The sequence below is a fragment of the Sulfurimonas limnophila genome (genome assembly GCF_059705345.1).
Genome location: NZ_AP046128.1, coordinates 57,672 through 102,543, shown reverse-complemented (window position 1 = coordinate 102,543; position 44,872 = coordinate 57,672). Strand labels below are relative to the sequence as shown.

Annotated in this window: 51 protein-coding genes and 1 pseudogene (1 of these 52 running past the window's edge); 26 read left to right on the top strand and 26 right to left on the bottom strand. The window is 29.6% G+C overall.

The genetic code is table 11. The features are described 5' to 3' along the window. Positions 1–64 precede the first annotated feature (64 nt). From AC6H33_RS11705 to AC6H33_RS11640, 14 genes are all read right to left on the bottom strand, one after another. A complete protein-coding gene (locus tag AC6H33_RS11705) occupies positions 65–424 on the bottom strand; it encodes a TraV family lipoprotein (RefSeq protein ID WP_497606058.1) in 360 nt (119 codons plus the stop codon). Further along, positions 421–597: a hypothetical protein gene (locus AC6H33_RS11700; protein ID WP_428015993.1), complete on the bottom strand. Its 177-nt coding sequence runs from the start codon at positions 595–597 to the stop codon at positions 421–423. The genes AC6H33_RS11705 and AC6H33_RS11700 overlap by 4 nt, the downstream gene beginning before the upstream one ends. Next, on the bottom strand, positions 590–1,729 hold the full coding sequence (locus AC6H33_RS11695; RefSeq protein WP_497606057.1) for a TraB/VirB10 family protein: 1,140 nt from the start codon (positions 1,727–1,729) through the stop codon (positions 590–592). The genes AC6H33_RS11700 and AC6H33_RS11695 overlap by 8 nt, the downstream gene beginning before the upstream one ends. 18 nt (positions 1,730–1,747) lie before the next feature. Then, on the bottom strand, positions 1,748–2,014 hold the full coding sequence (locus AC6H33_RS11690; protein WP_445696850.1) for a hypothetical protein: 267 nt from the start codon (positions 2,012–2,014) through the stop codon (positions 1,748–1,750). A 3-nt stretch (positions 2,015–2,017) separates the two neighbouring features. After that, positions 2,018–2,959 carry a TraK domain-containing protein gene (locus AC6H33_RS11685; RefSeq protein ID WP_497606056.1) on the bottom strand — a complete coding sequence of 314 codons (942 nt, stop codon included), beginning with the start codon at positions 2,957–2,959 and terminating at the stop codon, positions 2,018–2,020. Continuing rightward, on the bottom strand, positions 2,959–3,528 hold the full coding sequence (locus AC6H33_RS11680; RefSeq protein ID WP_497606055.1) for a TraE/TraK family type IV conjugative transfer system protein: 570 nt from the start codon (positions 3,526–3,528) through the stop codon (positions 2,959–2,961). The genes AC6H33_RS11685 and AC6H33_RS11680 overlap by 1 nt, the downstream gene beginning before the upstream one ends. Further along, complete coding sequence (gene traL / locus AC6H33_RS11675; RefSeq protein ID WP_041135053.1) at positions 3,504–3,782, bottom strand: type IV conjugative transfer system protein TraL; 279 nt, start codon at positions 3,780–3,782, stop codon at positions 3,504–3,506. The genes AC6H33_RS11680 and traL overlap by 25 nt, the downstream gene beginning before the upstream one ends. Positions 3,783–3,847: 65 nt before the next feature. Continuing rightward, positions 3,848–4,186: a hypothetical protein gene (locus tag AC6H33_RS11670; RefSeq protein ID WP_041135052.1), complete on the bottom strand. Its 339-nt coding sequence runs from the start codon at positions 4,184–4,186 to the stop codon at positions 3,848–3,850. Between the two features lie 97 nt (positions 4,187–4,283). Beyond that, a complete protein-coding gene (locus AC6H33_RS11665) occupies positions 4,284–5,837 on the bottom strand; it encodes a hypothetical protein (RefSeq protein WP_497606054.1) in 1,554 nt (517 codons plus the stop codon). 14 nt (positions 5,838–5,851) lie between these two features. Further along, complete coding sequence (locus AC6H33_RS11660) at positions 5,852–7,297, bottom strand: conjugal transfer protein TraH (RefSeq protein WP_445696859.1); 1,446 nt, start codon at positions 7,295–7,297, stop codon at positions 5,852–5,854. Further along, the gene (gene traF / locus AC6H33_RS11655; RefSeq protein ID WP_497606053.1) at positions 7,298–8,143 is read right to left on the bottom strand and encodes a conjugal transfer protein TraF; all 846 of its coding nucleotides are present in this window, start codon (positions 8,141–8,143) and stop codon (positions 7,298–7,300) included. Next, positions 8,110–8,589, bottom strand: coding sequence for a hypothetical protein (locus tag AC6H33_RS11650; protein ID WP_497606052.1), 480 nt, complete (start codon positions 8,587–8,589; stop codon positions 8,110–8,112). Before AC6H33_RS11650 ends, traF begins: the two co-directional genes overlap by 34 nt. A gap of 63 nt (positions 8,590–8,652) precedes the next feature. Beyond that, entirely contained in the window at positions 8,653–9,327 is a 675-nt protein-coding gene (locus AC6H33_RS11645) for a hypothetical protein (RefSeq protein WP_497606051.1), read from the bottom strand. After that, positions 9,320–10,681: a UvrD-helicase domain-containing protein gene (locus AC6H33_RS11640; protein WP_497606050.1), complete on the bottom strand. Its 1,362-nt coding sequence runs from the start codon at positions 10,679–10,681 to the stop codon at positions 9,320–9,322. The genes AC6H33_RS11645 and AC6H33_RS11640 overlap by 8 nt, the downstream gene beginning before the upstream one ends. A gap of 172 nt (positions 10,682–10,853) precedes the next feature. Between AC6H33_RS11640 and AC6H33_RS11635 the strand changes: the two genes are divergently transcribed. Next, on the top strand, positions 10,854–11,450 hold the full coding sequence (locus tag AC6H33_RS11635; protein WP_497606049.1) for a hypothetical protein: 597 nt from the start codon (positions 10,854–10,856) through the stop codon (positions 11,448–11,450). A 29-nt stretch (positions 11,451–11,479) separates the two neighbouring features. Here the strand turns inward: AC6H33_RS11635 and AC6H33_RS11630 are convergent, their stop codons facing one another. Continuing rightward, positions 11,480–11,722, bottom strand: a complete 243-nt coding sequence (locus AC6H33_RS11630; protein ID WP_497606048.1) for a hypothetical protein — start codon at positions 11,720–11,722, stop codon at positions 11,480–11,482. A 271-nt stretch (positions 11,723–11,993) separates the two neighbouring features. Here AC6H33_RS11630 and AC6H33_RS11625 point away from each other — a divergent pair, with 271 nt between their 5' ends. Beyond that, the gene (locus tag AC6H33_RS11625; RefSeq protein ID WP_445696869.1) at positions 11,994–12,440 is read left to right on the top strand and encodes a hypothetical protein; all 447 of its coding nucleotides are present in this window, start codon (positions 11,994–11,996) and stop codon (positions 12,438–12,440) included. A gap of 31 nt (positions 12,441–12,471) precedes the next feature. On the opposite strand, the gene AC6H33_RS11620 is transcribed toward AC6H33_RS11625, so the two are convergent. Next, the gene (locus tag AC6H33_RS11620) at positions 12,472–13,140 is read right to left on the bottom strand and encodes a LexA family transcriptional regulator (protein ID WP_497606047.1); all 669 of its coding nucleotides are present in this window, start codon (positions 13,138–13,140) and stop codon (positions 12,472–12,474) included. Between the two features lie 107 nt (positions 13,141–13,247). On the opposite strand from AC6H33_RS11620, the gene AC6H33_RS11615 reads away from it, so the two are divergent. Continuing rightward, positions 13,248–14,546: a DNA polymerase Y family protein gene (locus AC6H33_RS11615; RefSeq protein ID WP_497606046.1), complete on the top strand. Its 1,299-nt coding sequence runs from the start codon at positions 13,248–13,250 to the stop codon at positions 14,544–14,546. Here AC6H33_RS11615 and AC6H33_RS11610 read toward each other — a convergent pair. The 8 genes from AC6H33_RS11610 to AC6H33_RS11575 all read right to left on the bottom strand — a co-directional run bounded on the left by AC6H33_RS11610 (position 14,541) and on the right by AC6H33_RS11575 (position 21,943). Then, a complete protein-coding gene (locus AC6H33_RS11610) occupies positions 14,541–15,194 on the bottom strand; it encodes a hypothetical protein (protein ID WP_497606045.1) in 654 nt (217 codons plus the stop codon). The genes AC6H33_RS11615 and AC6H33_RS11610 overlap by 6 nt on opposite strands. Then, positions 15,195–16,388 (bottom strand): nucleotidyltransferase domain-containing protein, encoded by a 1,194-nt coding sequence (locus tag AC6H33_RS11605; RefSeq protein ID WP_497606044.1) that lies wholly within the window; start codon positions 16,386–16,388, stop codon positions 15,195–15,197. Further along, positions 16,385–17,530 (bottom strand): SAVED domain-containing protein, encoded by a 1,146-nt coding sequence (locus AC6H33_RS11600; RefSeq protein ID WP_497606043.1) that lies wholly within the window; start codon positions 17,528–17,530, stop codon positions 16,385–16,387. The genes AC6H33_RS11605 and AC6H33_RS11600 overlap by 4 nt, the downstream gene beginning before the upstream one ends. A 377-nt stretch (positions 17,531–17,907) precedes the next feature. Then, the gene (locus AC6H33_RS11595; RefSeq protein WP_497606042.1) at positions 17,908–18,579 is read right to left on the bottom strand and encodes an RloB family protein; all 672 of its coding nucleotides are present in this window, start codon (positions 18,577–18,579) and stop codon (positions 17,908–17,910) included. Positions 18,580–18,582: 3 nt separating this feature from the next. Beyond that, complete coding sequence (locus AC6H33_RS11590) at positions 18,583–19,860, bottom strand: AAA family ATPase (protein WP_497606041.1); 1,278 nt, start codon at positions 19,858–19,860, stop codon at positions 18,583–18,585. A 136-nt stretch (positions 19,861–19,996) separates the two neighbouring features. Continuing rightward, complete coding sequence (locus AC6H33_RS11585) at positions 19,997–20,722, bottom strand: hypothetical protein (RefSeq protein WP_497606040.1); 726 nt, start codon at positions 20,720–20,722, stop codon at positions 19,997–19,999. A 188-nt stretch (positions 20,723–20,910) separates the two neighbouring features. Beyond that, positions 20,911–21,639 (bottom strand): nucleotidyltransferase domain-containing protein, encoded by a 729-nt coding sequence (locus tag AC6H33_RS11580; protein ID WP_497606039.1) that lies wholly within the window; start codon positions 21,637–21,639, stop codon positions 20,911–20,913. Positions 21,640–21,754: 115 nt separating this feature from the next. Then, a complete protein-coding gene (locus AC6H33_RS11575; RefSeq protein WP_497606038.1) occupies positions 21,755–21,943 on the bottom strand; it encodes a sigma factor-like helix-turn-helix DNA-binding protein in 189 nt (62 codons plus the stop codon). Between the two features lie 177 nt (positions 21,944–22,120). Here AC6H33_RS11575 and AC6H33_RS11570 point away from each other — a divergent pair, with 177 nt between their 5' ends. Together AC6H33_RS11570 and AC6H33_RS11565 are read left to right on the top strand one after the other, a co-directional pair. Next, positions 22,121–22,312, top strand: a complete 192-nt coding sequence (locus AC6H33_RS11570; protein ID WP_497606037.1) for a hypothetical protein — start codon at positions 22,121–22,123, stop codon at positions 22,310–22,312. Next, entirely contained in the window at positions 22,313–24,859 is a 2,547-nt protein-coding gene (locus AC6H33_RS11565; protein ID WP_497606036.1) for a TraC family protein, read from the top strand. Between the two features lie 199 nt (positions 24,860–25,058). Here AC6H33_RS11565 and AC6H33_RS11560 read toward each other — a convergent pair whose 3' ends face one another. Then, positions 25,059–25,421, bottom strand: a complete 363-nt coding sequence (locus AC6H33_RS11560) for a helix-turn-helix domain-containing protein (RefSeq protein ID WP_497606035.1) — start codon at positions 25,419–25,421, stop codon at positions 25,059–25,061. After that, on the bottom strand, positions 25,421–26,671 hold the full coding sequence (locus tag AC6H33_RS11555; protein ID WP_497606034.1) for a type II toxin-antitoxin system HipA family toxin: 1,251 nt from the start codon (positions 26,669–26,671) through the stop codon (positions 25,421–25,423). The genes AC6H33_RS11560 and AC6H33_RS11555 overlap by 1 nt, the downstream gene beginning before the upstream one ends. Positions 26,672–26,863: 192 nt before the next feature. Between AC6H33_RS11555 and AC6H33_RS11550 the strand changes: the two genes are divergently transcribed. From AC6H33_RS11550 to AC6H33_RS11450, 21 genes and pseudogenes are all read left to right on the top strand, one after another. Further along, on the top strand, positions 26,864–27,445 hold the full coding sequence (locus AC6H33_RS11550) for a ParA family protein (protein WP_260876252.1): 582 nt from the start codon (positions 26,864–26,866) through the stop codon (positions 27,443–27,445). Between the two features lie 57 nt (positions 27,446–27,502). Beyond that, positions 27,503–27,946 carry a hypothetical protein gene (locus AC6H33_RS11545; RefSeq protein ID WP_497606033.1) on the top strand — a complete coding sequence of 148 codons (444 nt, stop codon included), beginning with the start codon at positions 27,503–27,505 and terminating at the stop codon, positions 27,944–27,946. Positions 27,947–28,070: 124 nt separating this feature from the next. Then, positions 28,071–29,312, top strand: coding sequence for an AAA family ATPase (locus AC6H33_RS11540; RefSeq protein ID WP_497606032.1), 1,242 nt, complete (start codon positions 28,071–28,073; stop codon positions 29,310–29,312). A 31-nt stretch (positions 29,313–29,343) separates the two neighbouring features. Beyond that, on the top strand, positions 29,344–30,285 hold the full coding sequence (locus AC6H33_RS11535; protein WP_497606031.1) for a hypothetical protein: 942 nt from the start codon (positions 29,344–29,346) through the stop codon (positions 30,283–30,285). 1,071 nt (positions 30,286–31,356) lie between these two features. Beyond that, a complete protein-coding gene (locus AC6H33_RS11530) occupies positions 31,357–31,611 on the top strand; it encodes a hypothetical protein (RefSeq protein ID WP_497606030.1) in 255 nt (84 codons plus the stop codon). Beyond that, on the top strand, positions 31,595–31,972 hold the full coding sequence (locus AC6H33_RS11525) for a type II toxin-antitoxin system VapC family toxin (protein WP_497606029.1): 378 nt from the start codon (positions 31,595–31,597) through the stop codon (positions 31,970–31,972). Before AC6H33_RS11530 ends, AC6H33_RS11525 begins: the two co-directional genes overlap by 17 nt. Then, the gene (gene dnaG, locus AC6H33_RS11520; RefSeq protein WP_497606028.1) at positions 31,966–33,645 is read left to right on the top strand and encodes a DNA primase; all 1,680 of its coding nucleotides are present in this window, start codon (positions 31,966–31,968) and stop codon (positions 33,643–33,645) included. Before AC6H33_RS11525 ends, dnaG begins: the two co-directional genes overlap by 7 nt. A gap of 81 nt (positions 33,646–33,726) precedes the next feature. Then, complete coding sequence (locus AC6H33_RS11515) at positions 33,727–34,026, top strand: winged helix-turn-helix transcriptional regulator (RefSeq protein WP_497606027.1); 300 nt, start codon at positions 33,727–33,729, stop codon at positions 34,024–34,026. A 271-nt stretch (positions 34,027–34,297) separates the two neighbouring features. Next, complete coding sequence (locus tag AC6H33_RS11510) at positions 34,298–35,488, top strand: UDP-N-acetylglucosamine 4,6-dehydratase (RefSeq protein WP_497606026.1); 1,191 nt, start codon at positions 34,298–34,300, stop codon at positions 35,486–35,488. Continuing rightward, a complete protein-coding gene (locus AC6H33_RS11505) occupies positions 35,488–36,624 on the top strand; it encodes a LegC family aminotransferase (RefSeq protein ID WP_497606025.1) in 1,137 nt (378 codons plus the stop codon). Before AC6H33_RS11510 ends, AC6H33_RS11505 begins: the two co-directional genes overlap by 1 nt. A 2-nt stretch (positions 36,625–36,626) precedes the next feature. Continuing rightward, a complete protein-coding gene (locus tag AC6H33_RS11500) occupies positions 36,627–37,226 on the top strand; it encodes an acetyltransferase (RefSeq protein WP_497606024.1) in 600 nt (199 codons plus the stop codon). Continuing rightward, positions 37,223–38,221 (top strand): N-acetylneuraminate synthase, encoded by a 999-nt coding sequence (gene neuB / locus AC6H33_RS11495; RefSeq protein ID WP_497606023.1) that lies wholly within the window; start codon positions 37,223–37,225, stop codon positions 38,219–38,221. The genes AC6H33_RS11500 and neuB overlap by 4 nt, the downstream gene beginning before the upstream one ends. After that, a pseudogene (locus AC6H33_RS11490) lies at positions 38,218–38,643 on the top strand (MaoC family dehydratase); the annotation flags it as partial. The gene neuB and the pseudogene AC6H33_RS11490, both read left to right, overlap by 4 nt. 18 nt (positions 38,644–38,661) lie before the next feature. Beyond that, complete coding sequence (locus AC6H33_RS11485) at positions 38,662–39,435, top strand: GNAT family N-acetyltransferase (protein WP_497606114.1); 774 nt, start codon at positions 38,662–38,664, stop codon at positions 39,433–39,435. Then, complete coding sequence (gene neuC / locus AC6H33_RS11480) at positions 39,435–40,601, top strand: UDP-N-acetylglucosamine 2-epimerase (protein WP_497606022.1); 1,167 nt, start codon at positions 39,435–39,437, stop codon at positions 40,599–40,601. The genes AC6H33_RS11485 and neuC overlap by 1 nt, the downstream gene beginning before the upstream one ends. Then, entirely contained in the window at positions 40,598–41,257 is a 660-nt protein-coding gene (locus tag AC6H33_RS11475; protein ID WP_497606021.1) for a PIG-L deacetylase family protein, read from the top strand. Before neuC ends, AC6H33_RS11475 begins: the two co-directional genes overlap by 4 nt. Beyond that, positions 41,254–42,300 (top strand): nucleotidyltransferase family protein, encoded by a 1,047-nt coding sequence (locus AC6H33_RS11470; RefSeq protein WP_497606020.1) that lies wholly within the window; start codon positions 41,254–41,256, stop codon positions 42,298–42,300. Before AC6H33_RS11475 ends, AC6H33_RS11470 begins: the two co-directional genes overlap by 4 nt. Further along, positions 42,301–43,209: a Gfo/Idh/MocA family protein gene (locus AC6H33_RS11465; RefSeq protein WP_497606019.1), complete on the top strand. Its 909-nt coding sequence runs from the start codon at positions 42,301–42,303 to the stop codon at positions 43,207–43,209. Continuing rightward, positions 43,206–43,904, top strand: a complete 699-nt coding sequence (locus AC6H33_RS11460; protein ID WP_497606018.1) for an acylneuraminate cytidylyltransferase family protein — start codon at positions 43,206–43,208, stop codon at positions 43,902–43,904. Before AC6H33_RS11465 ends, AC6H33_RS11460 begins: the two co-directional genes overlap by 4 nt. Further along, complete coding sequence (locus AC6H33_RS11455; protein WP_497606017.1) at positions 43,901–44,449, top strand: acyltransferase; 549 nt, start codon at positions 43,901–43,903, stop codon at positions 44,447–44,449. The genes AC6H33_RS11460 and AC6H33_RS11455 overlap by 4 nt, the downstream gene beginning before the upstream one ends. A 19-nt stretch (positions 44,450–44,468) precedes the next feature. Beyond that, positions 44,469–44,872: the 5' portion of an oxidoreductase gene (locus tag AC6H33_RS11450; RefSeq protein ID WP_497606016.1), read on the top strand. Its footprint extends 367 nt past the window's final position; only the first 404 of its 771 coding nucleotides appear in the window; the start codon lies at positions 44,469–44,471; the stop codon falls past the right edge of the window.

Below are 44,872 nucleotides of genomic sequence, written 5' to 3'. Positions count from 1 at the left end.
CAAATTTCCTTTTTGGATTTAATTTGATGAAATTATAATATTTATATTGTGTTTTGTGATTATATTAGTTAATTGGGGTAAGTGTTTTTGATGAAATCTCAACTTCTTGATTTAGATAATCTCCAATAATCCATTTGCCATCATCGACTTTTACGAATATAAAGTTACTTGTTTGAAGTAGATTATTTTTATCTACATACGGAAGCATTAGAACTCTAAGTACTTTATCAGGGGTCTTCAAAGGTACGATTGGTTCTTGTATTAGCTTCGCCAACTCTTCTTTCCTATTAACCTCATACAGTGAATCTGTTCTATTGGTATCTTGCTTTGTTTTAGGGTCGATATAAATTATTTTACTTTTTTCTGCACACCCTTGAAACATCATCATTGCTAAAACAGATGCAAACACAACTCTTCTAATCATGGTTTTTCCTTTCTTGTAAATTCATAAACATCTGATACACTTCCACAATACCCCTCACCTTTTCCTACATTACACTCAGGACATTCTTCATATGGTAGCAACACTTTAGAAGTGCACCCACTTATAAAAATTGATACAATTAGCATTACAAAAATCAATGACTTTTTATTCACTTTTTACCTCCTCAAAAATAATAGGTTTTGTAAAAATAATGTCACATTTTCTACCAACTGCTATCTCTACTATAGGAAACATCTCATCGTTAAGTTTTAAATAATATTCCGCAACTTTTTTTGATGCTTCAGCTGCTCCTCCGTACATTGAACTCTCAAATGCTTTATTTGGATCAGGTGTACTTACAGTTCCATTTGCTGAAGTTGCTACATAGGTATTACTCTGAGTAAAAACTTTTGCCATACCTTCTGCAAAACCTGCGACTAATGCTCTTGCTAGTATTGCTCCTTGCTTACTAACAACTCTTCCGCTTAAACCAATTTTCCCATCTTCTCCTGTTACATAGCCTATGGATGAACCTTTAGATGTTATAGAAGTTCCATCTTTTTTTACACAACTTAAATTTTCTACTCTAAGTATTGCTCTATCACTTGAAAGCTCACCATAACCACTACCTATTGCAACACAATCTTTAATATCTGCTCTAAATTTATTTGGCAAAATAGATTTATCAATAATTTGTATTGCTACAGGATGTGGTGAGCTTTTAGCAGCACCTGAACTTGGAGCATCTAAACCATTTAACAACCTTCCTTTGACAAATGAACCCGCAGGTACAATTATTTGTTTAGGCTTTTTAGTTTCTTTATCTTTTACTTCTTCCTTTTTTTTCTCTTTAATTGGGTCTGCAATAATAGTTAATGTTGATGTTACAGGTACCGTTTTTATAGGCTTAGGTTCTTCAACTTTAGGCGGTTCAAAATTGCTAAAAGCCTGATTCTGGTTAACTTGTGGAGCTGTGTCATTGGTAAATGAATTTATCGATGGGGTTTGCTTTTGTTCACTTAGCATTGACATAATCTCTGCAATATTTTTTGAAAGTTCTTGATTATTTTGCTCTAGCATATTAAGCTTATCCCCATAAGTTTGCTTAAAACTATTTTCTTCAACTTTTACAGCATTATCATATTGAATAACAACATCAGATACTGCTTTCTTTTTGGAATCATCTTGTGTAGCTACATCAGAAACCAAAGCACTAGATATCATAACAACGGTAATCAAAAGTACCGTTAAAGTAGCCATAAATATAAATGATTTCAACTTTTCTGATTTAAACTTAGCTAACACAATAATCTCCTCTTGTAATTATTCTTGAATGAACTTTTGAATATCTTGATTTGTTTCTTTTTGAATAAAACCTGCTTGAAGTGAAGTTGTAAGTTCACTCAACTTAGATTCAAGCTCAATGTTTTTATTTTTTACAAGTTCTAACTCTGATTTCATGCTCTTATATTCTGTAATTAATTTTGAAAGAGCTTTGTCAACATACCTCATTGAATCTTCAAACTCATTAGCACTCAAACTAACACTTAACATACCTACTACAAGTACACTTGATAGAATTTTTCTCATTTTTTACTCCTCACTATTAAAATTATTTAACACATTTTCTATCTGTTCTTTACTCAATTGCTCTTCAGCAAAATCTATAACTTCATTACTCAAATATTTTTTGGAATTGTCTTTGACCTCCTTTTGTTTTTGTTGTTGTATAAGTTCAATTGCATTTGAATATTTTGAACTATTTTGAACATAGTTACTCATTGGATTTGCATTAGTAACTACAAAAAGTCTCGTGGTACTATCTTTCGTCAATTTATGGTTTTCTAACGAAATTGCTAATGGATTTTGTATATATGGTAAAAACATTTTTTCATTTAGCGATACATCTTGATTAGCCTTTATTATTAATTCATCAATTATAAAAGTACTGCCAACATATTTTTTAAACTCAATAAGAGAAAGCTCATCAAACTGAACTTTTGGCTTATCAATAAATTCAAGGTCAAACCCTTCTGGTGTTATCTCTTTATATACTGATTTAATTAACTCTGAAACTATTGTTTGATAATCATTTACTACTTCAATCTCTTTATTTTTTTCAACTCTTTTTTCATCACTTACAGTTTTTAGAATAATAGTCTGAGCCGGTATCTCTTTTGGAACCAATATAAGTGAAAACATTTTGTTATCACAAGTCAAATAAGCTTCTCTTGCAAATGTATTGATAGTTGTACTAAGTATTTCATCGCCTTGTGTCTTATTAATTGGTATCAATTTAATAAAAGCATTTTTCCCATTTTTTTGTATATCAATCTCTTTCTCACTAGAGAAAATTAACTGAGTAAATTCTCCATTTTCACAATATGCTCTATTGATATCAGTCTTTGATATATCTATGTATTTGTATCCTTGTACTTCATCCACTATTGTTTGATTAGGTAAGTTATCTGCAAATACAGAAACGACTATAAGGCTCATTGAAATAATTATCTTTTGATATTGTTTTAATCCCATTACTTAACTCCAAATTTTTTTATAACTAATTGCCCATTTTTTACAATGAAATCAAAATCCATTACCTTTCGCTCTTCACTAACAAATACATTTCCTGTATTTCTTCTCAAAATTCCAGTTACACTAAATTTTCCGTGTTCAAAGTTCACCGAAGTTTGTAAAGGATAAAAAGCTTGATAAATATTATTCTCTTTTATAACCTTATTTTGCTCGATAAAATAGTCTTTAGTTGCCTTAATTACATCAGGATCTTTTGAAATAAAATTTTCTATTGCATTAAATGAATTAGCTACAGTTCCAGGTGATGTAGTAAGTATCGATTGAGATAAATAATTTCCTACTTCTTCAAAATATTTGTTATCTAATCTATTTCCAACTATTTCAAATTTACTAGTAAATGATGGTGGAATGATTATGGTCCTTACATTACTAGCTTGTATAAAAAAAAGTACTCCAAAAGTTACATTAACTATAATCATCAATAATGCAAATACTTTGACTACATCAAGCTGAACACTCATTTTGGTGTATTCACTAAAAAACTTCACTTCACTATCTCCTTGATCCAAAATTCAGGCACCCTACCCTTTAATCCAAATAAGCCTATACTATATGCATAATGTCCTACAAATCCAGCTTGTTTATGGTTTTTCATTTTTGTGATAACTTTTAAAACACCAACCCCTATTGCAGTTGCTATAAATTGCATCTCAGCAATAACTCCAAAGGCAATAATTACCAAAAGGATTAGAAATTCACTCAAATCCCACCATAAAATTTGCATTTCTGCATTCATATATTTAGGTATATATTTTCTTTCCATTTTTTGTCCTGTGAAATAAAGTCTATTTTAACTTCATTACAAAAAACAACTTTTGTTGAGTATTTCTACCCAACAAAAGAAGCCATTGTCGTTAGCAATGAGTTTGATGCCATTTCCCCTGCAATCAATGTATATTTACTATTGATAATTGTTGGTATAGAACCTATTGATAAACCAAGTAAAACCATAAAAATACCTCCTACGATTCCACCTTGTTTAAAAATGATTACTGCTGTACCAATAAAGAATGCGGCAATGATTTTTCCCCATGTTCCAGTTAGTGCATCACTGATATCTGTGTACCAAGTACTTAGTTCTGCACCTCCCGTTCCTGCAAATGCTGCTGATGAAAAAAGTGTCAACAACAAACCAATGAGCAAAAACTTGCTCTTGTGTAATTCCATTTAAACTCCTTCTTGAGAATTATCAAGATGCACTACATGATGTGGCATGTTTGATTGAATGACATTATAATATTTATATTGTGTTTTGTGATTATATTTACTGAGAACATGTAAAATCATCAATCATTTCTTCTATGGCTGATAATTCGCCTAATGTTTTATTAGACATTGTTTGAGGTACATCGCATGAACATTGATCTACTATTGATTCTCCAGCCTCTAAAGGACAAGTATATGAACCACTAATCTCTTCTATACACACTTTAACATTCATCTCATTTCTAGTAGTATTATCTTGGCTTGAGTCTGAATGAACATCAGTATCTTTAATAGATTTTTTAGTAGTACAAAATTTCTGTTTGCAACTTAAATCTGCTGTTGGTAATCCATTTATTGTTGCTTGTGTTCCATCTTTATATTTAAAATGGCCTTTTCCATCAGTATCTAGCTCATTAGTTTGAGTGAAATCTGCTGTGGCTGTTTTACTTCCACAATCATATGTGTATTTTTCATATAAATGTTTGTCTGCGTAGGTAGATAAAATATTTCCTGCACTATCTTTAATTTCTATACCTGATGAGCTATCACAAACTTCATAGGATTTATCAAGCACAATCTCTGAACAAAAAGTTTTATTAAAAGCAGAGCTAACCCCTTTAAATAGAACTTGTTGGCAATCGCTGCCTTTTGAATTACATATTTGTTTTGTTCTAATACTACATGAACTGAAATTGCCACAACTATCAATAAGTTTTAAATCTATTGTATTAGCAACTTGATTTTTCTCAAATTTATACTCTTTAGTGCACTCATTTAAAGACTTATAATTAACACTCATAGAGTTATTTGTTTGTGGTATTGTTGTTGAAGAGTGTACAAGGGCTGCATTATATATAGACTTAGAATTTTGTCCATCTACAGCGGATACTGAGTCTGTGAAATCATTAGCACTTTGTGAATGATAGTAGTTTCTTGGATCAGTATTAGTGTATTTGTTTGGAATTGTATTAGACTGACAAGGTGTTGGATAATTAAAATAAGTTGTACTTTTTTTTAGCCCACTATCCCATTCATTATCACCTGAAATATTGATATTGTTAGCTGATAATATCGCATTAATTCCACCATCAATAGTTTTATATACATTAGAGTCACATGTATAGCCACAACTATTATTGGTGCAAAAACAAGCATGCATCTGCTCTTTTGCAAGTTGAGCAACGGACAATTTACTATTACTAACCGAAAATGATTTATAAATCGGATTACTCCAATCCCCTGTAACAACACCATTTTGGCAAACACCTATTATTCCTGAAATTATCAAAGTATGGTCAAGTGCTTTATCTAAATTACTATCTTGTTTTATTGTTAAAGAGATACTTGATGATGAAACTGAATATGTAGTTGTTAATCCTATAGCTTTATCAAAACATGATATTGCACCATCAAATGTTGTACTATTATCAACTGTAGTTAATGTTCCAGAACCCTGCATAGGATTAAGAGCATTGCTTTTTAATTTTGATTTTGAGTTAAATTTTGAAGCTGCTGTATTACCTAAACTCTTTGCACTTGCTTTAGAGGATGCAATATCATCCGCATAAATAGTTTGTACTAGTATAAATGTTAATATAAATAAATATTTCATTAAAATACCCCGTATTATGGTGTAGCTGTTTTTGATAATGCTGTCATAGTTTGAAGATTATTGTAAAAGTCCGGATTTCTTTTCATCATAACTGCATTTTTAATCGAATTTGCTGCATTTATTGATTCTGCATAAGAATTCAGTTTTTTAGCAAAATTAAGGTCGGCGGCAATTTTCATCTTTACACATTTTTGAAGAGCATAAGAAACATTCTCTATCATTAGCTCTAAATTATGCCCGATTTGATGCTCTTTTATTTGTGGATCATCATATGCCAATGAAGCCTTTGCTTCTTTACTTAATGAGTCATAACTAGATTTTTCTTTTAAAAGCAAATAGTGATAATTTGATATATATTCATACATAGCTTGTGCTGCAAGTACTTCTGCAATTTGACTTGACACTTCAGTAGCAATACTTCTTGTTTCTGGTGAACGAGATAGTGCATTAAAAATTTTATAAACAGGTGTTCTAAATCCGCTTAGGAATTTCAAATCATCTGATGAGTGTGCTGTTCTTGTGTTGATATTGTCTGCAACTTTTCTAACTTTTGGTTCAAATACTGGCAATAGTTGCATATCAGAATTCACAGCAACAGTTGGATCTCCACTTCTATCAAGTAATTTAACAGATAGATTTTCTGATTCTTTTGAACCTAGCCTCCAGGTTAGTAGTTTATCAATATCATCTTTACTTGGAACGGTAGCTCCAAAAGTTCCATAGTTCTCACCTGATGGTCTGCTATATAAAACTATTTCTCCACTTATTGAACGCAAGAAATTCTCCTCTTCATTTAGTGGATTTGATGTATCTTTTCCGATGAGATAATAGAGTAAACTACTATATGTATTTTGGTCCTTTTTTAAAAATCTAACTATTCTTGGAGCATTCGCACCTAAGCCATTTAACCACGGATTAACTTTTGAATCAAAAAACTTTGTGACATTATCTGCTGTAGTCTTTATCCAGTTGGTTGCTTCACTTTTGGTTTGTTCTTGTTGACCTAATCCTGTGGCACTAACTAGTGCTGTTGCAGCTTGGCAACTATCTAAAGCCATATTATTAATCGCATTGGCCATAGACTCTAAAGACTTTAATGTTTCAGAACACTCTTCACAAGCAGCTTTAAGTGCTAAATCAAATGCAACTCCGGCTGCGTTACTCAAAGTTGCTTCTAAAAATTGCACAATTTTATCTGCATCTAAAAATTGAATCGAACCAAATGCTAAATCTATCCCTCCACATCCTGCTTTAAATGATGGTGCTTTAATATTTATCGGGTTTACTGTCATAGTAGGAAAATTCATTTTATATGAACCTCCACTATAATAACCATCCCCTCCTGTTGGACTAACATGGGTAATAGTTATATTTTCAGCATATCTTTTCATCGAATCTGCATAAAGACTACCTGCAAAAATGACTATACTTGCAAATACAGATATTTGTAACTTTCTCATTTATTTAACCTCTTCATTTTTAATCTTTCCTATTGTTTTAAGTCCATAAACAACAGCTTCTACCAAATCTAACAACCCATGAAAACCCGTAGCAATTCTTACTATCTTAGGTTTTGGGTCATTTTCATATTCTCTGAACAATAAAAACATATCAGGGGTTCTCTCAACTTTCATTGCATATGCAAAGTCTTTAAATTTATCTATTTCATAAGTGTCGTATTGAACTCCATACTGCTCTTCTAACATCTTCAATATAGGTTTTTGTTTTTCACAAAAACTACAGTTTTTAGCTGTAACAACCATTACTATCATGTTGTTTTTATACTTTTGAAATATTTCTATTCTTTTTTGAGTATTGATTTCTTTCTCAGTATTAATCGCTGTAGTACTTCTAACTGGAAGTGATGCAACCCATTGAGCCATATCAAAATCTTGTTTTGTTACATTGATAGTTTGGTTCATAAATTCTTTTGCACGATCACTAATATATTTTTGAAGTTTCTTATGCTCTAAAACATTTGTATAAGTAGGATATGTAACTGCAATATCTCTTGATTCTTTTTCAATTTGCTTTACACTTTCTCTTGTCAAACTATCTATAATCTCCCACGGAATATTCACTTCTTTTGGACTAATCTTATATTTTGGTTCGCCAGGTGTTGCTAATTCTTCAACTGTTTTATTCTCATCATCTTTTTCTAGCTTCTTCTTACAGCTTTCTCCCCAAAACCACCCTCTTTGACTATCATCAAAAAAAGCTTTGTCATTTTCATAACACTGGGCAAAAAGTGAGTTAAGATTAAAAATTAAGACTAAAAAAATAGTTGCATATCTATTCGCTGACATTGTTCTTCTTTTTCCCAACCTAAACAATCTTCACCGTGTGGAACAGTTTTTATCTCTTTGTCATACCCTAGTTGCCTAATTGTCTTTACCAAACTTTCAATTCTTTTATCTGACAAAATAAGGTTATATTGATTTGTTCCAGGAGCTGATGCATAACCGTCTATAACAATAGAAGTAACTTTTTTAAAATTAACATTATGAAGTTGCTCTAATGCGTTACTACTTTTTGGAACTTCTGAATTAAAATCAAAAAAAATACTGATTTTATATTTGTTGCTACTTGCTTCAATAATTTTATTTTGTACTATCTTTTGTAATGTACTTGTCGAATTTTCAATTTTTTGCTCAATAACTTTTTTATTAAGAGTAGAAAAATTTTCATTCGCTTTTAAAACATGTGCGTTTTCAATAGTATGAGATAATACAAGTATCTCCATTCCAAACATAGCAATCTCCTTTTTGATGATTGCTAATTATATCTCTTAAATTTTGTTTTGTGATTATATATATTACTTTGTAAGTATTTTAAAAGGAAGGCAACTTTTCAGTCCATATAGCTTTTCTCGCATATCAGAAGTGTATAAATCCTCAAGATTTTTAAATTTGATAACCATTGAATTAGCCTTAAAATCAATTTTGATTTTTTGGATCAATTTATTCTCAATATAAGAATACACTATTTTAGTGTATATAAGTGGTTCTTTTCTAGTAAAAACTCCTTCAAAATACCCTTTTATTTTAATCAGAGACTTTAGCTTTAGTTCTATCTCATCTGTAACTCTAACACTATCGGTTGCCAATAAATTATCAAAATATACTCGACCTCGTATTTGGTTTTTTACTTCTACTATTTCAAACCAATCAATATTTCGATAAATTACTTTGCACTTAAAGATTTTACATTCTCTGGGCATATAGTAGATGTCTTTCAATCTTTTATTTTTTAGGCTTCTAACCTCTTTTTCAAATAAGAATTTAATTCGCTTTGTCATAGTTTTGGTAATTCGTACATTCACAAAAATTGACCTTACAGTACTATAATATGCATATCCATTATCAGTAGTTATCACTTCTTTTTCTAAAATTTTTGATAAAGCTTCTTGAATACAAATATTTGCAGTATATGGATCTATATCATATTGTAAAGCTAATTTTTCAACTGATAAACTTGAACTCTTACTCATCGTCATCACTCAAAAAACTTACTTCATATTTGGCTCTAGTGATTGCTACATAAAGTAAATTTGCTTCTTCTACTAATTTATCTTCATCAACTGTATCCAAATCTTTAAAGTCCTTCATCAAAACTACACTATCCCATTCAAGACCTTTACTTGCATGAGCTGTTGTTAATACTATGTTTGATAAAGGTGAGATTTTTGAAGTAGCTTCTTTTTTTAGTGTAAAAAGATATGTTTTATACCTCTTTGCAATTTTTAAATTTGTTTTGAGTTCTATTAAATCGTAATCCTCTATATAATCTTTTAATTCATCCTCATCACTAAACTTTTTTAAATACTGAAACTCTTTAGATAATTTATCACTCTCTTCATTGATGAAATAAAACAAATTAATAGCTGTTTTGAAAATTTCATTAACATCTCGTGTAATATTTATACCATCTTCTTCATCTTTAAAATTATCTATTAATTCAATCAGTGTAGCATTAGTTCTTGCAATAAAAGCTACATTGTTTATCTCGAATGCTTCAGCTTTTCTTTTTGAACAAAGAAAATTTTTTGCACCCAAATAGTTTTTTAAAACTTTATTTGCTTCATCTACTACAGATGCACTGCATCTAAAAGTGTGTGTTAAAAAAAACTCATTTTTAGCTTTAATCATCTCCATTGCATTTAGACTTCCTCTAAATTGATAAATCTGTTGATATTTGTCGCCAACTAAAATTTTTTGTCCTTTTAAAGCATTGAATATTTTAATAGTTACTGGATTACTGTCTTGAGCTTCATCTAGTAAAAATCCATCATATGCATCAGACAAAAGTTCAAGTGATTTATGATTCATTGAAAAATGTTTCAAATAAAAATCATGAGTGATTTCTATTTCTCTTTTATCCATCTTTTCCCACAAAACTTTAGCATACTCAAAAACTGATGAATGAGCTTTATCAAAATATTGACGCATCTCAATTATTTGATTCGCATCTGATTGGCAAAATCTTTTTAATACTTTTACAATGTCACTACAAATACTCAAGTTAGCATCACTAAGCTCTAAAATTTGTTGTATGCTTAACATGTCATAATCATTAGTTCTGATTTTTGGTTTATCCTCAAGTGCTTTATATGCTAGTGAATGTAAAGTATATACATCAACATTAACACCAAACTTCTTTTTAGCTTCTTTCACTATTGAACTGTTAAATGCAAGATAAAGATATTTTTTATCTATATTGGCTTTTGTAATCTCTATCAGGGTTGTAGTTTTACCTGTTCCTGCAAAAGCATTTATCTTTAGTAGCTCATTTTGCTTCAATTTTTTAGAACACTCTATCACTTCATTTTGTTCATCAGTTAGCACTAGTCCCTCCTAATTAATAATTCCAAAATGATATAAAATATTTTGCATTTTGTGATTATGATTAAAAAAACTAAGTAAATTTGATTACAAAAAGCTTTATTCGTTTAAATATTAGACTATTAAAAAAGCTTTTTCCCATTGATTTATGTTATAATAGTAAATATTCGGCTATGTGATGGAGATAAATAAGATGTACAAATATGAAAAGTATTCCTATGAAGAGTTTATATTAAGACTTCGCTCTATCGAAAATAAGAAGAACGATAGACAGCTTGCTCTGGCGATGGAATTAAGACCAGATACTTTAGCACAAATGAAAATGAGAGCTAAAATTCCTTTTGAATCTGCTATAGGTTACTGTGAAAAAACTGGATATTCATTAGATAAATTATTCTTTGATAAAGAGTATAAAGCTTCTGATGAAAATACAGTCCTACCTCATGAAAACAACAATAAGTTTTACAACTATAAACTTTACAATAGTAATGACTATGTAAGACTTCCTAGAATATCTGCTGGTAACTCTTTAAAAGCAATTGAGTTAAATCATGACATCATGCTCTACGATGAAAATATAAACAAGTTTGATGGTAACGGTTCTTACTTAATCAATACAAATGATGCTGTATCTGCTGTAAATATTTTTACTAAAATTGATGGTGATTATGCATATAACTATATTGGATTTACAATTGCGAATGAATTATCTAAAGAACAACTTGGAAAATTGAATGTGATTGGTAAAGTTATCAAAACTTTTTCATTTTGATAAAGTAGTTAAACATTATACCTATGAAACTAATTCATAGGTTGCTTTGATATTGACTCTTCAACCTCTGCTTTATTAAAAAGCCCTTCATTCTCCAAAGCTTTTACAATAAGTTCTTGTTTAGACTTATTGTACTTTGAGCATATTGCATCGAATACTTTAAAATCTTCAATATTCAATTTAATTACAATAGTTTTAGTTTCATTACTTTTTTGAATGTTCTCTTTATGTTCTGCTTTTATCATATCCAACACACTTTTTTTTGAAGCCATTTAAAATCCTTTATTTTTTATTTTTATTTGTAATCATATACAAAAATATTCTATTTGTGATTTGCGAAATTTTGGCGATGGTTTATATTTCCAAATTTTAATTAGTACCTACTTTGAGCCAATTTTCTAACCTCTATTCGTTACCACAGTATATATACTATATAGGCATAGCTAAATAGTACTCATTTCATAAGTTGAAAATTTTTCAACTAGTAATCACAAATCAAAATAAATATACTAAAATTTCAAGAAATGATTCTAAGGAGTAATTATGGAAGAAAATAAGAAATCTAAAATAGAAGCTACTATCAAAACAATGCTCTATAAACAAGCAAAAGATAAAATTACAAAAGAGGAGGAAGAACTCTCATATAGAAAATTGCATAATCTTTTAGAGTATAAATTGAAGAAGGAGAACAAATCTATTCCCAATGGTTTAAGCTATGCTACAAATTACTATTATAAAAAACACAAACAAAATATCAGAGCAAAATTAAGAAGGGTAAAACAAAATAAATACATAACCAATTTACGAGCAAAATATTCAGATTTGAACATTGATGAAGCCTTTCAATACTTGGCTTTAGATGAAAAAATTTCTATGCAAAGAAAAGGAGATATTCTCTCAATTGAAACATTTATTCAGATTTTAACGAATCGACCTATTCCAAAAAAGAGAAAAAAATTTAAAGCAGAAGAGATGGTAACTGAACTATAAGTGGGCAAATTTAGTGCCCTCCTCTGTTCCTTTAAACTAGTGCTACTTTACCTATAACTTTTCCTAAAAGCCTTATTGTATCTAGTTCATCAGGAACAATAATCTCACTATTATAACTTTTGTTATCACTGATTAATTCTAATGATCCATCAACTTTCAAAGCAACTCTTTTTACAAATAATCCTACATTTGTTGAAACTATAAATATTCCTCCTTTACTTACATCCAAATTATCTTTATCAAATAAAATAACCTCTCTATCGATTAAAGTTGGTTCCATTGAGTCTCCCATAACATTTAATGCAGATATAGCATTAGGGTTAGCATTATTAGATTTATAGAGAGAATCAAGAAGCTTTTTATCAATACTAAGATATTCATAATCCTCATCATAATTAAAACTTCCACCACCAGCACTCGCATTAATTCTTGTAAAGTGTTTTATTCTTGTATATTTTTCAGTTTCTTCTTCTAATGATTTTGGCAGTTGTTCAAACAAAATCCAATTGATTGAAATTTTTCTTTTTGCACAAAATTTTGCTATTTGTTCATACGGAATACCATTTTTTTTCTTTAAATGGCTAAGTGATTCCTTTGACATACCAAGTGCAGAAGCCACATCTTTATCAAATATTTTTCTACTTGGGTGTTCTGAACTCAAAATATCTTTTAGCTTTTCTATAATCTCATTAATGTCCATGTTTCTCCTAAAAATCAAAATTAATTGAATATATTTCAACTAATTAAGCATAAACCTTTTAATTAGTTATATTTTATTCAATTAAAACTTTATTGGAGTTAAACTATATGAAAATACACTTAGATTTAGATTGCTATTTTGTATCGGCTGAGAGAACTAGATACCCTTTTTTGAAAGGAAAAAATGTTGTTGTTGCTAAAGGAAGTGATAAAAAAATCTTCTCTAAAGATAAAAAAGAAGGTGTTATTGTTGGAAGTAATGGAGCTTTTAATAGTGTCTTAGAATTTAAAAATTCATATGATATTAATAACATTTTACAAGCATGGAAAGATGAATTTATTGATGAAAATGGAGAGATACACGGTATTGTAATCGCTAAAAGTTATGAATGTAAACCTTATGGAATAAAAACAGGAACTCCTCTTAGAGATGCGATTCACATGTGTCCTAACCTCATAATCTTACCAAGCGATCATCTTTTTTATGTAGAGCTTTCTCAAAAACTAAAAGCATTTTTAGAGCTTAAAATTCCAGTCCTTGAAACCTATAGTATTGATGAGTTTTGGGGTGCACTTGATGGATGGATAAAAGATGAAGATACATTAGAATTCATAACAGAACTTCGTGATGAGATTATGCAAAAGTTTGATTTACCAATTACTATTGGAGCTAGCAAAAGTAAATGGATTGCGAAGCTTTTAACAGATTGTGTAAAACCATTTGGAGTGATCGCCCTGCCCCAAGAAAAAGTTTATGAATATACTAATAATATCGATGTAAATGATTTTCCAGGTATTGGAAGAGCCATTTCAAAAAAACTTGATTACTACAAAGTTAAAACTCTTGGAGAACTCAGAGACCGCCCTAACCTACTCTACTCATATGGTAAGTCTGGTAGAGACTTATATCATAGAATTTGTGGGACTGATAATGAAAAAGTGATCCCTTACAGTGATAGAAGAGGTATAGGAATTAGTAGAAACTTTAAAGCTATAATCGATAGAAATGAAGTGTATCGAAGAGTGATGATACTAGCAAGGTATCTAAGTTATACTATTGCAAAAATGGGACTTAATCCAACAACTTTTTACTTCAAAATTAGATATGAGTATGGGCTAAGAAACTCTCAATCTATTACCCAGAACAGACTATTTAATGAACGATTTTTGATAGATTTAGCAAAATCTATGATTAAAAAGTTAGATAATCATTTGGGGTATAAAATCCATTATATTGCTATTAGTGCTTCTAATTTTGCAGGTTCTCATAACCATAAAACCTTTTGTTTAATTGACTACGAAAAGGATTTAAAATTTGCCTCTTTAAATGAAAAATTACTCAAAGTTCGAGATAAATATGGGGTTGATATTGTTAAGTATGCAAATGAAAACACAACAATTTTATAAACTGTTGTGTTTGATTAAAAAAGATTTACGAGATGAATAATTTCTAAACTCATTTATTTTAAAATTTAACTTGAATTTACATTTACCTAATCTACTGAAACAACCACAAGGGCATAGTTGTTTATTTGCGATTCTTTTTTTCATTGAAAGCAATTTTATTACCTGCTTTATAGAATCTTTTCCTTTGATACCAAATATTTTTTCATATTCATCTATGATACCTTTTTCGCCATGTGCCAACTCACCAAAAACCAATTTTTCGCCATCTTGTATTTTTAATGAAACTCCATATAAATATGGAATCAAACAATATTCTACAAAACCTTCAAGAGTTTTATTTTTACTCAATAAATACAATAGTCTTAACGGCGAACCCAAGCATAAAGTATTATCTGGATTGATATGATATTCTTCCTTACGAGGAATTTTATTTCCTATCTCTTCAACCTCTGGAATTGTAAACGGAAAATTATTTGCAACTTTAATTCGTATTTTATAAAAATCTTCAACCTCTCTGTATCCATCAGTTTTAGCAGTAAAATATAATTTACCTTCAACTATTAAGCCATCATTTTTTGACGGCCTAATAGACATAGATCTATGCTTATCTAAAAAATCTTCCAGCTTAATTTTACTTATTAAACTCATCTAAGATTTTCTCCATGGACTAGCAGTATCTTCTTTTTTAATATGATAATTACTTGAAAAGGCTGAACTAGCAGCTAAGCCTAACATTGTTCCTATTTTCTCTACAGAACTTAATGATAAGTTCATTTTTTCAGATATTAAATCAGAATCAAATCCACCATTATCACTTCCAGTCATTGAAGCAAAATCTCTTCTTGCGGACTTTAACCAAAGGTAAAAATTCTCTTCCAATTTTAAATGAGCATATGATGCTTCATCCCATTTATCTGCAAAATCTTCTTCTGGGTGCGTTGGATTGGGGACTTTTTTACCATTTTTATTTATATGTTTATCCATATTATCAAGAATATTTTTTAAGGCATCCGCTAAATTTTTTTCCCCATTGTATGCTCGTCCTGCAAGAGTTGTGATAATTACTGAAATAGGTTTTGAGTCATCGTTATCCTTAAACATATTATCTCGATGTCTTTTTAACAGCTGTACAGCTCTTTGCAAAATTGTTTTTTGATTAAAGCTTGGCAGTTTATCAACTTGAGCCTTTTCCATTAACAATCGTGTAGCTTGATTTTTTTGCATCATTGCTTCAAACCATAACGCATATCCCTCTGGATTGCTTATCTTCCAATCACTATCAATTTTCGAATAGTTTTCTTTATCAGTATCAGTTATCGAAACAGACTTGATCGAAATTTTCCTAGACAAGTTTTCATCAGATACATAGTGTCCATAAATATCCTCATAAATCAAATTTGACATTGATTCATCAAGAGGGATACAAGGAACAACATCCATGTGGAAGCTAAGCGAGTCTTGATATTCAAGTCTCCAGCATCTTCTCTTCTCATCTTTTTTTGATTTGATTCCTCTAGCATTTCTGTAAAATTCAAGTTCTTTACCAACAAGCTCTTTTAAGTCTTTTTGAGTGTGTGTACTTTTTGAAATACCATCTCTGATATTACAAGCTAAATCCAAATCATACTCTTCATTATTGTTAAGAGGTCTTATAGCTGTTCCGAGCCTAAATGAACCTTGAGGGAATACATGTACATCGTTATCTTTAAATAGTGACTCATCTCTCCCGAACCATTCACCTAGGTCTTCATATCTTTCTTTTGCTTTTTTATAAGCAGTATCAGGCAGCTCTAATAGCTCTACAATGTTTTCTAAAATAAGTGTCTCTTGTTGTTTTGTCATTTGGCTTCTCCAATAGTTATAGCTTCAATAAATTTGTCAGCTTTGTTATTTTGATCATAAATGATCCACTGCATATCTGATTTTGGCATTCGTACTCTTCCTAATTCAATTGCACACGATATTGGCATTGCAGGAAATATTTTTAGCGGTTCTTTTGAATGTTTCTCATTTATTTGAACCATGAGTTTTCTAATCTCTTTACGAAATAATGAGAGTTGTGCTTTTGACCTCATAAAATCATTATGTAAAAAGCTCTTAGGAACTGTGATTTCCCATATATTTACATCTTGACCTGTAACTTCATAAATTCTATCTCTTGAGATTTTTCCACTTAATGAGAAAATAAGAACAGGCTTTTTTTCATACTCTTCATCATTTGTTACAATAAACTCAAAACCTTTAGGCTCTTCTTGCCATCGCCAAGTTTTTGGTTCTCTAATTGGTTGATATGTATCTACTGATATTTTATCTGTAAATAAACTACCCAGCTTTATCAATAAAGGCATTGGAGCCATAGCAAATATTGAAAAATCTCCAGGATCTTTTTCTTCAATATTGGGTTCAATATATTTCGTAAATATTGCTTCTAAATGTTTTAATTCAATATTCCAAAAATCTTTATCATTATCTTTCAATTCAGATTGCATAGATAAGATTATAGGATTTTCATTTGCAGGGTATTTATCTGGAAACATCACAGCAATTGCTTCATTTTTTTGTATTAGTGATTTTTGGTCACTTATATTAGCACCATAAAACACTACATGCGATTGTTTACTTGTTTCAATACCTGTCACAACATTAATTCTTTGTTCGTGTTGTTGCTTCCATGCTTGAAGCATTTTTACAGGATATTTAGATTCATTTCTATCAATTTTCACATGACATTCATGACACATTAGCATTAAATTATCTGTTTCATTTAACGCATCTTTATTAAAAACAAATGGACCCCATCCTCTAGGACCTTCTTCTGCAAAAGAGTATATATGAGCCTTTTGTGCGATATTTACTCTTTCTTGCGTAATTGAAGATTTGAATAAAATTTTATTACAACCTTCAAACTGGCATCTACCAGCACTTCTTGCCCAAAGTTCTCTTTCAACTTCTTTTTTTATATATCTTGTAACTTCATTAGCCAATATATTATCCTTTCTAGCTAAATAGTGTTACCAAGAGTAATGAGCTTAAAAAAGTATATTGACTATACAATCGTTTTATATTTATATAATATGCAATCAACTATAATCTGTCTGATCAAAAACATTATAGATTAATTGTTTTAAACTTATTAGCTTGATAACACTTAATTTATACGCATAGCGTAACCAAATAACCTGATTGCCGTCAGGTTATACGCTTATAACCATATATCATCTGTGTATCTATTTTAAATCTTATCTTTATTTCCTATCAACTCCTTGTATTTAATTTCAATTGAGAATATTATCCCAGTGTAAAATTAAGTAATTTTACAAACTTTTTGAAAAGTGGTTCAATAATATTACAGATTGCAATATTATTTTTCATCTTTTAAACCTTTGAGATAATCAACTAACCCATCCATCTGTGTTGTCGGATTATCAGTACCGTTTCTTTTAGCGGTTTCATTTGCTTTGTTTGCATTTGCTACTGCTCTTTCAAGCCCAGACTTTATGATAGGTAACATAATCGCCCTATCGCCTTTTTCATAATCTTCAATGAATACTTTCAAATTATTCTTGATTAGATCCATACAAGGGCTATCTCCGCTTGTTCCAAACAATTTTGTCGTATAGTCAAAATGCAACAATATCCAAAACTCAAAACATGGATTTGACACTATGGCATGAAGCTTTGTATCTTTATTTCTATATCCATTTATTTGAGCAATTGCTGCATCAAAATCAGCATGTCTATCCCTGTCTATCACACAAAATACATGATCATAAGGATCTTTAGGAGTTTCTTTTATCAACTCTTTTGTATACTTCACTACACTTGTAGGACTTGAGTCACTATTTGGATCTATTTTAATATTTGCTTGAGATAGCTTTAAATGATCTCTCAATGCTATTAAGTAGTGAGGTTCTGTTTTTTCTCCCTCACAAACTATAAGCACTTTGTCATAAGGCTCTCTACTCTCTTTAGCCCTTTGAAGCTGTGTTACTTTTTTGGCTTTACGCTTAGAAAAAAGATCATCTGTACCCATGAGTTATTTTCCCATAGCCATACTTATATCTTGAAAAAATGGTAATGCTCCATATCTTCCAGACAAGTATCCTTTTTCAAGGTCTTCAACCCCTTTTCTAGGGCTAAAATCAGTTAGTGGATACAATTTAGTAGCTCTATTTTGTTTTTCACAAAACCAAATTTGATCTCTTCTAAAAGTATCTTGATTTAACACTGATGTCTCATGTGTTGTAAAAATTAACTGTGCATCAGATTTATTCATATCTTTGTTATGGAACATCTCAATCAAAAACTTCACCATTAATGGATGAAAGTTATCATGAAGCTCATCGATAAGAAGGACATTCCCATTTTCCAAAGAATCAATCCATGGTCCGATAAAAGAAAAAAGTTTTCTAGTTCCATCCGACTCATCATCAAAATCAAGAGCAACTTTTTTCCCATAATTGTCTAAATGGTAAAATTTAGCTTCTTTAATAACTTCTTTACCCTTCATTTCTTTGATAATATCTTCTCTGATCTCTGCAGGCATATCTTCTGGAAGCTTTGATGGATCAAAGTCCTCTTTTTCCACTTCAATATCTTCAATATCCATATCTGCTGTTTTTAAAAATTTTAAAATTTCTTTTTTATAACTATCATCTGCACACATTCTCATAGTGAACAGTGGGTTCCAACCAGAAACTCCAGTAATTTTAAGTTTGTCTGCAAACCAATCAAATACAGGTTTTAGTTGCTCACTGTTTAAACTAACCGCAGTAGAAAGGAATAATGCATTACTTCTTGTTGAGTCTTTCCATACTTGCTTTTGACCTGTTAACTTATCTCCAAATTGCCATTTATACTCTTTTGTTTCTTCATCGTAAGCTCTAGCAAACCAGTTTTGGGGTCTTGTTTTAGGATATACAATAAGCCACTCTTCTGTAATTCTGACACTTGTAGTAGCAAATCCATATTGATACCTAATACCCTCATAAATAAAATTAATTTCAAACTCTGTTGGCTCATTAACTTCATTGTCAAATAAAAATGGTTTTACAGGAATTCTATCCCCTCTTTGGTACTTTGAAGCACTCTCTAGTACAATATCTTGCATCGCATCAAGTGCTTTTAAAATATTTGATTTACCAGCAGCATTTGCTCCATAGATAGCTGCTGTTTTTACCAAAGACAGATTTTTTGAAGTTGTAGGCAAAAAAGTATGTGTATCAATAAACTCTTTTTGTGAAGAAGCTACCATGCTTAAAAGCTGTTCTTCTTTGATTGAGCGGAAGTTTTTTACCTTAAAATCAACTAACATAAGTATCCTTTCTTGTTTTAATGCTTAATTTTAGCAAATTTATGCAAAAAAGTTAATTAGAATGGATTAGAATAATGATTATATATCTATATTATTTATTCTTTCAGAAAATTTTCTTTAATTTTATGTAATATATTCAAGTAATCTTAGTTTGTATACTTTGAATAATCTCCAAAGCTTCTTCCAAACTACCAACTTTACCTTTTCCTGTTGGTCTATCCCAAGCACCACCATCTAAAATATAAACATCATACCTTATTCCTGTTGTCCATGCGTCATACCAACTTTTCTTCTGCTCTGCAACTCTAACGTTAAACTCATCTTCTGTTTCAACTTTGTATGTAGTTTTTTCTTCTCCATAACGAGCTACTAGATCATCATAATAAGGTTTCATCCTTGAAAAATACTCTTGATAACTTTCTTCTTCATAACCTTGAGTTACAATAAATGGTCTTTCCCACCACTCATCAAGCTCAACTTTTTCTCTATCTTCATGAGCTGTATTCCAAAAATCATCTGGCAAAATTGGATCTATAGCAATTCCATCTACAATATTTTTTTGATTTTTTAAATAATGCTTTTTCTTGAAATTAACTGTTGGATTATTGTTTGAAAAAATTTGCTCTTTTATCATCTGTTCAAATTGTGAAGCAGTTAAAATTTGCGGCTGCATATCATTGTTTTGAACATCATCACTTTTTAAAACTGATTTTATAGCTCTGTAGTCTTTATAGCCATACTTTTTTGCCAAAGCATTTTGAGCATGTCCTAATTTTTCAAAATTTTCTGATTTTTTAAGCTCTTTAGCTTGTAATTTAAATTCTTCTAATGAGGGTAATTGTTTTGTGGGTGTAGTATTCATATAAATCTCCTATTGATATATTTGACTTTTTAAAGGACTACTTGTTCTCATTAGCAGTAAAAGTCAATATAACCAAAAGGTGACTTTACTTGAATTTATACCAGTTTTGCCAAACCATCAAAGGCGAGAACGGGTGGATTGCTGACTTCCATCAAAATTATACAAAAACTTATATAATACCCCACTTTCTAATTTGTAATTATTTTATTTTTTGCAATTGTAAAATGTGTATTAAATGATTCAAATTCGATATCAAAATACTCACCACTTTTGATTTGATCTCTATAATATTGCAACATATTTAATGTATGCAGTATTTCATGGTCAAAATCTTTTTTCAAAAGCTCAGTATAGATATAGATAAGTGTAAATTCGTTTAGCGAGTGCTGTTTATCAACCAGTGTAAGTTCAGCTTTACCATTCCAATATACAATTAAATATAAAAACTCCCATGCCAATGAACTATCATCAATATTTTTATCCACACTTACTAAATATTCAAGAGTTCGTATTTTTTCAAACATCATTGCTCGCCAATATTTTTCATACTCTATTTGTTTTTGTTCTTGAGCTGTTTCTTGCAAGATTTCAGTAGATAAATCATTACCAAATAAAAGTTTCCCATAACCTATATACTCTCTAAAAAGTACTAATTTATCTTCATTTATATTTTGGATGTATCCAAATATTGGCTCACAATAGATATTAATTTTTTCAAATTCATTTCTAATTTGTTCTTTGATATTAGTGATTTGTTTATACTCATATTGCTCTTTATCTACAATAATCAATATATCTACATCGCTATTTTCATTTTGCTTACCCTTTGCATATGAACCAAATAGATAACAAGATAAAGATTTATTTGTTGATAGAACTTGATATATGATAAATTTAATTTGTTTTATTGTTGTCACAATCTACCTAGCTAGTATTTTTTATATTTTATCAAAACAATCATTATTAACATATATTTATATAGATATACACTAATTAAATATACTTTAGTTTATTTAATAGTATTATTTATATTTATTTAGTGTATTTATTTGTATTTAGAAATATATCTGTGTAGTCTTTTAGCTTATTTGTTTTATTTACAATCTCTTTTATTTTTTTCATCGCCCTTCTTTCAATCGCAATAACTTGGTTTCTGGTCAAATTAAGTCTCTCTGCTATTTCAGTATAGGAACAAGCATAGTTATCTTTCTTGTAGTCCATTATAATCCTTACAAAATTTAATACATTATTGCTATTATAAATCATTTTAAAAAGTTTGTGATTTATTTTGTAAGTATTTTTAATTAAATACTAAATAGCATATTTGTATTTGTAAGTTTTATTAATCACAAAACATAACCTATCTGCTAAAATTTGGAAAAAACTTTTAGGATAATCGTGAAAGGGAAAACAAATAATTCAAATAAATTACAAGTGCTTATTAGCAACGATTCAATGTCAATCATCAATAAACTAAGCCATAAAAAAATGAAATCAGCATTTATCGATCATGCTATCAAGTGTGCGTTTCAAAATTCAAAGCCAAATGAAAAAGAAATTTTTTTTGGTTCATCAATAGGAGATAGATAGATGTTTTCAACTGTACAAGACTGGAGTAATATAACAGACAGAGAAAGTATCTCCAAATACTTGCCATTTAGAGATTTTGAGACAAATACAGGTATTTTTGCAACCAATGATGATGGGTTTGGAATATTAGTAGAGTGTTCGCCGCTTATGGGGGTAGATAAAAATGTTGAAAGTGCTATTTCATCTGCACTATCCATATTACCTGATAATACAGCTATTCAAATAATGCTACTTGCAAGTCCCAATGTAACTGGCATTGTAGATAATTGGCATGTACAAAAACAAAGAGCATTTAATGATCCTTTGTGTCATGATATAGCATATAGCTATAAACAATTTTTAGAGAGCAAAATAAAATCTCAAATTAGTAATAATTTTAGAGCACCGATAAGAAACTTTAGACTCTTAATAAGTATAAAAGTTGGTGGTAAAGATAATAAACCTACCCTACTCTCAAAACTTATCTCTTTTGATTTTAAAGCTCTGTTTACAAAAGATAAAGAGGGAACTGAAAAGTTTGATAAATCAGAACTTTTTAAAAAGTATAGTGAACTAATTCAAGCAAAAGACCAATTCATTGGTTCACTCCAACAAGCATATTTAAACCCACGACTTGTTGATGCTGATAAAGCAATCGCTTTTTACTATGAGATTTTAAATATGAATCATGATTTAAGAGATATTCCCAAATGGGATGGAAGCGATATAAATAACTTCATATTTGCCAATGACAATAAGATAGTACAAAAAGAAAATGAGCTTATAGTTGATGAACTTCATGTCAAAACACTAAGTGTAAGAGAGTATCCTGAAGAGTTAGGGATATTTGATGTTATTAGGTATGCCGGTGATGCTATAAATAACCAAAACCATGCATCACCATTTTTGATTACACTTAATGTCGTAAAACTAGGCGAAAAAGCTAAATCTGAAATTACTAGAAGAGCTGCACTAACTAGTTCTCAACAGATGCCTTACAACCTATTTCCTAAACTAAAATACATCCATAGGGATTTAAACTTTGCAATGGATGCAATGCAAAAAGGTGCAGCACCCTACTATATCTCATTTCAAATTGCAATTTTTGGAAATACTACAGAAGAACTTAACAACTTAGCAGGACAATTCAAATCATATTTTAAAACCCTCACATTTGCTATGGAAGAGGATAAATATGTTTTGTTCCCTGCCCTACTTACAATGCTTCCATTTGGATTTGATATGGAGATACAAAAGTTTCTATCAGAAAAAAGAGGAAGAGTTGTATTTAGTGAAAATGCTATAAGTATGATGCCTGTATCTGCTGAATGGCTTGGTACAAATCCACAAGTACCTATGATTTCACCAAAAGGACAACTTTTTGGTATTGATTTATTTGCTAATAAAGCAGGTGGATTTAATGCATTCGTAATTGGTATGACAGGTTCAGGAAAGTCTGTATGGATGCAATGGATTGCACTTAATTACTATCTATCAGGCAATAAAATATGGATCATTGACATTGGTGGCTCTTACGAAAAAGTTTGTGAGGTTTTTAATGGACAATACCTGGACTTCAATGAAAATTCAAAAGTTATTCTCAACCCTTTTACTTCAATGATAAACAAGGAAATGCTAGATGAATATATAGAGTTTATTTCAAGTTTATATCTTATGATGGGACTACCAAAAGAGAGGCAACTATCAGAACAACTTGAAAAGCTTATGAAAACCTACCTTTTAGAAGCTATCTATGCAAGTTATGATGAATATGGTCCAAATAGTGATGTCGATACGATAGTTGAAAAACTAAAAATTGTTGCTCAAGGTCACGACAATGACGACAGACTTATTGACTTTATCAAGCACTTATCGATTTATCAATCAAACAATATGTATGGAAAATTTTTCAATGGCAAAAGTAATATCAATTTTGGAAATGACTTTGTGGTTCTTGAGTGTGGTTCACTTGAGAACTCCCCTGACCTGCTGAACCCTATTTTGATGGTTCTTACTTACCAAATATCTAAAGAGATCTATTTAGAAGAAAAGAATAAATCAAATCATAATAGAAAAAATATCGTAATCATGGATGAAGCACATAAATTTCTTGGTAAATCTGCACATGTTGAAATATTCGTAGAGCAAGCATATAGAAGATTTAGAAAACATGGTGCTTCAATGCTGTTAGGTACTCAAGGTTTTGAAGATTTATATGGTGGAGATAGTGTTAGTAAAGTTGGACGAGTAATTATTGAAAACTCTTTTTGGAATTTCTTTTTAATGCAGCGAAGTACCTCAAGAGAAAAAATCAAAAAATCTGGTTTTTTTAATCTGTCACCATATGCATATGCTCTAATGGATAATACTGCACCTGCTGATGGAGAGTATGGGGAGATATTTATTATGACAGATAAAGTTCAAACCAAAGGAAGAGTTGTTCTTGATAAATTTTTACAAACCCTACTCTTTACTGATGCAGATCTAAGAAGCAAAATGAATAGTCTTGTATCTAAAGGTATGAGCCATTTAGATGCGGTAAAACATATACTTGAAGATAAGCATTAATACACTTATATATTAAATTAGTGTATATTATATTAATTATATGTTTTTATATATAATACTAATTAAGATGATTTAGATATTTTCTAGTTAATAAAACTCATAAATACACTAAATAAATGTATGTTAAAATATTAAAATATCCAATATATTTGTAATTAAGCTCATAAAAGCCAAATAATTACAAATATATAATATTTAGCTATTTAATTCTTTGCTTCTCAATCTTCTCAATCTTCTCTTTTGTAGTTGGAAGTAAAAGTTTTTCAAGCTCTTCAAGCCTTCCAAATGTTCTCATTACTTTAATAAAATTAATCATTGAAATACTCCCTTTTTGTTCATAGTTAGAGTATGTTGTTGGGGAACTAAGCTGGGCTTCTTTTGCAAAATCACTCTGCTTTTTATTTTGAGAAAGTCTTAACTCTTTTGCTCTAAGAGCTAAAACCATTGCTATTTCTTCATCTGTAAGAGTTCCAAAAGCACTATTTGGATTAAGTTTGTTTTTGAGTTTTTTCTTCGCTTTTGCTGACGAATCTTGCAGTTTTTTTAATAAATCATTACTCATTATAGTGCCCCTTGAAGTGTTCTTTTACTGACATGTTCTATGATTTGTTTTTGCTTAGTTGGCTTTACTTCATAACTTTTGAGTAGTTGTGGTAAATCTTTATCTCTAAGGTTTTTCATTTTTTCTAAAGAGGTTGCAACAAACTCTAAATCAATCGAAAATTCAGTCGCTAGTGTGGTGATGTCATCAATATCTATTTTTGAGAGAGCTTTACCATATAATGATAGTTGATGTTCAACTGTCTGTTTTTCCCCTTTTGCAAATGTTAAATCATATGCAGGTGTAGCTTTGTATTTAAAATCACTATCGCAAAAAAATGCGAAGTTTCTACTATGATCATCTTGATTGACAAACATATAGTTAAATAGCATTTGTAAGAAAAGTTGTTTCAGACTCCCTAAAGCTCCTAGTTTTACTGCGGTTCTAAGCAAATCTTCATACCCTATGTTTCTTGGAATATTGTAATCTAAGTGAAGTAATCCTGCAAGTGAGTGAACATGATATCTTTTCCCGCTTGGCTCTATATCAAAGCGTTTCGTTACGAAATGGTGTTTGTCATCAGTTTGAACCAAATAGCAATCTGCCATATCAATACCACATCCAATTGCAAGAATATGATAAATGTACTCGACTTTAGAATATGTTGACTTGTTTTCATCATCGTTTGCTGTATCATCATATTTGATAATTGCGTGGATAAATCCATCTTTTAATGGTTTTGTGCGATCACCTAAAAATACCTCTTTTGTGTCAAGATTTATGGCTCCTACTGCTTTACTTCTTGCACCTCCTACAAATGAGTGAGCACTTATTAAAAATGCATCTTGTAGTGAGTGATAATCTCCCCCTTTTTTTAATTCCTTAGCTTTTTCAAACATAGATTTTAACTCTATCGTTTCAATAAATCCATTTTCTTTTTCCATTGATGGTTCAAAGTAAATCGCTCCAAGTCCTCTATGCCCAATAAAAAGAAGTTTATCACTTACAGTCGGGTATTTATTGGAGTTTTGTAAAAAGAAGTTATTTAATATTTCATTACCAAAATTACCAGGTAATGAATCGCTAATGAATCCTGCAACTCTCTCAAGATGTGTTAGATGTGTAGTATCTATCTCCTTTTGATTAGAACTTAACATTAAAGGACTTACTTTATTACACAAGTCGTCAACTTGTTTTAGATATACTCTATCTTCTTCTTGATACATATCTGCTATATGATTTCCAAATATATATATTGAAATTTTTTGCATGTTTAATCCTAATCCATAAATATTTGTAATTATATCGTATTTTAATATATAACTACAAATATTTATGTTTATATTGTATTTGAATACATTTATTTAGTGTATATTATTATATAATACCCTTTGTATTTAATTAGAAATATAGTTTTTTAGTGTATAATTACATACAAATAATGAGACTAAAAGAGGTAGTGCATGAATATTACTATTTGCAATTTTAAGGGTGGTGTTGGGAAAAGCTTGATTGCACATCAACTTATTACAAGCTATGAGTTCAATGGTGTTGAAATAGACCCATATGGAAATCTATCAGATAGACTACCTGAAAAGGTTTCTAAAATAGATTTATCTGAAAAAAACTTAGGTCAATTTGAAAATACTATTTTTGACTTTGGTGGATTTAATGATGTGAAGATAGAACAAGCTATTAAACAAAGTAATCTTGTAATTATTCCATTTAATGCAACTGTTGAAACTCTGCAAAGTACAATTGATACTATCAATGTAGTTAAAGAATTCGATAGACCTATTTTGTTTGTAGCAAATATGATACAAAAACCTGAAGATATAGAAGAGGTTAGTGTAATCATTCAAGATGTTCTTGGTTTTGAATGTGAAATATTCATGATACCTGTAAGTGCTGCATATCAAACTGCTATCAATCAAAATGTAAGTGTGCTAGAACTTGCAAATGCAGGTGGACTAAAATCATTTGCTTATAAAAAAGCTGCTGCAAATATCATAGACTTAAAACAAAGTATTGATAATTACAAATAATTAGTTTTTATTAGTGTATATATAATTATAATTGAATATTTTTAAGGACAGAACATAATGGAAAAGAAAAAATTCGGAATGCTTAATACTAGTAAAAAAGAAGTAGTAACACATGCCGAACTTCAAAAAACTGAAGTAATAAAAAGAGGTGGCAGACCTAAAAAAAATGATAAAGATAAATTAAGTTCAGTTGTAAGTTTAAATGCCAATCAATATGAAAAAGATATTTTAGAGTCAGAGGCAACTTCAATAGGTTTAAATGTTGTATCATTAATTAGAATGTCACTTAGTAATGCACTTAAACAAGATTTTACTCCAACTTCTATAAGCTCTAATAATGGACAAAATGAAAACAATACTGGAAAAGTTGTAAAACAGTACGCAGTACCAGTAACTGATGTAATCAAAGAGCAACTTGAGAGTAGGGCAGGCGAATATATGATTAGTGTTAGTGATCTTTTAAAAATGTCATTAAAAATTAGCGGATACTATAATATTTAAATATATATTTATTTAGTGTATATTTACTTAAAAAGAGATATTAATGAGTAAGAACTTGATAAAAATATGGTTATTTCCATTTTGGAAACAACCACTGAAGATGGTACGATAAAAGGTATAAAAAATGTTTGATAAGTTAGATACAAATATTATTGATGGTATGGAAAGAGGATTACTTTCTACTGTATTTTTTGATAATGAAACAATAAAAGAGATTAAAGAAAATATATTTTCAAATCCTCAATATAAAAAAATATTTGAGATAATGAATGAACTATATATCAACAAGTTTCCTATAAATGAAGAAACAGTTATCGCAAAACTAGATAGCTCATTTGAACAAGCTCTTTTAAATATAATTAGTGCCAATCCAATTAGTCATATTGATTCTATTTACAATAGTTTACTTGAAAACAATTATAAAATTTACCTACAAAATCAACTTAAAAAAATAGCCGCTGATGAATCAAGTAGTATTGATAAAGTTAATGAGCTTGAAGCACTTATTCAAAGAAGTAGAGATTTTAAAAGACAAGAGATATTTAATTTTATCGATTTTTCAAAAGCTGAAGAAAAAAATCCAAATTTCTTTTTAGAAGATATCTTACCTATTCAAGAACATGAAATTAATATTATCAGTGCTCCTGGGGGGAGTGGTAAAAGTTATATATCACTTTATATAGCATTGCAGTTTATATACAAATATACACTTAAAAAGTGTTTTTTATGGTTAAGTGAAGATGAAATAGGAGTTTCAAAGAAGAGGGCTTCTAGTTTATGTAAAATACATAATGAGTTAAACATAAACAATAGAATAACTGTAATTGGGAAAGAAACTCAAGTATTTCATTTCGTAGATAAAAACTTAAATATCAATGCTAAATTTGAATTAATGAAACAACAACTCAAAGACTTTTCTTTAATCGTACTTGATCCATTAATAGCATTTTATGGAGCAGATGAAAATTCAAATGCAGATGCAAGATATTTTATGTCTTTACTTAACAAATGGTGTGTTGATGAAAATAAAACTATCATTTTAATACATCATCATTCAAAAGCAAGTGGGACTAATAAATCTAGTGCTAGAGGTGCAAGTGCATTTATTGATGCATGTAGAATGCATTATGTAATTGAAAAAGTTGAAAATGATACAAGAAGCAGAAAAGTAGTTATTGATAAAACCAACCACTTCTCTAATGAAAAACATGACTATATAATTAAACTATTTGATACAAAAGTTGAAGTTAAAACATTCGAACCACAAAGCAAACGGGAGAGCAGTTTCCTTGAAAAAGAAACTCCTAAAAAATATTCAATGCCTACACTTGGTAATCTGGATGATACAGAGGTAGATGAATTATGATTAGAATTACAACTCTAAAGAGGATGAAATAATGGCTGAAGAAAATAACGAAAAGAAAAAACCATCAAGCCCAAGAAAAAGAACTCCTAAAAAAAATATGAGTATGCTCCCTGATGAAGGACAAATGATACAGTATAGTCTTTTTGATACAAAACAAAAGATTAATGAATCAACTTCAACTTTAATGGACCTAAGAGTAAGTCCATTTATGCCTGTAGATAAAATTTCTCATAATAGTGCACTGGCTAGAGAATTTGTTGCAAACAAAAATATTCTAAAAAGAGAAACTGCTTTTGGTACTGTAGAGATAAGAAATAGGTTACTAACTCAATACCATAAAATGATACTCGACTGCATTATGGTTCATAATGTAAGATCAGTAGTTTACAAAGGTACTATAGCTATCTATTTTAGTATTTATGAAATAGCTCAACAATTAGGATTAGAGTGGAACGGTAAGACTCAAAAAAATATTCAAGAAGCCATAGAATATATCAAAGATGTTGTTATAGTAAGAACAGATGCCGATAATCCATCTATCACTTCAAGCTACAACATCATACAAGAAATGAAATACAGCTCAAAAGAACAAGCATATGTAATTGTATTATCATCTCAATATGCAGAGTACTTCAATAAAACAATATCAATCAACTATAATAAAAGGTTTGATGAACTAATTGGTATAAGAGGGAAGGGCAGTGCTTTTATTAGATCAATCATAGAGTTCTTTATTACTCACGATGCAAGTGCGGATAATATCCAAAGAATGAAACTGATGCAGCTCCTTGAGACAATAAATTATCCATGTCAAACTCCAAGACAAGTAACTTCTGCAAAACAGTATCTAAAAGAATATGAAAAAGAATTAGCAAAATTCAATATCAAGTACTATTCAGGTTCACAACTGTTTGAATATACAGGAACTACAGATATTAGATTTATTCCTCCATTAGAGGGTTTGCTAGACTAACATTTATTTATTAACTAGTTTAAACTCTCTTTAGATCATTCACCCAAAGTACATACTATCTACTATAAAAACCTATGGTTTTTGTATATAAATAGTACTCTTACTAATATTTTACACCCAAAGTACACTACAACCCATGCAAACCCTTATAGTTGAGAGCTAAATAAGGGTTTTATAGTTATACAAAATCCAAAAATTATCATTATTTTTAAAAAATAGACTACAATCAGAGTAATAAAAAATCAAATTTAACATATAAAGTATCTTCATACTAAGTAATTTACACCCAAAGTACATGCATTCTAAAGAGTGCAGCTGAAATATGTATGTTCTACACCCAAAGTACATCAAAAACTACCTTGTATGTTACTAATGCAAAAACATTGCTAAAACCTTTCAAACTATCGATAAATAGGCATAGTAGAAGTTATTACTAGCTAAATTTTACACCCATATCTCATCAAGATACACCCAAAGTACACTATTTACACCCAAAGTACATCAACACTCAATGGCATACACCCAAAGTACAAGTTCCTAAAAATAGGAAATACACCCAAAGTACACTATACGAATATGCTAAATTTTTATTTAAAATTGTAAGCAAAAGTACTTACGAAATTCAATATATAAGCGATTTTAAGGGCTTGAAACGAAGTTATGCTCTTAATTACAAATGATTACACTTCACCCAAAGTACATCAAATACAACCAAAGTACATTAACCAAGCACCCAAAGTACATGAAAACGATTAAAATTTACACCCAAATCACACTAGTTTACAACCAAAGTACACTATGCTCTAAAGACTATAAAAGACTTTTAAAGAAGTCTTTTTATTAGGACTCTTTTTAGGAGTCCATAAAAAGTAAAAGAAGAAAAGATAATTACGAAAATGAATCTATTAATCGCATGAAATGCTTGAAAAATTTCTATATTCATAATTCTTATTGTGTAAATTTTAACATATATTTGCATAGAGAAAAGAGTATCTAACATTATTGACAAAATAGTAGTATTTATATATAATATATTTTAGTATATGTAAATAGTTTATAAAGGAGATAGATATGCAAAGTATTGGTATTGGAGAAATTCAAAAAAATACTTCAGTTTTTACAAACATGACTGAAGCGATACAAATTATAGATAAAAGAAAAAAACAAGTACTTGCTATGGTTTATCCTGTAAAACAACATTCAGTTATAAAAAAATTATCGGGCAAGTATAAAAACAGAGTTCAAAAGAGTGATAAGTCACTTGAAGAGATCAAAGAGATTTCAATGATGGAAGCTATGAGAGAGAAATATGGTTTATCTTCTTGATACGAATATTATCATCCGATTTTTAGTAGGAGATAATGAGGAGCATTTGGCAAAAAGTACGGAGTATTTTGAACAAATTGAGTTAGGCTCAATGGAAGTTGAGATACTAAGTGATGTTTTGATGGAAGCTTTTTTTGTACTTACTAAGTTTTATAAACTTCCAAAAATAGAAGTAATATCTGATCTTAAAACTATTCTTTCATTTGAAGGTGTAGTGAATAAAGATAAAGTCATATTATTTGAGGCACTAAGTATTATTGAAAATAAAAATATTGATTTTGTGGATGCTTTGATATGTGCCAAATGTAAATTTCAAAACAATGAAAAGTTGAGTTTTGATAAAGATTTGAATAAATGCTAATCTCTAAAACTTCAATAGAAAATCTAAAAAATCAAATTGATATTGTTGATATAGTTTCTTCATTCATAGAGCTAAAAAAATCAGGTGCAAATTTTAAAGCTTGTTGCCCTTTTCATGGAGAAGATACACCATCCTTTACAGTGAGTCCTGCAAAGCAGATATATCATTGTTTTGGGTGTTCTAATGGCGGAGATGCTATTAAGTTTGTTATGGAGTACGAAAAGCTTTCATATCCTGAAGCAATAGAGAAGATAGCTGCACTTACAAACTTCAATCTTGAATATGATAACAATGACTCACAAGCTCTAAATACTTCGATTCTTGATGCGGTTAACAATTACTATCAAAACAATTTATTTAGCAATTCAAATGCACTACAATATCTCAACTCAAGAGGAATTACAAAAGAATCTATAGATAAATTTCAAATAGGCTATGCATCTAGCTCTAATGACACAATAACCTATCTAAAAAACAACTTTTTTGATTTAAACATGGCAAAAGAGCTTGGAGTCATTGATAGTGGTTCTAATGGCTTGTATGCAAGATTTATAGAAAGAATTACATTTCCAATATTTTTACAAAGTGGTAAGTTAGTAGGGTTTGGTGGAAGAACTATATCAGGGCATAATGCTAAGTATGTAAATTCTCCCTCATCTAAGCTTTTTAACAAGTCTGCATTGCTCTTTGGATATAACCTTGCAAGAGAAAGTATTTATCAATCAAAAGAGATAATCATTACAGAGGGTTATCTTGATGTAATAATGCTCCATCAAGCAGGATTTGCCAATTCAGTAGCAACACTTGGAACTGCACTTACATCTCAACACATACCGCTTTTAAAAAAATCAGATGCAAAAGTAATATTGGGCTATGACGGTGATAAAGCTGGTATGGAAGCTGCTTATAAAGCTTCAATACTATTAGCACAAAATGACTTTGTTGGTGGAGTTGTGATTTTTCAAAATGGACAAGATCCTGCTGATTATGTAAAAGAGGGTAGGGTAGATGAATTAAAGTCCCTACTTTTACACCCAAAGTACTTTGTTGAATTTGCATTAGATTACATTGTTAAGGATAATTTAGGAAAATATAGATTTGATATAAATAGGCCAGAAGAAAAACAAAAAATACTATTAAAAATAGAGGAATTTCTTTCTACATTAAAGCCTGTAATGGCTGAAGAGTTCAAGGGGTATGCTGCACATCTTATAAATTTACACCCAAAGTACATCAAGACACAAAAATCAAACACACTCAAAAACAACTACAAAACACCTAATAGCCCTCAAAATCAGATGATTGATATCACAGAAATTCTAATCTTACAAGGGATTTTAAACTATCCTGATAAAAAAGATATTATCTTAACTGCACTTGATAGTTCAATGTTTGATTTACACAGGGAAGAATTTGAATATTTACTAAATGGAAATATAGAAAAGCTAACATCAATTATTGCAAGAACTGAACTTCAAACATTAACCCTTAAAGAATATCAAATTCAACTATGTGATTTTTTATTGAAATATTATAAAAAACAATTTGAACTTATCTCTAAAGATAAAACTTTAACTTTCAAAGAAAAATCAACCGCTACAAAAGAGTTTAGAATAATTGAACAAAGATTAAAAGGTAGAAATTTATTGCCGTTTTTTAAATTAGCAAACTAATTTGTAATTATTATATATTTAATGAAGGAAGTTCAAAGTGTAAACAATGTATAATTGAAAAAATATTTAAAGATATAAATTATGCCAAAAGAAGAACTAAAATTATCAATTTTAAGAGAAGTTGAAACAGTAAATACACAAAGGGAACTTTCAGAGAAAGTGGGCTGTAGTGTTGGTACGGTCAATAGTATTTTAAAATTATTTATAAATGATGGATATGTTTCTTTAGAAGGTATATTGATAAATAATAAACTTAAAAATAAGTATTCTTTGAGCAAAAAAGGTGAGAATTATAGATATGAACTTACTGAAAAGCTTTTAGAAAAAAAGAAAAATGAGCTTCAAGCATTAGAGCAAGAATATAGAAATGAAAAAAGATAAAGGAACTCAATATATTGTGAGGGGGGGGGGGTAGCTAGTTTTGAAGGGTATTATATTAGCATGAGAGAGTGTTATAAAAATTCAATAAAATTTTATATTTATGCAAAGTATCTTAAAAATCTCAATTTACCAATATTTTTAAATCATGTATGTCTTCCAAAATTAATTATTTTAAGTACAACTTCGAGTCTTTTTTGTGATTTATTTATCTTCAAATTAGACTTAAAATATTTAAGCAGTATAGCTAATTTTATTGTAAGGAAATAGAATAATGTCCAAAATACTTAATCTGATTGGTAGAACAAAAGAACTTTTCATGGATGATATTAAAAACCATGAAAAAGAACTTTCGCAAATAGTATCAAATTCAACTTTTTTAGTTATTGGTGGTGCTGGAAGTATAGGACAAGCTGTAACAAAAGAGATATTCAAAAGAAATCCTAAAAAACTGCATGTAGTAGATATATCTGAAAACAATATGGTTGAATTAGTTAGAGATATAAGAAGTAGTTTTGGATATATAGATGGTGAATTTGCTACATTTGCCCTTGATATTCGAAGTTTAGAATATGATGCTTTTATAAAAGCTGATGGGAAATATGATTATGTTTTAAATTTATCAGCACTCAAACATGTTAGAAGCGAAAAAGACCCATTTACACTTATGAGAATGATTGAAACAAATGTTTTCAATACTGACAAAACACTTCAACAATCAATAGAAAATGGCACAAAAAAATACTTCTGCGTTTCAACAGATAAAGCTGCAAACCCTGTAAATATGATGGGTGCTAGTAAGCGCATTATGGAGATGTTTGTAATGAGAAAATCACAACAAATAAATGTTTCAATGGCAAGATTTGCAAATGTAGCTTTTAGTGATGGAAGTTTACTTCATGGATTCAATCAAAGAATTCAAAAAAATCAGCCAATAGTTGCACCAAATGATATAAAAAGATACTTTGTGACTCCACAAGAATCTGGTGAACTTTGTCTTATGTCATGTATTTTTGGTGAAAATAGAGATATCTTTTTCCCAAAACTCAGTGAAAATTTACATCTGATCACTTTTGCTGATATTGCAGTAAAATATTTAAACAATCTTGGCTATGAACCTTATTTATGTGAAACAGAAGATGAGGCAAGAGAATTAGCGAAAACTTTACCTGCTAAAGGTAAATGGCCTTGTTTATTTACTGCTAGTGATACAACAGGTGAAAAAGATTTTGAAGAGTTTTTTACAGACAAAGAAGTTTTAGATATGGCTAAATTTGAAAATCTTGGAATTATTAAAAATGAAGCTTTGTTTGATGAAGAAAAACTCAATAACTTTGAAAATACAATCAAAAACTTTAAAGCAAATTTATCATGGACAAAAGAAGATATTGTAAGAGAGTTTTTTACTATGATTCCTGATTTTGGACATAAAGAGACTGGTAAATATCTTGATGGGAAAATGTAATGCAAAAAATAGTTGATTTTATAAAAGAAACATTTAATACAAACGAGTTTATCCCTCTCCATGAACCAAGATTTTTTGGAAATGAAAAGAAGTATTTAAATGACTGTATAGATTCCACATTTGTATCAAGTGTAGGAAAATATGTAGATACTTTTGAAAAAGAGTTTGCTAGAACAGTTGGAAGTAAGTATGCGATAGCTACTGTAAATGGTACTGCGGCACTTCATATTTCTTTGATTTTAGCAGATGTAAAAAAAGATGATGAAGTTATCACTCAACCACTTACTTTTATAGCTACTTGTAATGCTATTAGTTATATAGGAGCAAAACCTATATTTGTAGATGTTGATTTGGATACGATGGGTTTGAGCCCTGAGTCTCTTAAAAACTTTTTGGAAACAAATTGTGAAATCAAAGAAAATACTTGTATTAATCAAACAACTGGAAAAATAATAAAAGCTTGTGTTCCTATGCATACTTTTGGGCATCCTTGTAGAATAGATGAGATAAAAGAGATTTGCGATATGTGGCATATAGCTTTAGCTGAAGATGCTGCTGAATCACTAGGAAGCTACTATAAAAACAGACATACAGGAACTTTTGGAAAAGTTGGAGCTTTTTCTTTTAATGGTAATAAAATCATAACTTCAGGTGGTGGCGGAGTTATCGTTACAGATGATGAAGTATTAGCAAAAAGAGCGAAACATATCACAACAACAGCAAAAATCCCACACCCTTATGAATATGTACATGATGAAATAGGATACAACTATCGTCTTCCTAATATTAATGCTGCTCTTTTAGTTGCTCAACTTGAACAATTAGAAAAATTTTTAGTTTCAAAAAGAGATTTGGCAACACAATATAAAGAATTTTTTGTAAATGAAAATATAACTTTTATAGAAGAGCCAAAAAAGTGTAAATCAAACTATTGGCTCCAAGCAGTTTTATTAAATGATGTAAATCAAAGAAATGAATTTTTGGACTTTACAAATAAAAATGGAGTAATGAGCCGACCTATTTGGAAACTTATGAATGAACTTGAAATGTTTAAAGATTGTCAAAAAACAACTTTAGAAAATGCAAAATATTTGGAAGAACGAGTTGTCAATATTCCAAGTTCGGTGATTTTATAATGATGCCTGAACGAAGTGAACAAATTATTAAAGAAAAAATAGTTTTAATAGGTGGCGGTGGGCATTGTAGAAGTGCAATTGATGTAATTGAGCTGACAAATAAATATGAAATCATTGGAATAGTTGACACAAAAGAAAATATAGGCAAACAAGTTTTGGATTATGAAGTTATTGCTTGTGATGATGATTTAGAAACTATTTTTCAAACTTGTAAAAATGCAGTGATAAGCGTGGGACAAATAGAGTCAAATCAAATAAGAGTTAAGTTATTTGAAAAATTAACAAAGATAGGTTTTAATTTACCCATAATAATTTCTCCAATAGCATATGTTTCTAAACACTCTATGATAGAAGAAGGAACAATTATTATGCATCATGCACTTATAAATGCAAATGTAAAAATAGGAAAAAATTGTATCATCAATACCAAAGCACTTATTGAACATGATTGTATCATAGAAGATAATTGTCATATTTCAACAGCGAGTGTGTTAAATGGTGGAGTTATTGTAAAAGAAAATACATTTTTTGGGAGCAATGCCACTTCAAAACAGGGTATAGAAATAGAAGGATTTATAAAAGCTGGGAGTTTAGTCAAATGAATAAAGTATTTATAATAGCAGAAGCAGGTGTAAATCATAATGGTTCAATTGAACTTGCAAAAAAGCTTATTGATGTAGCTAGTGAAAGTGGGGCTGATGCCGTTAAGTTTCAAACATTTAAAGCTGAAAAACTAGTTTCAAAAAATGCACAAAAAGCTGAGTATCAAAAAGAAACAACTGATAAAACAGAATCACAGTTTGATATGATAAAAAAACTCGAACTTGATTTGGAAACACATAAAGAACTTATCTCTTATTGTAAAACTAAAAATATTATGTTTTTATCGACTCCTTTTGACCATGAAAGTATAGAACTTTTAAAGACTCTAGGACTTGAAATATTTAAAATACCAAGTGGTGAAATTACAAATTTACCATATCTTAGACATATAGGAAAACTAAATAAAAAAGTGATACTTTCCACGGGCATGGCAGACATTGGGGAGATAGAAGATGCTTTGGATATTTTGATAAGTTCAGGAACTCAAAAAGAAAATATCACAGTTTTACATGCAAACACTATGTACCCAACCCCTATGGAAGATGTAAATCTAAAAGCTATGGTAACGATTGGAAACACTTTTGATATTGCTTTTGGGTATAGTGACCACACTTTAGGGATTGAAGTGGATATTGCAGCTGTTGCTATGGGAGCAAGTTGTATAGAAAAACATTTTACCCTTGATAAAACTATGGATGGACCAGACCATAAGGCAAGTCTTGAACCAGATGAACTTAAAGCGATGGTAAAAGCTATACGAAATATAGAATTAGCTCTTGGAAGTAGTATCAAAAAACCATCAAAAAGTGAAATTCCAAATATGCAAATTGCAAGAAAATCTATAGTTGCAAAAACTGAAATAAAAAAAGGTGATAAATTAAGTGAAGAAAATATCACTATAAAAAGACCTGGGAACGGGATAAATCCTATGAGATGGGATGAAATAGTTGGAACCGTTGCACAAAAAAATTACCATGAGGATGAAGTTATATGAGTAAATCTTTAGTTTTCAATAAAATTTCACTTGAAGAAATAGAAATAGGTATGAGCGTAAGTTATTCTCAAACTGTTACAGATGCAGATATAAAAGCATTTGCAGGGATTTCTGGAGATAGAAATCCAGTTCATTTAGATGAAAATTATGCTAATAATTCAAGATTTAAAAAAAGAATAGCTCATGGAATGATGACAGCTTCTTATTTTTCTGCTTTGTTTGGTACTAAGATTCCAGGGGAGGGTTGTGTATATACTTATCAATCGTTAAACTTTAAAAAACCTGTGTATATTAACGATACAGTTGAAGCTATTGTTACGGTAACAGATGTTGATTTAGAAAAAAGAAGAGTAAAATTTAATACCGTATGCAAAGTTGATAATAAAATGGTGACAGATGGAGAAGCTGAACTTTATGTTCCTATTGAATTTAGAAAAATTATGATTAATGATAAACGTGAATTATTACAATATAAGACACAAATTTTAGAGTTATTTGAACATAGTTTTGGTAGTAAAATGGATGATAATCTTTGGAATTGGGCATATATTGAAAATCCAAATGGAAACCCAATAGTTTCACTTTATTTTGATGGAGTAAAACTTGTTGGGCATTATGCTGTGATTCCAATAAAATTTCTATTTAATCAGAAAAATTTAGATGCTGTTCTTTCAATGACAACTATGGTCAACTTAGCTTATAGGAAATATGGTATTTTCATTGAACAAGCAAATGAAGTCTATGAGAAAGCTAATGAATTAGGTTATAAATTTGTATGTGGCTTCCCAAATAAAAAATCAGCTCCAGGATTTAAAAAACGATTAGATTGGATACTTGAAGAAGATTTATATGTAGCTAACTTTTCTTATGATGAACTCCAACAAATAGAAAAAAAAAGTTATCCAAATGCAATATCTTTTAATATGCAAGACAATGAAAATTCAGAGTGGAGATTAACCAAGCCAAATCAAAATTATTTTAAAAAAAATAACAATATTCTAAAAGAGTTTGAAGGAAATTTTGACATAGTCTTTAGTGGTGTTGACTTTTTAAATCTTGAAAGAGATAAAAAATATAACTTATTGCTAGACCATAGTTTAGATAAATATTTAGATAAAAAAGAGTTTGATTATATATTTGGTTATAGGTTGTTTGATGCTTCTTTAGAGGGTATTGAGTTTAAAAAAGATTTGATTATATCGGATGTATTTTAATGAAAAAGATATTAGCTTTTAGTTCCATTCGGTCTGATTATGATTTGATGTCACCTTTGTATAAATTACTTCATGAAGATAAGGATATAGATTTTAAAATCATAGTTAGTGGAGCTCATTTATCTCATAGTTTTGGTTATAGTGTGGAGCAAATTAGAAAAGATGGTTTTGATATTTTACTTGAAATAGAAACTCTTTTAAGCTCAGATACTGGATTATCGAGAGTAAAAAGTGCTAGTTTTTTACTTCAAAATAGTTTAGAGACTATTGCAAAGTTTAATCCAGATTTGATGATATTTGCAGGTGATAGAGAAGATGTACTTATGTATGCGATGATTGGAGGATATTTAAATATTCCAACTATTCATGTATTTGCAGGGGATCATGTAGAAGATGGCTACATTGACAACCCAATTCGCCATGCAACTTCAAAGCTCTCATCAGCTCATTTTGTAACACTAGAAGAGCATAAAAAAAGATTAGTTCGGATAGGAGAAGATAGAAAAAGAGTCTTTGTAACGGGAAATATTTCTTTGGATAAATTTGTTCAGTTTCAACCATTAACAAAAAATGAACTTCAAAATCATTTTAACTTACAAGATAGATTTGAAGAGTTTGCTTTGATGATTTTTCACCCTGTAACAGAAGAGATGCCTAATGTTGATACATATTTTGAGAATATTTTGAAAAATTTAGAACAACGGAATATCAATACTTTTGTAAGTTATCCAAATGTAGATCCTGGGAATCAAAAGCTTGTAAAAGTAATAGATAAGTATAAAGAAAATAAAAATTTCTTCTTTTATAAAAATTTAGATAGAGAACTTTTTATGTCTATCTACAAACATTCTAGGTTTATTATTGGGAACTCTTCATCTGGTGTTTGTGAATCTGCAAGTCTTAAAATTCCAGCTATCAATGTTGGACTTCGACAAACTGGAAGATATGCAGATAAAAATGTAATTTTTTGTGGTACAAGCTATCAAGATATAAGTGATAGTATAAATAGAGCTTTATCAAAAGAGTTTTTGGAAAATTTGAAAGATTTACAGAATTCTTATGGTGATGGTAATAGTGCAAGAAAAGCTTATGAAATTCTAAAAACTGTAAATTTTAAATCTATGATATCAAAAGTGGAAGACCCTTTAAAAGTGGAGTTGATATGAAAAATAAAGTCTTAATAATTGCAGTTCATCCAGATGATGAAACTTTAGGATGTGGAGGAACTTTACTAAAACATAAAGTAAATGGTGATGAGATACATTGGTTAATCTGTACGACAATAGATAAAGAACATAATTATTATATGAAAAGGGAAAAAGAGATAGAAGAAGTATCTAATCTTTATAACTTTGATAGTGTTCATAATTTACGACTAAAAACAATGCAAGTGGATGAATATACGGTCAGTGAACTTGTGAGTAAAATTTCTCAAGTGATAAAAGAAGTCCAACCAAATATTATTTATCTTCCTTTTAAAGGTGATGTTCATAGTGACCATAGAAAAATATTTGAAGCAAGTTACAGCTGTACAAAATCATTTAGATATCCATTTATCAAAAAAATATATATGATGGAAACACTTAGTGAAACAGAGTTTGCTCCAAGTACCAAAGAAGATAGTTTTGTGCCTAATGTTTTTGTTGATGTTAGTGAGTTTTTTGAGAAGAAAATAGAGATAATGAAAGTATTTGAAAGTGAAGTGGCAGAACATCCTTTTCCAAGAAGTGAGAGAAATTTAAAAGCTTTGGCAACTTTAAGAGGTGCTACTTGCGGATGTGAATATGCTGAGAGTTTTATGCTTTTGAAGGAAATTTTATGAAAAATATACTAAATATAAAACTTACTATAAATGCAACTATTAAAGAAGCTTTACAAATCATAGATGGTGGAGCGATGCAAATAGCATTGATAGTTGATGAAAATGATAAGTTATTGGGAACTTTAACAGATGGAGATATCCGAAGAGGTCTTTTGCGAGGGCTTGATTTGAATAGTTCTATAGAGTCTATTATTTTTAAAACACCTACTATTGCAAAAATAAGTGATACAAAAGAGGAAATTTTACAACTTGCACTTTCTAAAAAACTGCATCAAATACCAATCGTTGACGATAATGGGAAAATTTTAGGGATTCAAGAGATAGAAGAACTTATAAAACCAAAAGGAAAGATAAACAAAGTGATTCTTATGGTAGGAGGTCTAGGAACTAGACTGCGACCACTTACAGAAAATACTCCAAAGCCTATGCTCAAAGTAGGTAATAAACCAATTTTGCAAACTATCGTAGAAAAATTTGCAGAATATGGATATGTAAATATTGTGATGTGTGTCAACTATAAGTCACATATCATACAAGATTATTTTGGAGATGGAAAAGAGTTTGGTGTTAATATAGAGTATATACTAGAAGAACAACGAATGGGAACAGCAGGGGCTTTGAGTCTATTAACCCAAAAACCAATTGAGCCATTTTTTGTGATGAATGGTGATTTACTTACAAATGTAAACTTTGAACACCTACATGATTATCATATATCTAATAACTCTATGGGAACTATGTGTGTAAGAGAGTATGATTTTCAAGTTCCTTATGGAGTTGTAAATATAAAAGATAGTAGGATATTATCTATTGAAGAAAAACCTACCCATAAATTTTTTGTAAGTGCAGGAATATATATGCTTTCTCCTGAAATATTAGAGTATATTCCACAAAATGAATTTTATGATATGCCTACTTTGTTTGAAAAAATTATAAGTGAAAACAAAAATGCTATATCATTCCCTCTTAGAGAATATTGGCTAGATATCGGACGAATGGAAGAATATAAAAAAGCAAATGAAGAATATGACGAGGTATTTTAATTGAAAGTTTTACTTATAGGTTTTGGTTCAATAGGAAAGAGACATTATGATGTACTATCTAAACTATCTGAAATTCAAAGTATAGATTTAGTTACTAAACAAAATATCGAAGATAAAATTTGCTATAAAAAACTAGAAGGTGTCGATAATATAAATCAATATGATTATTTTGTAATAGCTAGTGAAACCAATAAACATTTTGAACAATTAAAATTTTTAGAGGAAAATGTAAAAAATAAATTAATTTTTTGTGAAAAACCTCTTTTTGAATCAAAAAAAGATTTAGAAATAAAAAATAATAAAGTATTTTTAGGATATGTTCTTAGATTTCATCCCTTACTTGAAAAATTAAAAGAATTTGTAAAGAATGAGAATATTATTTTAGTAAATGCAAAATGTGGGCAATATTTACCATCTTGGAGACCACATACAGATTATAAAAATTGTTACAGTGCAAAAAAAGAAGAAGGTGGTGGAGTATTATTGGATTTAAGCCATGAGATTGATTATGTTCAATGGTTATGTGGGCAAATAAATGAGATAAAAAGCTATCAGGTAAAAATTTCAGATTTAGAGATAAATTCTGATGATTTAACTATGTTACTAGGGAAAACAAACAAAAATATCCTAGTAAATATTTCAATAGATTATATAAGTAAAAATACTCATAGAAAATTATTTGTTGAAACTTTTGAACATACTTATGAGTTAGATTTTTTATCAGCTAAATTAACTAAAAAAAATAAAACTGGACTTGAAGAGATATATAGTTTTTCAAATTTAGAAAGAAATTATATGTTTGAAAAAATGCATTTGGATATTTTTAATCAACAAAAAAATATCTGTACTTTTATAGATGCTTTAGAAGTAATGGATACTATATCAACTATACAGGAGCAAAACAGATGAGTAATATCTTATGTACAATTTGTGCAAGAGGTGGCAGTAAAGGTGTTAAAAACAAAAACATCAAAGAGCTTCATGGCAAACCACTTATCGCTTACACTATAGAACAAGCAAGAGCCTCAGGACTTTTTGAACATATAGTCATAAGCACAGATAGTGATCAGATAGCAAATGTAGCAAAACAATATGGGGCAGAAGTGTTTTTTAAAAGAAGTCCTGAAATGGCAAGTGATACTGCTGGAAAGTTAGATGTGATAAAAGATGCTTTCAAAAGAAGTGAAGAGCACTATAATAGAACTTTTGATTATTTGATAGACCTAGATGCAACTGCACCTCTTCGTAGTATAGAAGATATAATAAACTCTTTTAATCAGCTTAAAGAAAATGACAATGACAATCTAATCACAGCAATGCCTAGCAGGCGAAGCCCATATTTTAATCTAGTTGAACAAAATAAAGATGGAAAAGTATATTTATCAAAAAAACTTGATAGTGCAGTAGTACGAAGACAAGATGCTCCTAAATCTTATGACATGAATGCTTCTATTTATATATGGAAGAGAGATGTTATTTTAAATGAGGGTTCTTTATTTTTAGAAAAAACAGGATTATATGTGATGCCAGAAGAAAGATCAATAGATATAGATAATGAGCTTGATTTTAAATTTGTAGAGTTTTTGATAGAAGAGAGATCATGATTAACAATATTATAAGAAAATATAAATTCGATAAGCATTCTGATAGATTAGGACCTGATTGTCCTTTTACACATTGGAAATTATATTTTAAAAACTCTATGCAAGATATATGTAAAAAAAAGTTTAAAAGTTTTGGTAAGAATGCTGAATTTAGGGCAGGAGCTTATGCAATTACTTGTTCTAAAATTTCGTTAGGAGAAAATGTAATTATAAGACCTAATTGTATGTTATTTGCTGATCCAAGAGAAGAAAAAGATGGAGAAATAATTATAGAAGATAATGTAATGTTAGGTTCAGGGGTACATATATATGTAGCAAATCATAGATATGATTTAAAAAATATAGATATTATTAATCAAGGTCATTATTCTGCAAAAACTGTAATTTTAAAAAAAGGTTGTTGGATAGGGGCTAATACAATAATTTTACCTGGAGTAACAATTGGTGAAAATAGTGTTGTGGGTGCAGGTAGTGTTGTTACGAAAGATGTTGCTTCTCATACTTTGGTAGTAGGTAGTCCTGCAAAATTTATAAAAGAAATATAATTTAAAAGAAAGAATTAAAATGTTAGAAAATAAAGTTGTTGTAATAACAGGTGGAGCTGGACTTATAGGAAAAGAGTTTGTAAAAGCTGTAGTTGAAAATCAAGGAATCGCTATAATAGCTGATATAAATGAAGAATTAGGATTAAAAGCAAAAGAAGATTTATCAAAAGAGTTAAATACTATAAATATAGATTTTGTAAAACTTGATATCACTTCGAAAAATTCTTTAACTGAATGTATAGAATACTTGGACAAAAAATATCAAAGAATTGATGCTCTTGTAAACAATGCCTATCCTAGAAATAAAAACTATGGAAAACATTTTTTTGATGTAGTGTACGATGACTTTGTGGAAAATTTAGGATTAAATCTTGGTGGATACTTTACAGCATCACAACAATTTGCACTTTATTTTCAAAAGCA

What these genes read in the sequence shown, in the direction of transcription:
- AC6H33_RS11705 (WP_497606058.1), bottom strand. Translation starts at nt 424, where the DNA reads ATGATTAGAAGAGTTGTGTTTGCATCTGTTTTAGCAATGATGATGTTT.
- AC6H33_RS11690 (WP_445696850.1), bottom strand. Translation starts at nt 2,014, where the DNA reads ATGAGAAAAATTCTATCAAGTGTACTTGTAGTAGGTATGTTAAGTGTT.
- AC6H33_RS11685 (WP_497606056.1), bottom strand. Translation starts at nt 2,959, where the DNA reads ATGGGATTAAAACAATATCAAAAGATAATTATTTCAATGAGCCTTATA.
- traL (WP_041135053.1), bottom strand. Translation starts at nt 3,782, where the DNA reads ATGGAAAGAAAATATATACCTAAATATATGAATGCAGAAATGCAAATT.
- AC6H33_RS11670 (WP_041135052.1), bottom strand. Translation starts at nt 4,186, where the DNA reads ATGGAATTACACAAGAGCAAGTTTTTGCTCATTGGTTTGTTGTTGACA.
- AC6H33_RS11665 (WP_497606054.1), bottom strand. Translation starts at nt 5,837, where the DNA reads ATGAAATATTTATTTATATTAACATTTATACTAGTACAAACTATTTAT.
- AC6H33_RS11660 (WP_445696859.1), bottom strand. Translation starts at nt 7,297, where the DNA reads ATGAGAAAGTTACAAATATCTGTATTTGCAAGTATAGTCATTTTTGCA.
- traF (WP_497606053.1), bottom strand. Translation starts at nt 8,143, where the DNA reads ATGTCAGCGAATAGATATGCAACTATTTTTTTAGTCTTAATTTTTAAT.
- AC6H33_RS11650 (WP_497606052.1), bottom strand. Translation starts at nt 8,589, where the DNA reads ATGTTTGGAATGGAGATACTTGTATTATCTCATACTATTGAAAACGCA.
- AC6H33_RS11645 (WP_497606051.1), bottom strand. Translation starts at nt 9,327, where the DNA reads ATGAGTAAGAGTTCAAGTTTATCAGTTGAAAAATTAGCTTTACAATAT.
- AC6H33_RS11630 (WP_497606048.1), bottom strand. Translation starts at nt 11,722, where the DNA reads ATGGCTTCAAAAAAAAGTGTGTTGGATATGATAAAAGCAGAACATAAA.
- AC6H33_RS11625 (WP_445696869.1), top strand. Translation starts at nt 11,994, where the DNA reads ATGGAAGAAAATAAGAAATCTAAAATAGAAGCTACTATCAAAACAATG.
- AC6H33_RS11620 (WP_497606047.1), bottom strand. Translation starts at nt 13,140, where the DNA reads ATGGACATTAATGAGATTATAGAAAAGCTAAAAGATATTTTGAGTTCA.
- AC6H33_RS11615 (WP_497606046.1), top strand. Translation starts at nt 13,248, where the DNA reads ATGAAAATACACTTAGATTTAGATTGCTATTTTGTATCGGCTGAGAGA.
- AC6H33_RS11610 (WP_497606045.1), bottom strand. Translation starts at nt 15,194, where the DNA reads ATGAGTTTAATAAGTAAAATTAAGCTGGAAGATTTTTTAGATAAGCAT.
- AC6H33_RS11605 (WP_497606044.1), bottom strand. Translation starts at nt 16,388, where the DNA reads ATGACAAAACAACAAGAGACACTTATTTTAGAAAACATTGTAGAGCTA.
- AC6H33_RS11595 (WP_497606042.1), bottom strand. Translation starts at nt 18,579, where the DNA reads ATGGGTACAGATGATCTTTTTTCTAAGCGTAAAGCCAAAAAAGTAACA.
- AC6H33_RS11590 (WP_497606041.1), bottom strand. Translation starts at nt 19,860, where the DNA reads ATGTTAGTTGATTTTAAGGTAAAAAACTTCCGCTCAATCAAAGAAGAA.
- AC6H33_RS11585 (WP_497606040.1), bottom strand. Translation starts at nt 20,722, where the DNA reads ATGAATACTACACCCACAAAACAATTACCCTCATTAGAAGAATTTAAA.
- AC6H33_RS11575 (WP_497606038.1), bottom strand. Translation starts at nt 21,943, where the DNA reads ATGGACTACAAGAAAGATAACTATGCTTGTTCCTATACTGAAATAGCA.
- AC6H33_RS11565 (WP_497606036.1), top strand. Translation starts at nt 22,313, where the DNA reads ATGTTTTCAACTGTACAAGACTGGAGTAATATAACAGACAGAGAAAGT.
- AC6H33_RS11560 (WP_497606035.1), bottom strand. Translation starts at nt 25,421, where the DNA reads ATGAGTAATGATTTATTAAAAAAACTGCAAGATTCGTCAGCAAAAGCG.
- AC6H33_RS11555 (WP_497606034.1), bottom strand. Translation starts at nt 26,671, where the DNA reads ATGCAAAAAATTTCAATATATATATTTGGAAATCATATAGCAGATATG.
- AC6H33_RS11550 (WP_260876252.1), top strand. Translation starts at nt 26,864, where the DNA reads ATGAATATTACTATTTGCAATTTTAAGGGTGGTGTTGGGAAAAGCTTG.
- AC6H33_RS11545 (WP_497606033.1), top strand. Translation starts at nt 27,503, where the DNA reads ATGGAAAAGAAAAAATTCGGAATGCTTAATACTAGTAAAAAAGAAGTA.
- AC6H33_RS11540 (WP_497606032.1), top strand. Translation starts at nt 28,071, where the DNA reads ATGTTTGATAAGTTAGATACAAATATTATTGATGGTATGGAAAGAGGA.
- AC6H33_RS11535 (WP_497606031.1), top strand. Translation starts at nt 29,344, where the DNA reads ATGGCTGAAGAAAATAACGAAAAGAAAAAACCATCAAGCCCAAGAAAA.
- AC6H33_RS11530 (WP_497606030.1), top strand. Translation starts at nt 31,357, where the DNA reads ATGCAAAGTATTGGTATTGGAGAAATTCAAAAAAATACTTCAGTTTTT.
- AC6H33_RS11525 (WP_497606029.1), top strand. Translation starts at nt 31,595, where the DNA reads ATGGTTTATCTTCTTGATACGAATATTATCATCCGATTTTTAGTAGGA.
- dnaG (WP_497606028.1), top strand. Translation starts at nt 31,966, where the DNA reads ATGCTAATCTCTAAAACTTCAATAGAAAATCTAAAAAATCAAATTGAT.
- AC6H33_RS11515 (WP_497606027.1), top strand. Translation starts at nt 33,727, where the DNA reads ATGCCAAAAGAAGAACTAAAATTATCAATTTTAAGAGAAGTTGAAACA.
- AC6H33_RS11510 (WP_497606026.1), top strand. Translation starts at nt 34,298, where the DNA reads ATGTCCAAAATACTTAATCTGATTGGTAGAACAAAAGAACTTTTCATG.
- AC6H33_RS11505 (WP_497606025.1), top strand. Translation starts at nt 35,488, where the DNA reads ATGCAAAAAATAGTTGATTTTATAAAAGAAACATTTAATACAAACGAG.
- AC6H33_RS11500 (WP_497606024.1), top strand. Translation starts at nt 36,627, where the DNA reads ATGCCTGAACGAAGTGAACAAATTATTAAAGAAAAAATAGTTTTAATA.
- neuB (WP_497606023.1), top strand. Translation starts at nt 37,223, where the DNA reads ATGAATAAAGTATTTATAATAGCAGAAGCAGGTGTAAATCATAATGGT.
- AC6H33_RS11485 (WP_497606114.1), top strand. Translation starts at nt 38,662, where the DNA reads ATGATTAATGATAAACGTGAATTATTACAATATAAGACACAAATTTTA.
- neuC (WP_497606022.1), top strand. Translation starts at nt 39,435, where the DNA reads ATGAAAAAGATATTAGCTTTTAGTTCCATTCGGTCTGATTATGATTTG.
- AC6H33_RS11475 (WP_497606021.1), top strand. Translation starts at nt 40,598, where the DNA reads ATGAAAAATAAAGTCTTAATAATTGCAGTTCATCCAGATGATGAAACT.
- AC6H33_RS11470 (WP_497606020.1), top strand. Translation starts at nt 41,254, where the DNA reads ATGAAAAATATACTAAATATAAAACTTACTATAAATGCAACTATTAAA.
- AC6H33_RS11460 (WP_497606018.1), top strand. Translation starts at nt 43,206, where the DNA reads ATGAGTAATATCTTATGTACAATTTGTGCAAGAGGTGGCAGTAAAGGT.
- AC6H33_RS11455 (WP_497606017.1), top strand. Translation starts at nt 43,901, where the DNA reads ATGATTAACAATATTATAAGAAAATATAAATTCGATAAGCATTCTGAT.